General features: G+C 72.8%; 40 protein-coding genes (1 of these 40 only partly in view). 23 read left to right on the top strand and 17 right to left on the bottom strand.

Annotated features, from left to right (window positions below; genetic code table 11):
- Positions 1-621: the beginning of a coiled-coil domain-containing protein gene (locus ABWI07_RS34430; protein ID WP_353821124.1), read on the bottom strand. 1,122 nt of this gene lie to the left of the window's left edge; 621 of the gene's 1,743 nt are visible here — the first part of the coding sequence; its start codon is at positions 619-621; its stop codon lies off the left edge, out of view.
- Positions 622-994: 373 nt separating this feature from the next.
- Between ABWI07_RS34430 and pip the strand changes: the two genes are divergently transcribed.
- The 9 genes from pip to ehuA all read left to right on the top strand — a co-directional run bounded on the left by pip (position 995) and on the right by ehuA (position 9,135).
- Positions 995-1,963 carry a prolyl aminopeptidase gene (pip, locus tag ABWI07_RS34435; RefSeq protein WP_149257193.1) on the top strand — a complete coding sequence of 323 codons (969 nt, stop codon included), beginning with the start codon at positions 995-997 and terminating at the stop codon, positions 1,961-1,963.
- Between the two features lie 619 nt (positions 1,964-2,582).
- A complete protein-coding gene (ectA, locus tag ABWI07_RS34440) occupies positions 2,583-3,131 on the top strand; it encodes a diaminobutyrate acetyltransferase (protein WP_149257194.1) in 549 nt (182 codons plus the stop codon).
- A gap of 52 nt (positions 3,132-3,183) precedes the next feature.
- Entirely contained in the window at positions 3,184-4,446 is a 1,263-nt protein-coding gene (ectB, locus tag ABWI07_RS34445; protein ID WP_149257195.1) for a diaminobutyrate--2-oxoglutarate transaminase, read from the top strand.
- Positions 4,447-4,480: 34 nt separating this feature from the next.
- Positions 4,481-4,876, top strand: a complete 396-nt coding sequence (locus tag ABWI07_RS34450) for an ectoine synthase (RefSeq protein ID WP_089312209.1) — start codon at positions 4,481-4,483, stop codon at positions 4,874-4,876.
- On the top strand, positions 4,873-5,838 hold the full coding sequence (gene thpD / locus ABWI07_RS34455; protein WP_353821125.1) for an ectoine hydroxylase: 966 nt from the start codon (positions 4,873-4,875) through the stop codon (positions 5,836-5,838). Before ABWI07_RS34450 ends, thpD begins: the two co-directional genes overlap by 4 nt.
- A gap of 96 nt (positions 5,839-5,934) precedes the next feature.
- A complete protein-coding gene (gene ehuB / locus ABWI07_RS34460) occupies positions 5,935-6,828 on the top strand; it encodes an ectoine/hydroxyectoine ABC transporter substrate-binding protein EhuB (protein ID WP_353821126.1) in 894 nt (297 codons plus the stop codon).
- A gap of 3 nt (positions 6,829-6,831) precedes the next feature.
- Entirely contained in the window at positions 6,832-7,548 is a 717-nt protein-coding gene (ehuC, locus tag ABWI07_RS34465) for an ectoine/hydroxyectoine ABC transporter permease subunit EhuC (protein ID WP_353821127.1), read from the top strand.
- Positions 7,548-8,201 (top strand): ectoine/hydroxyectoine ABC transporter permease subunit EhuD, encoded by a 654-nt coding sequence (gene ehuD, locus ABWI07_RS34470; RefSeq protein WP_200841655.1) that lies wholly within the window; start codon positions 7,548-7,550, stop codon positions 8,199-8,201. The genes ehuC and ehuD overlap by 1 nt, the downstream gene beginning before the upstream one ends.
- Positions 8,188-9,135 (top strand): ectoine/hydroxyectoine ABC transporter ATP-binding protein EhuA, encoded by a 948-nt coding sequence (gene ehuA / locus ABWI07_RS34475; protein WP_235036524.1) that lies wholly within the window; start codon positions 8,188-8,190, stop codon positions 9,133-9,135. Before ehuD ends, ehuA begins: the two co-directional genes overlap by 14 nt.
- A gap of 97 nt (positions 9,136-9,232) precedes the next feature.
- On the opposite strand, the gene ABWI07_RS34480 is transcribed toward ehuA, so the two are convergent.
- Positions 9,233-9,886, bottom strand: coding sequence for an HD domain-containing protein (locus tag ABWI07_RS34480; protein ID WP_353821128.1), 654 nt, complete (start codon positions 9,884-9,886; stop codon positions 9,233-9,235).
- Between the two features lie 95 nt (positions 9,887-9,981).
- Here ABWI07_RS34480 and ABWI07_RS34485 point away from each other — a divergent pair, with 95 nt between their 5' ends.
- The 3 genes from ABWI07_RS34485 (at position 9,982) to ABWI07_RS34495 (ending at position 12,548) form a co-directional block, all read left to right on the top strand.
- A complete protein-coding gene (locus ABWI07_RS34485; RefSeq protein ID WP_353821129.1) occupies positions 9,982-10,935 on the top strand; it encodes a GlxA family transcriptional regulator in 954 nt (317 codons plus the stop codon).
- 68 nt (positions 10,936-11,003) lie between these two features.
- Complete coding sequence (locus ABWI07_RS34490) at positions 11,004-12,164, top strand: thiolase family protein (protein ID WP_353821130.1); 1,161 nt, start codon at positions 11,004-11,006, stop codon at positions 12,162-12,164.
- Positions 12,165-12,167: 3 nt separating this feature from the next.
- On the top strand, positions 12,168-12,548 hold the full coding sequence (locus tag ABWI07_RS34495; protein WP_353821131.1) for a Zn-ribbon domain-containing OB-fold protein: 381 nt from the start codon (positions 12,168-12,170) through the stop codon (positions 12,546-12,548).
- Positions 12,549-12,563: 15 nt separating this feature from the next.
- Here the strand turns inward: ABWI07_RS34495 and ABWI07_RS34500 are convergent, their stop codons facing one another.
- Entirely contained in the window at positions 12,564-12,983 is a 420-nt protein-coding gene (locus ABWI07_RS34500) for an ATP-binding protein (RefSeq protein ID WP_353821132.1), read from the bottom strand.
- Positions 12,984-13,177: 194 nt separating this feature from the next.
- Between ABWI07_RS34500 and ABWI07_RS34505 the strand changes: the two genes are divergently transcribed.
- Genes ABWI07_RS34505 through ABWI07_RS34515 form a run of 3 tightly spaced genes read left to right on the top strand, consistent with a single transcriptional unit; the run spans position 13,178 to position 15,361 of the window.
- A complete protein-coding gene (locus ABWI07_RS34505) occupies positions 13,178-13,984 on the top strand; it encodes a helix-turn-helix domain-containing protein (protein WP_353821133.1) in 807 nt (268 codons plus the stop codon).
- Positions 13,981-14,181 (top strand): DUF397 domain-containing protein, encoded by a 201-nt coding sequence (locus ABWI07_RS34510; protein WP_353821134.1) that lies wholly within the window; start codon positions 13,981-13,983, stop codon positions 14,179-14,181. Before ABWI07_RS34505 ends, ABWI07_RS34510 begins: the two co-directional genes overlap by 4 nt.
- A 43-nt stretch (positions 14,182-14,224) precedes the next feature.
- Positions 14,225-15,361 (top strand): NAD(P)H-dependent flavin oxidoreductase, encoded by a 1,137-nt coding sequence (locus ABWI07_RS34515; RefSeq protein WP_353821135.1) that lies wholly within the window; start codon positions 14,225-14,227, stop codon positions 15,359-15,361.
- 309 nt (positions 15,362-15,670) lie between these two features.
- Here the strand turns inward: ABWI07_RS34515 and ABWI07_RS34520 are convergent, their stop codons facing one another.
- Positions 15,671-17,104 (bottom strand): MFS transporter, encoded by a 1,434-nt coding sequence (locus tag ABWI07_RS34520; RefSeq protein ID WP_353821136.1) that lies wholly within the window; start codon positions 17,102-17,104, stop codon positions 15,671-15,673.
- Positions 17,105-17,308: 204 nt separating this feature from the next.
- Between ABWI07_RS34520 and ABWI07_RS34525 the strand changes: the two genes are divergently transcribed.
- Positions 17,309-18,055, top strand: a complete 747-nt coding sequence (locus ABWI07_RS34525) for a YqjF family protein (protein ID WP_353821137.1) — start codon at positions 17,309-17,311, stop codon at positions 18,053-18,055.
- Between the two features lie 49 nt (positions 18,056-18,104).
- Here the strand turns inward: ABWI07_RS34525 and ABWI07_RS34530 are convergent, their stop codons facing one another.
- Positions 18,105-18,626, bottom strand: a complete 522-nt coding sequence (locus ABWI07_RS34530) for a GNAT family N-acetyltransferase (protein ID WP_353821138.1) — start codon at positions 18,624-18,626, stop codon at positions 18,105-18,107.
- Positions 18,623-18,973: an ArsR/SmtB family transcription factor gene (locus ABWI07_RS34535; RefSeq protein ID WP_149257210.1), complete on the bottom strand. Its 351-nt coding sequence runs from the start codon at positions 18,971-18,973 to the stop codon at positions 18,623-18,625. Before ABWI07_RS34535 ends, ABWI07_RS34530 begins: the two co-directional genes overlap by 4 nt.
- A 101-nt stretch (positions 18,974-19,074) precedes the next feature.
- On the opposite strand from ABWI07_RS34535, the gene ABWI07_RS34540 reads away from it, so the two are divergent.
- On the top strand, positions 19,075-19,569 hold the full coding sequence (locus ABWI07_RS34540; RefSeq protein WP_353821139.1) for a pyridoxamine 5'-phosphate oxidase family protein: 495 nt from the start codon (positions 19,075-19,077) through the stop codon (positions 19,567-19,569).
- A 7-nt stretch (positions 19,570-19,576) separates the two neighbouring features.
- Here ABWI07_RS34540 and ABWI07_RS34545 read toward each other — a convergent pair whose 3' ends face one another.
- Positions 19,577-20,395 (bottom strand): class I SAM-dependent methyltransferase, encoded by an 819-nt coding sequence (locus tag ABWI07_RS34545; RefSeq protein WP_353821140.1) that lies wholly within the window; start codon positions 20,393-20,395, stop codon positions 19,577-19,579.
- Between the two features lie 48 nt (positions 20,396-20,443).
- Here ABWI07_RS34545 and ABWI07_RS34550 point away from each other — a divergent pair, with 48 nt between their 5' ends.
- Complete coding sequence (locus ABWI07_RS34550; protein ID WP_353821141.1) at positions 20,444-21,031, top strand: TetR/AcrR family transcriptional regulator; 588 nt, start codon at positions 20,444-20,446, stop codon at positions 21,029-21,031.
- Between the two features lie 22 nt (positions 21,032-21,053).
- Here the strand turns inward: ABWI07_RS34550 and ABWI07_RS34555 are convergent, their stop codons facing one another.
- The 4 genes from ABWI07_RS34555 to ABWI07_RS34570 all read right to left on the bottom strand — a co-directional run bounded on the left by ABWI07_RS34555 (position 21,054) and on the right by ABWI07_RS34570 (position 24,927).
- Positions 21,054-22,019 carry a CapA family protein gene (locus ABWI07_RS34555; RefSeq protein WP_353821142.1) on the bottom strand — a complete coding sequence of 322 codons (966 nt, stop codon included), beginning with the start codon at positions 22,017-22,019 and terminating at the stop codon, positions 21,054-21,056.
- Between the two features lie 91 nt (positions 22,020-22,110).
- Positions 22,111-23,148, bottom strand: coding sequence for an SGNH/GDSL hydrolase family protein (locus tag ABWI07_RS34560; RefSeq protein ID WP_235036525.1), 1,038 nt, complete (start codon positions 23,146-23,148; stop codon positions 22,111-22,113).
- A gap of 97 nt (positions 23,149-23,245) precedes the next feature.
- Positions 23,246-23,752, bottom strand: a complete 507-nt coding sequence (locus ABWI07_RS34565) for a GNAT family N-acetyltransferase (protein ID WP_149257216.1) — start codon at positions 23,750-23,752, stop codon at positions 23,246-23,248.
- A gap of 56 nt (positions 23,753-23,808) precedes the next feature.
- Complete coding sequence (locus tag ABWI07_RS34570; RefSeq protein ID WP_353821143.1) at positions 23,809-24,927, bottom strand: ADP-ribosylglycohydrolase family protein; 1,119 nt, start codon at positions 24,925-24,927, stop codon at positions 23,809-23,811.
- Between the two features lie 186 nt (positions 24,928-25,113).
- On the opposite strand from ABWI07_RS34570, the gene ABWI07_RS34575 reads away from it, so the two are divergent.
- Entirely contained in the window at positions 25,114-25,950 is an 837-nt protein-coding gene (locus ABWI07_RS34575) for a GNAT family N-acetyltransferase (protein WP_353821144.1), read from the top strand.
- A 12-nt stretch (positions 25,951-25,962) separates the two neighbouring features.
- Here ABWI07_RS34575 and uvrB read toward each other — a convergent pair whose 3' ends face one another.
- Positions 25,963-28,080, bottom strand: coding sequence for an excinuclease ABC subunit UvrB (gene uvrB, locus ABWI07_RS34580; RefSeq protein ID WP_149257218.1), 2,118 nt, complete (start codon positions 28,078-28,080; stop codon positions 25,963-25,965).
- A gap of 92 nt (positions 28,081-28,172) precedes the next feature.
- Positions 28,173-29,333, bottom strand: a complete 1,161-nt coding sequence (locus ABWI07_RS34585) for a sensor histidine kinase (RefSeq protein WP_149257219.1) — start codon at positions 29,331-29,333, stop codon at positions 28,173-28,175.
- Between the two features lie 190 nt (positions 29,334-29,523).
- Here ABWI07_RS34585 and ABWI07_RS34590 point away from each other — a divergent pair, with 190 nt between their 5' ends.
- Genes ABWI07_RS34590 through ABWI07_RS34600 form a run of 3 tightly spaced genes read left to right on the top strand, consistent with a single transcriptional unit; the run spans position 29,524 to position 32,192 of the window.
- Entirely contained in the window at positions 29,524-30,537 is a 1,014-nt protein-coding gene (locus tag ABWI07_RS34590) for a hypothetical protein (protein WP_149257220.1), read from the top strand.
- Positions 30,534-31,304, top strand: a complete 771-nt coding sequence (locus tag ABWI07_RS34595; RefSeq protein WP_235036526.1) for a hypothetical protein — start codon at positions 30,534-30,536, stop codon at positions 31,302-31,304. Before ABWI07_RS34590 ends, ABWI07_RS34595 begins: the two co-directional genes overlap by 4 nt.
- 30 nt (positions 31,305-31,334) lie before the next feature.
- Positions 31,335-32,192, top strand: coding sequence for an inositol monophosphatase family protein (locus ABWI07_RS34600; protein ID WP_149257221.1), 858 nt, complete (start codon positions 31,335-31,337; stop codon positions 32,190-32,192).
- 42 nt (positions 32,193-32,234) lie between these two features.
- Here ABWI07_RS34600 and ABWI07_RS34605 read toward each other — a convergent pair whose 3' ends face one another.
- Positions 32,235-33,461 (bottom strand): ArsB/NhaD family transporter, encoded by a 1,227-nt coding sequence (locus tag ABWI07_RS34605; RefSeq protein ID WP_502912882.1) that lies wholly within the window; start codon positions 33,459-33,461, stop codon positions 32,235-32,237.
- A gap of 33 nt (positions 33,462-33,494) precedes the next feature.
- Here ABWI07_RS34605 and ABWI07_RS34610 point away from each other — a divergent pair, with 33 nt between their 5' ends.
- Positions 33,495-39,359, top strand: a complete 5,865-nt coding sequence (locus ABWI07_RS34610; RefSeq protein WP_353821146.1) for a WD40 domain-containing protein — start codon at positions 33,495-33,497, stop codon at positions 39,357-39,359.
- Between the two features lie 10 nt (positions 39,360-39,369).
- Here the strand turns inward: ABWI07_RS34610 and coaE are convergent, their stop codons facing one another.
- The 3 genes from coaE to ABWI07_RS34625 all read right to left on the bottom strand — a co-directional run.
- Entirely contained in the window at positions 39,370-39,966 is a 597-nt protein-coding gene (gene coaE / locus ABWI07_RS34615; protein WP_353821147.1) for a dephospho-CoA kinase, read from the bottom strand.
- 25 nt (positions 39,967-39,991) lie between these two features.
- Positions 39,992-40,426: a GNAT family N-acetyltransferase gene (locus tag ABWI07_RS34620; protein ID WP_149257981.1), complete on the bottom strand. Its 435-nt coding sequence runs from the start codon at positions 40,424-40,426 to the stop codon at positions 39,992-39,994.
- A gap of 149 nt (positions 40,427-40,575) precedes the next feature.
- Positions 40,576-41,373, bottom strand: a 798-nt coding sequence (locus ABWI07_RS34625; RefSeq protein ID WP_353821148.1) for an endonuclease/exonuclease/phosphatase family protein, incomplete at its 5' end; no start/stop codon positions are given.

Genomic DNA, 41,373 nt, shown 5'->3' on the forward strand with positions numbered 1-41,373 from the left:
GACCTGGCGCTCGGCCTCCACGGCGCGGCGGTCAGCCTGCTCGGCCTGGCCGCGAGCGCGCTGCACCTCGCCCCACGCGGCCGCGGCGTCGCGCTGCGCGGACTCCTTCTCCGCCTGGACGGCCGCGACCTGCGAGGCGCTCTCGTTCTGGGCCTCGGTGAGGCGGCGCTCGGCCTCCACGGCGCGGCGGTCAGCCTGCTCGGCCTGGCCGCGGGCACGCTGCACCTCGCCCCAGGCGGCGGCCGCGTCGCGCTGCGCGGACTCCTTCTCCGCCTGGACGGCGGCGATCTGCGACGCCGTCTCGGTCTGCGCCTCGTTGACCTTGCGCTCCCCGGCGGCGAGCGCGTCGCCGATGAGGTCGGCCATCTGGCGGAGCCGCTCGACGATGTCCCAGGGCTGGGCCTCGGTCTGCTCGACGTCGGGGCGCACCATCTCCCCCGTCTGCCCGTGCCTGCCGGGCTGGCCCGGTTGGCCGGGCTGTCCGGGCTTGGACATCTGGATGGGCTGCTGGGCGGACGGCAGCGCCTGCTGCGCGCCGCCCGGGTCGCGTCCCATGGCGGGCCAGGGGGCCGCCCCCTCGGGGACGCCCCGGGAACCGCCGGATCCGTTCAGCTCGCTCACCGGTCTCCTCGCCTCCCGGACGGGAGCGGGCCGACCGGCGGCACGCCGTTCGCCCTGCTCGCAGCGTTACCGGCCCGACGGCTCGTCACTTCGCTCACGTGTCTCCTCGCCCGGCGGCGCACGGCCGCGTTCGCGGGGGTCGTTGTGCACATCTCGTTCGCTCCGCTGCCGGCCCTGTGGCTCCTCGCTTCGCTCACTAGAGGCACTCTAGTCCCGACCAGCGGAACGTTTGCCCAGTTTGGGGTTTGCCCTCTCGACATCCGCCCGGTGTTCGCGCACGCAGGACGCCTGATCACCCCCCGTGCGGCCCTTCCGCGGGGTGCGGTGGGTCACATCCCGCCGGTACGCGGGCCGGATGGGACAATCGCGCTCCATGGAGCTTCGCACGCTGTACCCGCCGATCGAGCCCCACGACTCCGGGCTGCTCGACGTCGGCGATGGAAACCGTATCTACTGGGAGGTCTGCGGGAACCCCGACGGCAAGCCCGCCGTGATGCTGCACGGCGGGCCGGGCGGCGGGTGCAGCCCGGCCCACCGCCGGCAGTTCGACCCCGAGGCGTACCGGATCGTCCTGTTCGACCAGCGCAACTGCGGCCGCAGCCTGCCGCACGCGAAGGACCCGGAGGTGTCGCTGGAGAGCAACACCACCTGGAACCTGGTCGCCGACATGGAGCGGCTCCGCGAGCACCTCGGCATCGAGCGCTGGCTGGTGTTCGGCGGGAGCTGGGGCAGCGCGCTGTCGCTGGCGTACGCGCAGACGCACCCCGACCGGGTGACCGAGCTGGTGCTGCGCGGCATCTTCACCCTGCGGCCGTTCGAGCTGTACTGGTTCTACCAGGAGGGGGCGTCGCTGCTGTTCCCCGACCTGTGGGAGAAGTACGTCGAGCCGATCCCCGAGGACGAGCGCGAGGACCTCATCTCGGCGTTCCGCGAGCGGCTCGAGTCGCCGGACCCCGAGGTGCGGGTCGCGGCCGCGAAGGCGTGGGCGACGTGGGAGGGCTCGACGCTCACCCTGCGGCCCGACCCGGAGATGGCCGGCGGGTTCGGCGAGCCGGAGTACGCGGTGGCGTTCGCCCGCATCGAGAACCACTACTTCACCAACGGGGGGTTCCTCGAGGAGGACCAGCTGATCCGGGACGTGGACAAGATCCGCCACATCCCGGCCGTGATCGTGCAGGGGCGCTACGACGTGTGCACGCCGGTCGCGACGGCGTGGGACCTGCACCGCGCGTGGCCCGAGGCCGACTTCCACATCGTCGACGACGCGGGGCACGCCTACAGTGAGCCGGGGATCCTGCACCGCCTGATCGAGGCGACCGACCGCTTCGCGGGCAAATCATGACTCATCGTGACCATTTGATAACGTAGAGAAATCGGACGATGAAAGGCCGAACCTGAATCGGTCTCACCTTTAGGCTGATTCAGGACGTCCGCAAGGAGGCCGGCGTCCGGCGTTCCCGCCGGGCCTCGGCCGCCCCGGAAGCGGACCGAAACCCGGATTCCCTAACTCATAAGCCATCCAGGTCTTACCCTCTGGATGGAGCACCTGCCCCTTGAAGGTAAGTACACGGGGCCTCGGAGAGTGCCTTGGCCCACTCCCGCCACAGCCCGGCCGCCCGCGGCTCGACCTCCCGCGATGCGAAGTGACGCCCGCCGCACCGGCCCCGTTGACACCGGATCTATGTGACTTACCTCACATAACCGATATAAAAAAGCACTCCTGACGCAGCGGCGAAACGTTAAGGTTGCATTCAGGAAGCATGCACGCAACATCTCCGGCGCATCCGGCAGTACCGCCTGCGTATCACGGGGAAACGCGGATCGCGGCCCGCATCGAGACCGCCGAAATTGCACCCGAATCGCAAAAGCATTTAATCATACCCAGCGATCGGCACGGCTAAACATCTCGCCGATAACAATCATCTGCGATCATCGCGCGAGATTCGCTAAGTTGCCTGGACATGGCAGCGCAACCCCTGGAATCACCGACCCGACGCCCCGAGAAGAACGAGACGAACGCGGAAGTGCTACTCCAGGAGCCGAGCCTCGCCGATGGACCCGCGCTTTGGCGGCTCGCCCGGGACTCTCAGGTCCTGGACGTCAACTCGCCGTACAGCTACGCGCTCTGGTGCCGCGATTTCGCGGACACCTCGATCGTCGCGCGCGACGACGCGGGCCCCTGCGGCTTCATCACCGGCTACGTCCGCCCGTCCCGTCCGGACACGTTCTTCGTGTGGCAGGTCGCGGTCGACCGCGACCACCGCGGCAGGGGCCTCGCCCGCCGCATGCTCGACGGCCTGGCCGACCGGCTCGCCCCCCGCGGGCACCGGTTCATGGAGGCCACGGTCACGCCGGACAACGCCGCCTCCACCGCGATGTTCGAATCCTTCGCCAGGGCCCGCGGGTGCGAACTCGCCCGCAGCCCGCTGTTCGCCGCGGAGCACTTCCCCGAGGGGGGACACGAGCCCGAGGTGCTCTTCAGGATCGGCCCGATCACCGCCGCGAACTGACCCCCCGCCACGCCCCCCACCCGCTCCTCTCCGACCCTGCCTGGAGGCAGACATGGACGTTTTCGACCGCCTGGAATCGGAAGTCCGCGGCTACTGCAGAAGCTGGCCCACGGTGTTCACCACGGCCCAGGGCAGCCACATGACCGACGAGGACGGCAAGACCTACCTCGATTTCTTCGCCGGCGCCGGCACCCTCAACTACGGGCACAACAACCCGCAGCTGAAACGCCGGCTGCTGGATTATCTCGCCGGCGACGCGGTCGTGCACGGACTCGACATGTACACCTCGGCCAAGCGCGAGTTCCTGGAACGCTTCAACGAGTACGTCCTGAAGCCCCGCAGCCTCGACTACAAAGTCCAGTTCCCCGGGCCCGCGGGGAACAACTCCGTCGAGGCCGCGCTGAAACTGGCGCGCAAGTACACCGGCCGCGAGACCGTCGTCAGCTTCACCAACGCCTTTCACGGGATGACGCTCGGCGCGCTCGCCGTGACCGGCAATTCGATGAAGCGCACCGGCGCCGGCGTGCCCCTCGGGCACGGCGTGGCGATGCCCTACGACAACTACCTCGACGGCAGGACGCCCGACTTCCTGCTCTTCGAGACGATGCTGGACGACAGCGGCAGCGGCCTCGACAAGCCCGCCGCCGTCATCGTGGAGACCGTGCAGGGCGAGGGCGGCATCAACGTGGCCACCGCCGAGTGGCTCCGCGGCCTGCAGGACCTCTGCCGCCGGCAGGACATCCTCCTCATCGTCGACGACGTGCAGATGGGGTGCGGCCGCACCGGGCCGTTCTTCAGCTTCGAGGAGGCGGGGATCACCCCGGACATCGTCTGCCTGTCCAAGTCCCTCAGCGGCTACGGCCTGCCCTTCGCGATCACGCTGATGAAGCGCGAGCTCGACGTGTGGGACCCGGGAGAGCACAACGGCACCTTCCGCGGCTTCAACCCCGCGTTCGTCACCGCCGTCGGCGCGCTGGAGGACTACTGGACCGGCGACGACTTCGAGAAGCAGACCCTCGCCAAGGGCCAGCAGGTCCAGGCGGCGCTGAACGAGATCGCGATCGCGCACGCCGGCGCCGTCGACTCCGTCCGCGGCCGCGGCCTGGCGTGGGGCCTGGTGATGAAGGACCCGGAGGCGGCCTCGAAGGTGTGCGGCGAGGCGTTCGCGCGGGGGCTGCTGATGGAGACCTCCGGGCCCGAGGGCGAGGTCGCCAAGCTGCTGCCGCCGCTCACCACCACCGAGTCCGAGCTGGCCACCGGCCTGGAGATCATCGCGGACTCGGTGGAGGCCGTCCGCCAGAAGGTCACCGCCTGAGCCGCCGGGCACCGAACAGAACAAGGGAGTCTCAATGATCGTTCGTTCCCTCGGGGAGATCATCGGCACGGAGCGCGACGTGCAGGCGCCGACCTGGTGCAGCCGCCGCTTCGTGCTGGCCAAAGAGGGCGTCGGGTTCTCGCTGCACGAGACGATCCTGTACGCGGGCACCGAGACGAAGATGTGGTACGCCAACCACATCGAGGCCGTGTACTGCGTCGAGGGCCAGGGCGAGCTGACCAACGACGAGACGGGCGAGAAGCACAAGATCGAGCCGGGCGTGATGTACCTGCTCGACGGCCACGAGCACCACACGCTGCGCGCGCACACGGACGTGCGGACCGTCTGCGTGTTCAACCCGCCCTGCACCGGCCGGGAGGTCCATGACGAGAACGGCGTGTACCCGCTGCTGACCGAGGAGGACGCATGAGCATCATCGAGTCCCATCCGACGATCGACGACGCCTACCCCACCCGGAAGTCCTCCGAGGCCGCGCTGCTGTACCGCCAGGACCCGGTCGTGTACGGCGAGGCCCAGGACGGGCCCGTCGACGCCGCCACGCTCGAGGCCTACGAGGCCAACGGCTTCCTGTCCGTCGACCAGCTGCTCGCGCCGGAGGAGGTCGAGGACTACCGCGCCGAGCTGCGCCGGCTGTCCGCGGACCCGCGCATCCTGGCCGACGAGCGCACGGTCACCGAGCGCGGCTCGGACGAGGTCCGCTCGATCTTCGAGGTGCACAGGATCAGCGAGGTGTTCGCCGAACTCGTCCGCGACCCCCGCGTCGTCGGCCGGGCCCGGCAGATCCTCGGCTCGGAGGTTTACGTCCACCAGAGCCGGGTCAACTACAAGCCAGGTTTCACTGGCAAGGACTTCTACTGGCACTCGGACTTCGAGACCTGGCACGCGGAGGACGGCATGCCCCGGATGCGCGCGGTGAGCATATCCATCGCGCTCACCGAGAATTTCGTGCACAATGGCGGGCTAATGATCATGCCTGGCTCGCACAAGACCTTCGTGGCCTGCGTCGGGGAGACCCCGGACGACCACTACAAGGAGTCCCTGCGCGGACAGGAGATCGGGACGCCCGACCCCAACAGCCTGTCGATCCTGGCCGACAAGCACGGGATCGAGCTGTTCACGGGCTCGGCGGGCTCGGCCACCATGTTCGACTGCAACTGCATGCACGGCTCGAACGGGAACATCACCCCGTTCCCGCGCTCCAACGTGTTCATCGTGTTCAACAGCGTGGAGAACACGTGCGTCGAGCCGTTCTCGGCGCCCGCGCCCCGTCCCGCCTTCATCGGCGCCCGCGACTTCACTCCCGTCGGGGCGGAGAGCGCCCAGGGGGGCGCGGAAGGCCGTTCCGCCGCCGAGGGCGCCGCAGGCGCCTGAGCCTAACAATTCGATAACCCGACCCCGCTCCGCGCCCGCAAGGGGGCCACTTCGGCCTTTTTGCGGGCGCGGAGCACACCTATCAGGAGTTCAACGATGACTTCCTCGAGACGAGACTTCCTCCGCACCGCCGTGCTGCTGTCCGCCGCGGCGCCGCTGGCCGCGGCGGGCTGCTCCACGACGGATCCGGAGACGGAGAAGGCCGGCGGCGGCACGCTGGAGAAGGCCAAGAAGGCCGGTGTGATCACGGTCGGGTTCGCCAACGAGGCCCCCTACGGCTACACCGACAAGTCCGGGAAGCTGACCGGCGAGGCCCCCGAGCTCGCGCGCGCCATCTTCAAGAACCTCGGCATCGACGAGATCAAGGGCGTCCAGGTCGACTTCGGCGGGCTCATCGGCGGGCTCAACGCCAAGCGGTTCGACGCGATCGCCGCCGGCATGTTCATCACGCCGGAGCGGTGCGCCTCGGCGGCGTTCGCCAACCCCGAGTACGTCGCCAAGAGCGCCTTCATGGTGCCGAAGGGCAACCCCAAGGGCCTCAAGGCCGCCGAGGACCCGGGCAAGAAGGGCGCCAAGGTCGGCGTGCTCACCGGCGCGGTCGAGGCCGGGTACGCCGAGAAGACCGGCGTCAAGAAGGGCGACATCAAGACGTTCGCCGACCAGGCGAGCGCATACGAGGGCCTGAAGGCCGGGCGCATCGACTGCATCTGGCTGACCCGCATCTCCCTGGCCGACCTGCTGACCAAGCACCAGGGCGAGGGCTTCGAGGTCACCGACGCGTTCACCCCCGTCATCGACGGCAAGGAGCAGCTCGGCGCCGGCGCGTTCGCGTTCCGCAAGGCCGACACCGACCTGGTGAACGCCTGGAACGGCGAGCTCGCCAAGCTCCAGCAGGGCAACAAGCTGCTGCCGGTCCTGCAGCCGTTCGGCTTCACCCAGGCGGAGATGCCCGGCCCGGGGGACACCGCCGCCAAGTTCTGCCAGGGCTGACCCGTGTCCGAGGTCCTCGACAGCTATCCCCAGTGGCTGGACGGGGCGTGGGTCACCATCCGGCTCACCCTCCTCGGCGGCGCGCTGGCGCTGGTGCTCGCCCTGGTCTTCGGGATGGCGGGCACGTCACGCCACCCCTGGGTGCGGGTGCTCAACCGCGTGTACGTGGAGTTCTTCCGCGGCAACGCGACGCTGGTGCTGCTGTACTGGTTCTTCTACGCCCTGCCCCTGATCGGGCTCCGGTTCACCACGATGTTCGCGGCCGTACTCGCCCTCGGCCTGAACGTGGGCGCCTACGGCGCCGAGGTGGTGCGCGGTTCGATCAACGCCGTCCCGAAGGCCCAGTACGAGGCGACGATCGCGCTGAACTTCACCACGTTCCAGCGCATGCGGCGCGTCCTGCTGCCGCAGGCGTTCGCGCTGATGCTGCCCCCGTTCGGCAACCTGATCATCGAGCTGATGAAGGGCACGGCGATCGTGTCCCTGGTCGGCCTGGTCGACCTGACCCGCGTCTCCAAGAACATCCAGGGCAGCACCGGCCAGACCGTCGCCGCGTTCACGGTCGTGCTCGTCCTGTACTTCGTGATCGCGCAGGTGCTCCAGCTGTTCGTCCGCTACGCCGAGCGGCGCGTGGACCGGATGCTGGGCCGCAGGCTGCCGGCTGAGCCGTCCCTCGGGACGATCGCGGCCGGCGCGCCCGGGGCGGGGGTGAGCGCCTGATGAGCTGGGACTGGCACTACTCCGGCGAGATCCTCCCCGACCTGCTGGACGGGCTGCGCTACACGCTGGTCGCGACGCTGCTGGGCTACGTGATCGCCCTGGTCCTCGGTCTGGTGTGGACGCTGCTGCGCCGCTCGCCGAGCCGGGTCTTCAACCAGACGATCCGGTGGATCACCGAGTTCATCCGGTCGACGCCGCTGATCCCGCAGCTGTACTTCGTGTTCTTCGTGCTGCCCGCGTGGGGCGTCACCATCGGGTCGCTCACCGCGGGCACCATCACGCTCGGGATCCACTACTCGACCTACACGGCCGAGGTGTACCGGGCCGGGATCGCCGACGTCCCCAAGGGGCAGTGGGAGGCGTGCACCGCGCTGAACCTGCCGCGTTCGCGGGTGTGGCTGGACGTGGTCCTGCCGCAGGCGATCCGGCGGGTCATCCCGACGCTCGGCAACTACCTGATCGCGATGTTCAAGGACTCGCCGATGCTGCTGGCGATCAACGTCGCGGAACTGCTGTTCTCGGCCTACCAGGTCGGGTCCAGGACCCTGCAGTTCCTGGAGCCGATCACCATGGTCGGCCTGTTGTTCGTCGTGGTCAGCGTCATATCCTCGATACTCGTCCGCCGCTTGGAGAGGCGTTATGCCACCAACTAACACCGACGAAGCCGACCCCGGGGGCGTGGCGCAGGGCCCCCCTTCGGACGCCGAAGGCGCGTCCCAGAACCCCGCCGCGGGCGGGGCGTCCGCCGACGCGGGCGCCTCCCTCCGGAAGGGCACCGCCTCGAAGGCCGAGCCGGCCGCGGGGCTGCCCCGCGGTGAGGCGCCGGGCATCCGCTTCGAGAAGGTGGTCAAGCGGTTCGGCTCCAACGTCGTGCTCCGCGAACTCGACTTCACCGTGGCGCCCGGCGAGCGGGTGACGCTCATCGGGCCGAGCGGGTCGGGCAAGACCACGATCCTGCGGCTGCTGATGACCCTGGAGACCCTCGACGAGGGCCTGATCTGGATCGGCGACGAGACGCTGTGGCACATGGACCGCGGCGGCAAGCGCGTCCCCGCGAACCAGAAGCACCTGCACGAGATGCGCAAGCAGGTCGGCATGGTGTTCCAGCAGTTCAACCTGTTCCCGAACATGAACGTGCTGCGCAACCTCACCGAGGGGCCGGTGCGCGTGCTCGGGGTGTCCAAGGACGAGGCGGTCGAGCGGGCCCGCGGCCTGCTGGACATGGTCGGCCTGTCGGACAAGGAGAGCGCGCATCCCTCCCAGCTGTCGGGCGGTCAGCAGCAGCGGGTGGCGATCGCGCGGGCGCTGGCCATGCAGCCGAGGGTGCTGCTGCTGGACGAGGTCACCTCGGCGCTCGACCCCGAGCTCGTCGTCGGCGTCCAGGACCTGCTGCGCGACATCGCCCGGCAGAGCGACCTGACCATGCTCTGCGTCACCCACGAGATGGCCTTCGCCAAGGACATCTCCGACCGCGTCCTGATGTTCGACCAGGGCCAGATCGTCGAGGAGGGGCCCCCGGAGCAGATCTTCGGCGAGCCGTCCGAGCAGCGCACCCGCGACTTCCTGCAGGCCGTCCTCGCCTCCTGACCGGACCGGGGCCTCGCGTCCCCGCGCGTCGCCCGCGTCCCCGTCGCCCCGGGGACGCGGGCGACTCTCGTTCTGCGGGTGCCGGGCCTCCCCGGTCTCAGGCGACGCCGGGCCAGGCCGCCGCCATGAGGTCGCCCCAGGCGGGGACCTCGGGGCCGATGCGGTGCTGGCGGGCGATCTCGGCGGGCAGCGTGCCGAAGGGCGCCTTGGCCGGGTCCCTTGCGATCTGTTCGAGGACGGGCAGGGCGAGGCCGCAGTCCCGCTCCAGGCGCGGGAAGGCGGCGTGGACCCGGTCGGCGAAGCCCTCGGGGAGGGCTTCAGCACCCTGACCGGTGATGTCGATGCTGGTCCCGGCGTGGGTGAGGGCGATCTCGGGCCGCATCCGGTTGGCGATGCCGGTGCTGCTGTGCAGCGCGATCGCCTCCCACATGACGCGCGTTCGCGCGTCGTCCAGACCGTGCCCGCTCACGAACTCGGCGGCGGCGTCTGCGCCGTCCACCTCGAAGCGCTGGCGGCCGTCGCCCCGCTCGGTCAGGCCGAGGTCGTGCAGGACGCTCGCCAGGAACAGCACCTCGTCGTCGTAGCCGTCGGCCGGGCGGAGGCGGAGGCCCTCCCCCACCGCGCGGCCGAACAGGTAGGTGCGGACGCTGTGGTTGGCGAGCGCCGCCGTCTCCGTGGCGAACACCAGGTCGTACGCCTCGCGGGTGAGGCCGGTGTCGGGGAGGGAGAACTCGGCGAAGGCATCGGTCATCAGGACTCCTCGGTCGGATGGTCGTCCTCGATCGTCCGCTGACCGATCCGGGGGCGACCAGTGGCCAGATTGCCGATATCCGCTATATTCCGGCCATGCATGTGGTGGCGGTGCTGGCGCTGGACGGGGTGGTCGCGTTCGATCTGGCCGTCCCGGGCCAGGTGTTCGGCGTAACGACCACGTCCGGGGACGTTCCGCTCTACGAGACGCGGGTGTGCACGCCGCCGGGCGGGGTGGAGACGTCCGCCGTGCTCGGCCGGATCCGGGTCGAGGCCCCCTTCGGGCTCGACACGCTGGCCACGGCCGACACGATCGTGGTGCCCGGCCACGACGACGTCCGGTCCGAGCCACCCGCCGCGGTGCTGGACGCGCTGCGCGACGCGGCGTCGCGGGGCGCCCGCATCGCCTCCATCTGCGTCGGCGCGTTCGTCCTCGCCGCGGCCGGGCTGCTGGACGGGCGGCGGGCGACGACGCACTGGCGGTTCGCCGACGAACTGGCCCGGCGGTTCCCCCGCGTCGACCTGGACCCGTCGGTGCTGTACGTGGACGGCGGCCAGGTCCTCACGTCCGCCGGGGTGGCCGCCGGCATCGACCTGTGCCTGCACATGGTCCGCCGCGACCACGGCTCCGCGACGGCCGCGCGGACCGCGCGGCGCATCATCATGCCGCCGCAGCGGGACGGCGGCCAGGCCCAGTTCATCCGCCACGAGGACCCGCCGGACGGCCAGGCCGCCCTCCAGCCGCTCCTGGCCTGGCTGGAGGCGAACCTGCACCGCCCGCTGACGCTGGACGACATCGCGAGGCACGCGTCCGTCAGCGTGCGGACGCTGACGCGGCGGTTCCGCGACCAGACGGGGACGACGCCGCAGCAGTGGCTGTCGCGCGCCCGCGTCCACCGGGCCCAGCAGCTCCTGGAGAGCACGGACCTGCCGGTCGAACGGGTGGCGGCCGAGGCCGGGTTCGGGTCGCCGGTGACGCTGCGGGCCCATTTCTCCCGGCGGGTGGGGGCCTCACCGCTGGCGTACCGGAGCGCGTTCCGGGGCCGCTGATCACCCCGCCGAGCGTCTACCGAACGCGATTCTGTACCGTGGCGGGCACGGACGAGGAGAGCGAGGCGATGGGCACTTCGATCGTGGGGCTCGGGATGACCGAGCTCGGCAGGGTGTACGGGCGCAGCCCCCGGCGGCTGGCCGCCGACGCGGTACGGCTGGCCGCCGCCGACGCGGGCCTGGAGCTCGGCGACCTGGACGGCCTGCTGGTCAGCCACGGCATGGGCGGCTCGCCCGGGATCGAGCTGGCCGACACGCTCGGCCTGCGCGACCTGCGGCTGCTGGCGCTGGTCAACTCCTACGGGGCGACGGCCGGGGCGATGGTGTCGTACGCGGCGATGTCGGTGCTGAACGGATCGGCGACCACGGTCGCGTGCGTGTTCGCCGACGCGCCGCTGAAGCCGAAGCAGTCGGCGGGCTCGGCCTACAACCGGGACGCGCGCGAATGGTACGGGTTCGGGGGGATGACGGCGGCGCTCGGCCTGCGCAGCGTGAACTCCCACTACGCCCTCGCCGCCCAGCGGCACATGGCCCGCTACGGGACGACGAGCGAGCAGCTCGGCGCGATCGCCGTGGCGACCCGCGCCTGGGCGTCCGGAAACCCCCTGGCGCAGATGCGCGAGCCGATCACCATCGAGGACCACCAGGCCTCCCGCTGGGTGTCGGAGCCCCTGCACCTGCTGGACTGCTGCCTGGTCTCCAACGGCGCGATCGCCGTCATCGTGACCAGCGCCGACCGGGCCCGCGACCTGGCCCGCCCGCCCGTGCACCTGTGGGGCTGGGGGCAGGGCCACCCGGGGCACCGCAAGGAGCGCGGCAGCGACTTCGGCCTGACGACGGGCGCCGCGGCGTCCGGCGCGACGGCGATGAAGATGGCCGGGATCACTGCGGCCGACGTCGACGTGTGCGAGCTGTACGACTGCTACACCTACACCGTCCTCGTGACGCTGGAGGACTACGGGTTCTGCGCCAAGGGCGAGGGCGGCGCGTTCGCCGCGTCCGGCGCGCTCGCGCCCGGCGGGTCGCTGCCGACCAACACCGGCGGCGGGCAGCTGTCGGCGTACTACATGTGGGGCATGACGCCGCTGTCGGAGGCCGTGATCCAGGCGCGGGGGGACGGCGGGGAGCGGCAGGCGCCGTCCACCGACGTGATCCTCGTCAGCGGGAACGGCGGGATCCTCGACCACCACTCCACGCTGATCGTCAGCCCGCACGCGAAGGGGGCCTAGCCGGTGGACATCGGCATTCTGCGCCGCGACGGCCGGACCGACCCGTTCTTCGACGGCGCCGCCGCCGACCGGCTGGTCGTGCGGCGCTGCGAGGCGTGCGACCGCTGGTTCGCGCCGGACGCGAGCGGCTGCCCCGGCTGCGGCGAGGAGAACCTCGCCTGGGCCGAGGCGAGCGGCGCGGCGTCCCTGGCGACGTGGACGATCCTGCCCAAGGAGCCGCCCGTCTTCCTCTCGCTCGTCGAGCTGGCAGAGGGGCCGTGGCTGCACACCCGCCTGGACGGCGTGACCCGCGCGGACCTGCGCGAGGGGCTCCCGCTGCGCGCGGTGTTCGAGCATCCGGACGAGGGCGAGTCGTTCGTGCTGTTCCGCCCCGCCGCCGAATGAGTCGCCCACGCCCGGCTAACCGGGGTCGAGGACGCTCCGCGGCGGCGGCCCGGGGAACCGCATCCACACCGCCGTCCGGGGGCCGTCCGTCCGCACGCCCCATGCCAGCGCGAGCCCGTCGATGATCCGCAGGCCCCGCCCGTCCTCGGCCAGCGGATCATCTCGCATGACCGGCCGCTCCCCCGCCGCCCCGTCGTCGACGACCTCCGCGACGATCTCCCCGCCGTCCGCCGAGAACATCACCGTCACCTTCCCGCCCCGTCCGGACGCGGTGTGCTCGACCGCGTTCGTGAAGGCCTCGTTCACACACGTCTGGACGTCATCCAGCGAGGGATGACCCTCCCGCAGCACGTCCCGCGCGAACCACCGCGCATACCTCGCCGACTGCTCCACGCCGGGGAGCGTGAGCGCCGCGATGACCTCGCCGATCGCCATGAGGACCCCTTCTCTCGGGTCCAAGGTTCTTCGCGCTCCGCCAACCGCCTCAACACGTTCCGCACCTTCCGACAGGACTCCCCGCTGAAATTTCAGCGGTCGCCGATTCTCCGGCATCCGACTCCGCAGCGTGACATTCTGATCACATGTCGGAATCGACACTCTCCACCACACGCCGCCGCAAGATCGGACGAGTGCTCCGCCGCCTCAGGGAGGAATCCGGCTACACCCTCAAGACCGCGGGCGGCCACCTGGAGCGCTCCGCGTCGTCCCTGAGCCAGATCGAGAACGGGGTGCAGTGGCTCCGCCTCCGCGACCTCGGCTTCATCCTGGACCGCTACGCCGTCCCGGCCCCCCTGCGCGCGGCCCTGATGACCCTCGCCGAACAGGACCGCCGCCCAGGCTGGTGGGACGCGTACAAGGACTTCGTGTCGCCGGAAGCCCTGGACTACGCCTCGGTGGAGGACAGCGCGGCGAGAATCATGATCACGGAGACCACCTACATTCCCGGACTCCTCCAGACCGAGCGCTACGCCAGCGCGCTCCACCAGAGGCAGATCCCGGAGAACCCGCCGGAGTCGATCGAACGGTGGGTGGCGTTTCGTCTGGCCCGGCAACACATCTTGCAGGCGCCTCGACCACCCCGGTTGGACGTGATCCTGGACGAGGCGGCGCTTCGTCGCATGCGCGGGGGTCGCCACACCATGAGAGCGCAGCTGAGAAGGCTCCTGAATGAGATGGAGAGAGAGCACCTCCACCTGCACGTTCTCCCCCTCGATGTCGACCCGGGCACCGCTTACGGCGGCCAGTTCGAACTCATCGAGGTCGGCACTCCCGCGATCCTCGGCATCGTGCTGACCGACCACCTGACGGGACGATGGATTCTGGAGGACGACCAGCACGTTTCGCAGTACAAGGCCAAGTTCGAGGAGGTGCGCTCTCTCGCCCTCTGCGAGAACGCGAGTCGTGAAGTGATCGAAAGAATAATCTCGGAGCTATGACGGGATCAGACCTGGCACGTGCGCGTTGGCGAAAGAGCAGCCGGAGCAGTTCCCAGACCCAAGAGTGCGTGGAGGCGGCGGCAGCCGCTGGGCTGGTTGCGGTGCGGGACTCCAAGGACCCCGACGGTCCCGTCCTCACCTTCACCCTCGACGCCTGGAGCAGCCTCCTCGACCGTCTCAAGATCCGCGGCGCCTGACGACCCTAGACCGAATGGCGTTCGGTCCATTAGCGTCGGGGGCATGAACACCGAGGTATGCGCACGGTTCGGTATCGAGTTCCCGCTGTTCGCCTTCAGCCACTGCCGCGACGTGGTCGCCGCCGTCACCAACGCCGGCGGGTTCGGCGTCCTCGGCGCCGTCGCGTACACCCCGGACCGGCTCGAGGAGGAGCTGCGCTGGATCGACGAGCACGTGAACGGCCGCCCCTACGGCGTCGACGTGCTCGTCCCCGGCAAGATCGACAAGGCGGCGGAGGGCGGCGCGGGGCTGGACGCCCTGCTGGCCGCCGTCCCCGACGAGCACTGGACGTTCCTCACCGGCCTGTTCGCCAAGTACGACGTCCCGCTGCCCGACTTCGAGAAGGCCAAGCGGTCCAACGCGCGCGGCGGCTCGCAGGTCACCAAGGAGGGCGCGACGGAGCTGATCGACGTGTCGCTCGCCCACCCCATCGGCCTCATCGCCAGCGCCCTCGGTACCCCGCCGCCGCTGATGGTGGAGAAGGCCAAGGCCGCCGGGATCCCCGTCGCCGCGCTGGTCGGGACCTCCGAGCACGCCCGCCGCCAGGTCGCCGCCGGGGTCGACCTCATCGTCGCGCAGGGCGGGGAGGCCGGCGGGCACACCGGCGAGATCTCCACGATGGTGCTCGTCCCCGAGGTGGTCGACACGGTCGCGCCGGTCCCCGTCCTCGCCGCGGGCGGGATCGCCACCGGACGCCAGATGGCCGCCTCGCTCGCGCTCGGCGCGTCCGGCGTGTGGTGCGGCTCGGTGTGGCTCACCACCGAGGAGGCCGAGACGCCCCCGGCGGTGAAGGAGAAGATGCTCGCCGCCACGTCCCGCGACACGATCCGGTCGCGGTCGCGGACCGGCAAGCCCGCCCGCCAGCTGCGCTCCGCCTGGACGGAGGAGTGGGAGGGGCCCGCCAGCCCCGGCCCGCTCGGCATGCCGCTCCAGATGATCGTCGCGGAGGGCGCCATGCGGCAGATCACCAAGGTGGCCGAGTCCGGCAACCCGGGCGCCCGCGCGCTCGCGAACTACTTCGTGGGCCAGTGCGTCGGCCTGATGAACACCGTCAAGCCCGCCCGCCAGGTCGTCTACGACATGGTCGAGGACTTCGCGAACGCCGTGGAGCGCCTGAACCGCGTCACCGGCGAGGAGTAGACCGCTCGCCCCTGGAGGACCAGGCCGGGCCCGCCGGTTCGGCCCGGCAACGGCGGGCCCCCGAAGCCCCGCCCTCGCTGTGATCACCGCAGCGAGGGCAGGGCCCGGGGAACCGCGTCCGCGGTGCCCGGTCAGCGGGCCGCCGTCACCGGTCTCCCAGACGGGGATGAGCACGCGTGCGCGGGGCCGGCCCTTCGCGTCGACGGTGGTCATGGTCGCGTACACGATGTCGCCGATGTAGGCGTCGAACTGGTCCTGGATCTCGGCGAACGGCTTCACCTTCGCGGCCACTGGCGTCTCCCTTCCAGATCAGACGGCGGTCTTGGCGGTTTCGGCGGGCGGGTTCCCGTTCGCGGCCGCATCGTCCAGGGCCGCCTCCGGGGCGGCGCCATCCGGGGCCGGGCGCGTGCGGAGGCCGAACGCGATCACGACCGCGCCCAGCGCCGCCGCCGCGACCGGGACGGCGAGGGCGGTGCGCAGGGCTTCCGGGCCCGTTCCGGCGGCGACGCTGACGGCGGTGACGGCCGACAGCCCGAGCGCCGTCCCGAACTGCATGGCCGTGTAGAGCAGGCCGCCCGCCACGCCGTGCTCGTCCTCCTGGACGCCCTCGGTCGCCGCCATCGTCAGGGGTCCGTAGGCCAGCGAGAACGCGAGGCCGAGCAGGACCAGCGACGGCAGCATGGCGGCGTAGGTCCAGTCCGCCCCGACGGGAAGGAACAGCGCGTACGCGACCGCCGCGAGCAGCATCCCGCCGAACAGCACGCGGGTGTTGCCGAAGCGCTCCACCAGGCGGGGCGTCAGCGTGGGCGCGAGCACCGTGTCGATGCCGATCACCAGCATGGCCAGGCCGGTCTGCATCGTGCTCCAGCCGCGCACCTCCTGGAAGTACAGGGTGGCCAGGAACTGGAAGCCCGCGAACGCGCTCAGGAACAGCAGTGCGGCCGCGTTCACGCGGACCAGCGGGGCCGTCCGCAGGATGCCGAGCCGCACCAGCGGCGACCTCGACCGCCGCTCGATCGCGGCGAACAGCCCGAGCAGCGCCAGGCCCGCGGCGAACACGCCGGCGGTCAGACCGGGACCCGCGCCGAGGTTCTCCAGCCGGACCACCCCGTACGCCAGCAGCAGCATCGCCCCCGTGACGGCCAGCGCCCCCGCGACGTCGAAACCGCCCCCGCGCCGCACCGCGCCCGTGCCGGGGAGCAGGGCCAGCGCCGCCACCAGGATCACCGCCGCCATGATGACCGGCGCGAAGAACACCCACCGCCATCCGAAGGACGCGAGCACGCCGCCGGCCACCAGGCCCAGCGAGAACCCGCCCGCGGCCGTCCCCGCGTACACGCCCAGTGCCCGGGTGCGCGCCCGCCCCTCGGGGAAGGCGGAGGTGACCAGCGCCAGCCCGGCGGGCGCCATGAACGCCGCCGCGACGCCGGTGAGGAAGCGCGCGAGCAGCAGCATCCACCCCCCGGTGGCGAATCCGCCGACGCCGGAGAAGACCAGGAAGACCGACAGCCACAGCACGAACATCCGCCGGTGCCCCAGCAGGTCGGCGGCCCGGCCGCCCAGCAGCATGAAGCCGCCGTAGCCGAGCACGTACGCGCTCACCACGCCGCCGAGCATCCCTGTGGACAGGCCCAGGTCGGCGCGGATCGACGGCAGCGCGACGTTCAGCATCGCGACGTCGATCCCCTCCAAGAAGATCGCGCCGCACAGCACCATCAGGACGGCCCACGCTCGCCCGTTCATTCGCTCGCTCGAATCCGACATCGTCGCCCGGCTCTCCTTCGACGGGAACCGGGCGGGGCGGTTCCCCTGATGACTGCCGGTTCCCACTTGTAACCGGCAACATCGTCCGGCACCGCCCGTGAGCGTGGAAGACGGGACTTCCGAGTCCCTCGGTTACCGCGCGGATACCGGCATCGGTGACGTTCCCAGTGAGACGATGGGGCGGTGCCCATTCCGCAGCCCATCGCCGCCGATCCGCCTGGCGTGGTCCCCAGGCCGTGGCTCACGCAATCGTGGCTCGACCTGGCGTTCATCCACTGGGCCGTGGAGCCGCGGCGGGTGGCGCCGCTGCTGCCGAAGGGCCTCGTCCCGGACACACTGCACGGCACCACCTATGTCGGGCTTATCGCGTTCTGGATGCACCGGGTGGGGTGGTTCCGACTGCCCGGGGTCCCGTACCTGGGAACGTTCCCGGAGACGAACGTGCGGTTGTACTCGGTGGACGCGCAGGGGCGGCGCGGTGTGGTCTTCCGGTCGCTGGACGCCTCGCGGCTGCTGCCCGTGGCGATCGCACGGGCGGGGCTCGGACTGCCGTACCAGTGGTCGCGCATGGCCATCCGGGCGCGGGGCGACGTGATCAGTTACGCCAGTTCGCGGCGCTGGCCGGGCCCGCGCGGCGCCTACAGCCGGATCGCCGTGCGGATCGGCGAACGGGTGGAGGAGCCTTCGGAACTGGAGCACTTCCTGACCGCCCGCTGGGGTATGCACAACGCCCAGCTCGGACGTGTCGCCTTCCTGCCGAACGTCCATCCGCGGTGGCCGCTGCACCGGGCGTCGCTCCTGCGCTGCGAGGAGAACCTCGTGGCGGCGGGGGGTCTGCCGGGGCCGCTCGGGGAGCCGGCGAGCGTGCTGTACTCGCCGGGCGTGGCGGTGCGCTTCGGCCGTCCGGAACCTCTCGCCGAGGCTCCCTGAGCCGCCGCTTCGCGGGACGGCCCGCCCGGCCGGGGGCCGGGCGTTCCCGCTAGAGCACTAGGGGGCTGCGGCGTTCGAGGAGGACGACGTCGCGCCAGTGGCCGTTGAGGCGGCCCAGGCGTTCGCGGACGCCCACGGTGCGGAACCCGGCCTTGGCGTGCAGCCGGAGGCTTGAGGTGTTCTCGGGGAAGATGCCCGACTGGATCGTCCAGATGCCGTCGGCCTCGGTGGAGGCGATGAACGCGGCCAGCAGGGCGGACCCGACGCCCCGCCCCCGGGCGCGCGGGCAGACGTAGACGCTGTGCTCGACCACCCCGCTGTAGCAGCAGCGGTCGGACACCGGAACGGCGGCGATCCAGCCGAGCACCTCGCCCGGCGGGGCCGCGTCCGCGGCCACGTACCGGTGGCGCTCCAGTTTGGCGGCGTCGAACTCCTCCCAGGTCGGAGCCGTGGTCTCGAAGCTGGCCTGGCCGGTGTCGAGGCCGTCCTGGTAGATCGCCAGCACCCGTGCGGCGTCGTCCGGGCGCATGGGCCTGACGGCGATGCCGGGGTCCGCCGCCCGCCCGGTCATGGCCGTCCCCCCGGGGCCCCGGCGGGCAGGGCGGGGACGGGCCTGCCCATGACGACGTCGGCGGCGGACGGGAAGCAGCGCACGCAGGCCTCGTTGACGCGGTAGTAGGAAGCGGTGCCCCGCCGCTCGGCCAGGACGAACCGCACCCCGGCCAGCACCTTCAGGTGGGCCGAGACGGTCGACTGGCCGACCTCGACCGCGTCCACGATCTCGCCGACGGCCATCGGGCGGCCCTGGCGCGCCAGCAGCGAGACGATCTGGATCCGGGTGGGATCGGCCAGCGCCCTGAACCAGGAGGCGTACTCGGCGGCGGTGGACCGGTCCAGCGGCCCCTTCTCGACATCCATCGTCCATCGACGATAGACGATGGAGCGCGAAAGATCCAGATCATGCCGCCCGGGGCGGCGCCCGCCGCCGCGATGTCGTACCCGTCGGCCACACTCCTGCCATGAGCCTGCCAGAGGATCTGGACGCGCTGGCGCGGACCGTCATCGACGAGAACCGCTACATGACCCTGGGAACCAGCGAAGCCGACCACCGGCCACGCCTGTCGCCGGTGTACTTCACGCACGCCGGCTACCGGACGTTCTACTGGGTCTCCTCTCCGGAGGCGCGGCACTCGGCCAACATCGCCGCACGTCCGGAGGTCGCCATCGTCATCTACGACTCGTCGATGGAGATCGGGCAGGGCAGCGCCGTCTACATCGACGCCGCGGCCTCCCTCGTGCCGGACGAGGAACTGCCGGAGCGCTGCGCCGAGGCGTTCCCCAGGGTCGATCCGGGTGCCGTGGCCTTCCGGCCGGACGAGCTCAGCGGCGACGCCCCGCTGCGCCTCTACCGCGCGGACGCGACCGGATACGAGGTGCACCTGCCGGGCCGGGACCCGCGCAACGCCTCGGGCATCGACACCCGGCGCCGCGTGGACCCGGTCCCGCCTGCCTGACCGGGCGTCAGGCGGGGCCGGCGGCCTTCGACGCGGTGACGGCCATGGTGGCGTAGGGCATGGTGAAGCTCCCGCCCATGGCGTCGATCGCCTCGCCGACGCCTTCCAGCACCGCCGCCCGCTCGGCGTCCGGGAGCCTCGTGAGCGTGCCGTGGGTGGGCATCTGGTCCAGCCACTCGTCGCGGGTGTAGGCCTGCTCCCAGTCGAACCGCCACTGCTCCGGCTCGCCGAAGCCGCCGGCGGCCGTGATCCCGTCGGCGGCCTTGGTGAACATCGCCTGGTAGATCTCCATGGCCGGCTTGTCCGACTGGAGCTGGAACGGGGAGTCGGGCACGACCCGCCGGTAGACGGCGGCGAAGGCGTCCGCCACGCTCGGCGGGAGCTGGAACACGTGCCAGAACGCCGCCAGCCGGCCGCCCGGCCGCAGCACTCGCGCCGCCTTGGCCGCGCCGGCGACCGGGTCCACCCAGTGCCAGGCCGTCCCGGCGATCACGGCGTCGAAGTCCCGGCCCGCCGGGTCCCACGCCTCGAACGTCGCGACCTCGACCTCCAGCCCGCCGCGCCGGGCGAAGGCGGCCATCCGCGCGTCGGGCTCGACGCCGAGCACCGTGCAGCCGGCCGCCTGGAACTGCCGGGCCTCGATGCCGGTGCCGCAGCCGACGTCGAGGACGTCGGGGCCGGGACAGGCCGCGACGATCCGCTCCACGAGGGCGTCGGGATAGCGGGGACGGGCGCGGTCGTAGCGCTCGGGGTCCGTGCCGAAGGACTCCGCCACCTCGCGGGCGCGATGCGGCTCGGGGGAAGGGGCGGTCGGTATAGTGGTCATGCGCCCATTCTTAGTGGGCGCATGCCCACTCGTCAAGGAGAGTCCGCCGTGCCGACAGGGATCGCCATGCGCGACGTGCGCAGGCAGCTGTTCGACGCCGCCGAGCGCGTCCTGCTCCGGGAGGGGGCGAGCGCGCTGACCAGCCGGGCCGTCACCGCCGAGGCGGGCTGCGCCAAGGGCGTCCTGCACCGGCACTTCGACGACTTCGACGCCTTCCTCGCCGAGTTCGTGCTTGACCGCGTCCACAGGATGGACGCCGAGGCCGCCGCCCTGCGCGACGCGGCGGGCACCGGCACCGTCGTCGGCAACCTCACCGCCGCACTGACGGCGGTGTTCGGGTCCGTCGCCGTCGCGATCGTGCCCCTGATCACCTTCCGGGACGGGCTGCGCGCCCGGCTGCGGGAGACCTGGCCGGCGGGCGTCCCGGTGCTGACGGAGGCCGTCGACCTGGTCGCCTCCTACCTCGCCGCCGAACGCGATCTCGGCCGCCTCGCGGCGGACGCGGAGGTCGACCTGCTGGCCCCCACCCTCATCGGCACGACCCACCTGCTGTTCGCCGACCGGGCCGCCGCACCGCCGGACGAGGAGGCCGTGCGCAGGATGGTGGCCGGCGTCGTCGCGCCCGCCTTGCCCTGACCGTCGCCCGCCTCCGGGGCCGCTACGGCCCTTCGACGACGAGCCGGCCGTCGCGGACGGCCACCGGCGTGTCGAAGGCGGCGCAGGCCGCGGTGAACCGGTCCGCGATCCAGGCGCGGTCGGCGCCGCCGGCCAGGCGGGTGCGGCAGAAGTCGAGCCGGATCGGCACCGCCTCGATCCGGGACGGCCCGGCGGCGTCCAGCGTGACCAGGAACAGCAGGCCGAGGTCGTTGCGCAGGAGGGGGTCCACCGCGTAGTCGTCGATGAAGTCGCCCATGTCGAACAGGACCGGCCGCACCACGGCGTGGAAGACGTGCGCGGAACTCCCGGCGACGAGCGTCGCGCCGGCGTCCACCAGGCTCTCCGCCGCACGCCGCACGTACGGCAGCGGCGCCGGGATCATGTTCGGGCCCCAGTGCGGCATGACCAGCACGGCGTCGTGCCCGTCGCGGAGCCGCCGGATCTGCTCCAGCAGGAAGGCTGGGACGCCGCTCTCCAGATCGGCGAGGGCGACGCCCGGGCGGTCGGCGGCCGCGGCGAAATCGGCCGGGTGGTCGGTGACGCCGAGGACCGCGACCCGCACTCCCCCGGCCTCCACGACGGCGGGCTCCCGCGCCCGCCCGAGGCTCTCGCCCGCGCCGACCGTCCGGATGCCCGCCCGCCGCAGGATGTCGAGCGTGTCCGCCAGCGCGTCGGGTCCGTAGTCCAGGGCATGGTTGTTCGCGAGCGTCACGCAGTCGACGCCGAGGTCGGCGAGGGCCTCGGCCGCCGCAGGCGGGGCGCGGAAGTGGAAGGGCTTGCCCGGCGCGTCCCATCGCCGCCCGCGGTCGGACACGCAGCATTCCAGGTTCACCAGGGCGAGGTCGGCCTCGCGGAAGACCTCGCGCACCCCCTCGGAGAACAGGCCGTGCGGACCGGACGCGGCGATCTCCTCCGCCACGCCGCGTCCCAGCATCGTGTCCCCGGCGAGCGCGATCGTGATGGGCATCGCAGAACCCCTTGAACAGTCGTGCCCTGCTCGGGGGCGGTCCTCACCCGGTGGGCGGATGAATATGGGCCCCCGGAACGCGCGGCGGCGGTCAGGAGAGCGGGCGCCCCGGGCCCTTCTTGATCTGGTCGACGAAGAGCCGGGCGAGCGCCTGCTGCCCGGCGACCGTCGGATGGTAGCTGCGCGGCTCCGCCTCCAGCGCCGCGAGGTTCAGCGTCAGGCCGTTCATGTAGGCGTCGCGGCTGCCGACCTCGTGGCCGGCGAACGCGCTGTAGGCGTCCACGAACTCGACGCTGCCGTGCCGGCGCCCGGCCGCCTTCCGCGCGTCGGCCTCCATCACCGACTGCCGGATCACCCCGCCCAGCTCGTAGGCCCGCGCGTTCAGCCAGCGCTGGTCGGGCACGGTGATGTTGTCCCCGTCCACGCCGCTGATCTCGGAGAACGCCTTCGGGTAGGACATCACGACCACCCGCGCGTACGGCGCCCGCGCGGTGATCTTGGTCAGCAGGGCGGGCAGGTCCTGCCGGAGCTCGGAGAGGCGGCGGGCGATCTCCTCGCCCTGCGAGGTGCAGCCCCTCCCCCACGGCAGCTTGACGACGCAGCCGGCGAGCACCCGGGAGAACCCGACGTCGTTGCCGCCGATGCTGAGGGTGACCAGGCTGGTGTCACGCCCGATGCGGTCGATCTGCGGGGGCTCGCCGCCTCGCCCGTCCAGGACGTCGTCGGTGGTGGCGCCGGAGCACGCCCAGAACGCGGTGCCCTTCGCGAAGCGGAACGCCCGCGAGACCTCGTGGTAGTAGGCCTTGGACGTCCGGTGGCACCGTTCGAGGGGGTTCTGGTCGGCCACGGTCGCCTCCGCCCCGACGCCCGCCGAGTACGAGTCCCCCAGCGCGACGTAGGCGCCCCGCGTGGCCACCTCGACCGGGGTGGGCGTCCGGGTGGCCGCGACCGGGTCCGCCCGCGTCTCAGGATCGGGCGTCCGGCACCCCTTGCCGAAGACCTCGCACCGGGCCGCCGGCAGCGCCACCAGCGGGACGACCCCCAGCGCCAGCAGCAGCACCAGGCAGGCGAGCGCCGTCCCCCGCTCGCCGAGACGGCCCCGCACCCACGCGACCGGGCTGATCATCATCCTCCTCCGTCGACGAACCCGGCGTCCATGGCGCGGGACGCCCATGGGCCAGACGTCTCCCGGCCGTCCCGGGTTCCCGCCTTTACATTGTAGATCTTTAAGTGGGCCGCCCCAGCGGCGCCCACATGACGAGCCGCGGCCCCAGCTCGTGCAGGCCCGCCTTGATCTCGGCGTCCCAGTAGGACCTGATCCCCGGGCCCCACCGCTCCTCCGGCAGCTCCGCGAACCCGTGCCGGGCGTACCAGGGGCCGTTCCACGGGACGTCCCGGAACGTCAGCAGGCTGACCCCGGGCGCCCCGGCCGCGGCGGCCCGCGCCTTGACCTCCTCCAGCAGCAGGACGCCGATCCCCCGCCCCGTCAGGTCGCCGCGCACCGAGATCTGCTCCAGGTGCGCGGCGCCGTCGACCTCCTCGACGGCCGCGAACCCGACCGGCGGGTCGCCGGCCACCACGATCTCGGCGCCCCTGCCGGCCACCTGCTCGATCACCGTCGGACCGGGCGGGAACACGATCCCGATCTCGCCGAACATCGCGTCGCCCGAGTCCTCGATCGCCGCCAGCCCCGGCAGGTCCTCGTCCCGCGCCGTCCGGACCTCATGCATCATGCCGCGATCGTAAGCGCTGCCCCCGCGCGCGTCCCTCGATTAATCGACGGCCCGGCTCAGGAGTAGAAGCGCATGTGCCAGTCCATCGGAGGCTCGCCGTAGGAGTCGGCGGGCGGACGCGCGCCGAACTCCACGGCGCTGCCCTCGGCGAGCGCGGTGATGGTCCCGGCGGCCTCGACGCCGGCGCGCCAGTGCTCGGGGACGGCTCGGGCCCCGTACCGGGCGCCGAGGAGGTTCCCGCAGATCGCGCCGGTGGAGTCGCTGTCGCCGGAGTGGTTGACGGCGAGCAGCAGCCCGCGCGGGACGATCTCCAGCGGGTACCCGCCCGCGGCCTCCGCGACCAGCGCGGCATGCACGGCGATGGCGAGGGCCTCCGGTCCGGTGAAGCCGCGCCCGAGGCTCTCCAGCCGCTCGGGCGCCTGGAACGCCGGGCCGCCGCGCGGCAGCTCCAGCGCCTTCTCCAGCGCGGCGGCCGTCTCCTCGTGCCCGGCGTGCTTGCGCAGTTCCGCCATGGCGCGCCCCAGGGCGTCGACGAGGGTGACGCCGTTGACGAGCGCCGACACCGCGACGGCGAGCGTGCCCGCGGGCAGGTGGCCGGACGGGTGGCCGTGGGTGAGGGCCGCGACGCCCTGCCCCCGGGTGAAGACGGCCCCGGGGTCGGGGTACCCGAAGCCGCAAGGCGCGGCGCGGACCGTGCCGGCGCAGCCCTTGGAGTCGTTGACGGGGTCGTCCACCCTGCCGAGCGGATGGCCCGGCTTGCCGCGCGCCGCCGCCATGCGCAGCGCGGCGAGCGTCGTGCGGCCCGCGCCGCGCGGTGCCGTCACCGCGGGGTCGCGCTGCGCCGGGCCGCCCGTGTTCAGGTGCTGCTCGGGCATCGGCTCGCCCTGGACGCGCAGCCACTCGATGTAGTTCGCCTGCACCAGCCCGAAGTACGCGCCGCCGATCCCCCGCGCCCGGGCCCGGATCGACGCCTGGACGCCCGCCTGCGCGGTGACCAGGCTCAGCTGCGTCGCCTCCCCGATCTCCGCGCGCCTCGGGAGCCCCGTGACGCCCGCGGGCCCGTACGCCGCGCGGATCTCGGCGAGCGACATCCCCTCGACGGGCCGTCCGAGGGCGTCGCCGACCGCCCCGCCGAACAGGCACCCCAGCATCCGATCGCCCGCCATGTCCGCCATGCCCGACACGCTATCGGCCCCTCCACCGGCGACATCCGGAATGCCCGCCCCGCGCCCCGGCCAAGGCGCCAACGGCACCCCTCCCCAGATCGCCGCCGCTGAGGAAGCGGTCCTCCGTGCCCGACCCTGGTGCGGCTCGGCGGAAAACGGGCTGCGTCCGGCGCGCGGGCGTGGGCATGCTGGGGCATGGCGTGGAATCTGACCGGTGATGTCCATGAGTTCCTCGCGCGTGCGGGAGGGTTCCTGCGCGCCGATCCCGTCGCCAACACGGTGCCGCTGAGCGTGGCCGAGGCCATCCGGCGGCAGGGGTCCGGCCTCTACCGGACGGCGCTGTTCGGCTGGTCGTCGGACGGCGGCGGCGTCGCGGGCACGTTCATGTGGACCGGGGCGTACCCGGTCCTGCTCAGCGCGATGCCGGAACCGGCCGTCCCGGAGCTGGCCGAAGCGCTGGCCGGACGGGACACGAGGCTCCAGGGCGTCAACGGGGCTCCGGACCTCGCCGAGGTGTTCGCGGAGGCGTGGACCCGCCGCACCGGGGCGCGGGCCCGGGTCGAGCTGCGGCAGCGGCTCCACCGGCTGGCGGGGCTCGACATGCCGGACCCGCCGCCGGAGGGGGCCGCGCGGGTCGCGGACGGCGGGGACCGGGGCCTCGTGCGCGACTGGTTCGCGGTGTTCCACCGGGACGCCGGCGGCCACGGGGACCCGAACCCGGCGGTGATCGAGGGTCGGCTCGCGGAGGGCGGCGTCACGCTGTGGGAGGCCGGCGGCCGCCCGGTGGCGATGGCGGGACGGACTCCGGCGGTCGCGGGGGCGGCGCGGGTGGCGCCCGTGTACACCCCCGCCGAGCACCGCCGCCGCGGCTACGGGGCCGCGGTGACCGCCGCGGTGACCCGGGCCGCCCAGGAGGCGGGCGCCGCCGAGGTCGTGCTGTTCACCGACCTCGCCAACCCGACCAGCAACGGCGTCTACCGGCGGCTCGGCTACCGCCCGGTCGAGGACCGGGTCGTGCTGGCCTTCGCGTGACGGCCCCGGGCGTCAGCTGACGCCGGCCTCCTTCATGTCGCGCAGCTCGCGCTTGAGCTCCTTGATCTCGTCGCGGAGCCGGGCGGCGAGCTCGAACTGCAGGTCGGTGGCGGCCTGGTGCATCTGCTCGGTCATCTGCTCGATGAGGCCCTCCAGCTCCTCGCGCGGGCGCTCGCCGACCAGGTCGGCGGCGTGCCGGCCGACCTCCCTGGTACGGGACGCGAGGCCCGGCACGGGCGCCTTGCCGCGGCTCTGCTGGCGCCCGGCGCCGCCGATGAGGGTCTCGGTGTCGGCGTCCTCGCGGACGAGGGAGTCGAGGATGTCGGCGATGCGCTTGCGCAGCGCCCGCGGCTCGATGCCGTGCTCCTCGTTGTAGGCCCGCTGCTTGGCGCGGCGCCGGTTCGTCTCGTCGATCGCCCGCTCCATGGACGGGGTGACGGTGTCGGCGTACATGTGGACCTGGCCCGACACGTTGCGGGCGGCGCGGCCGATCGTCTGGATGAGGGACGTCTCGGAGCGCAGGAAGCCCTCCTTGTCGGCGTCCAGGATCGCCACGAGGGAGACCTCGGGCAGGTCGAGGCCCTCGCGGAGGAGGTTGATGCCGACGAGGACGTCGAACTCGCCGGCGCGCAGCTCGCGCAGCAGCTCGATGCGGCGCAGCGTGTCGACCTCGCTGTGCAGGTAGCGGACCTGGATGCCGAGTTCGAGCAGGTAGTCGGTGAGGTCCTCGGCCATCTTCTTGGTGAGGGTGGTGACGAGGACGCGCTCGTCGCGCTCGGTGCGCTCGCGGATCTCGTGGATGAGGTCGTCGATCTGGCCCTTGGTCGGCTTGACGACGATCTCCGGGTCGATCAGGCCGGTGGGGCGGATGACCTGCTCGACGACGTCGCCCTTGACGCGGTTCATCTCGTAGGGCCCCGGCGTCGCGGACAGGTAGACGGTCTGGCCGATCCGGTCGAGGAACTCCTCCCACTTCAGCGGCCGGTTGTCCATGGCGGACGGGAGCCGGAACCCGTGCTCGACCAGCATCCGCTTGCGGGACGCGTCGCCCTCGTACATGGCGCCGATCTGCGGGACGGTCTGGTGGGACTCGTCGACGACGAGGAGGAAGTCCTCGGGGAAGTAGTCCAGGAGGGTGTTGGGGGCCGTGCCGGGGCCGCGGCCGTCGATGTGGCGGGAGTAGTTCTCGATGCCGGAGCAGGTGCCGACCTGCCGCATCATCTCGATGTCGTAGGTGGTGCGCATGCGCAGCCGCTGCGCCTCCAGCATCTTGCCCTGCCGCTCCATCACGGCGAGGGTCTCCTCCAGCTCGGCCTCGATGTCGCGGATGGCCCGCTCCATGCGCTCGGGGCCGGCGACGTAGTGGGAGGCGGGGAAGACGTACAGCTCGTCGTCCTCGGTGATCAGCTCGCCGGTGAGCGGGTGCAGGGTGGCGAGCTTCTCGATCTCGTCGCCGAACATCTCGATCCGGACGGCGAGCTCCTCGTACTGCGGGATGATCTCGACGGTGTCGCCGCGGACGCGGAACGTGCCGCGGGTGAAGGCGAGGTCGTTGCGGGTGTACTGCATGCCGACGAGCTGCCGGAGCAGGTCGTCGCGGTCGATCTCCTGGCCGACGCTGAGCCGGACCATCCGGTCGACGTACTCCTGCGGGGTGCCGAGGCCGTAGATGCAGGACACCGACGCGACGACGACGGTGTCGCGGCGGGTGAGCAGCGAGTTGGTCGCCGAGTGCCGCAGCCGGTCGACCTCGTCGTTGATCGAGGAGTCCTTCTCGATGTAGGTGTCGGTCTGCGGGATGTACGCCTCGGGCTGGTAGTAGTCGTAGTACGACACGAAGTACTCGACGGCGTTGTTCGGCAGCATCTCGCGCAGCTCGTTGGCGAACTGGGCGGCGAGGGTCTTGTTCGGCTGCATGACGAGGACGGGCCGCTGCAGCTTCTCCACCAGCCAGGCGATCGTGGCGGTCTTGCCGGTGCCGGTCGCGCCGAGCAGCACCGCGTCCTTCTCGCCGCGCTCGACGCGGGCGGCGAGGTCGGCGATCGCCGTCGGCTGGTCGCCCGACGGCGTCATCTCGGTGACGACCTCGAACGGCGCCACGCGGCGCCGCAGGTCCGTGACTGGGCGCATCGGCACTCCCCTGGATCCGGCGTACTCCCCTGCTCTCCCAACTGTATGCAGGGGCTCCGACATTCCGCGGCCGAGCGGGCGCGGCCCGGGGCTCAGGAGGCGGGCAGCGGGAGCCTGGCCCGGACGGCGTAGCCGCCGCCGCGGGGGCCGGCGTCGAAGCTGCCGCCGAGGGCGGTGACGCGCTCGCGCAGCCCGATCAGGCCGTTGCCCCCGGAGGGGAGCCGGTGCTCGGGCCCTGCGGTGGGCGGCTCGTTGGCGATCTCCACTTCGATCGCCTCCGGGAGGAGGCCGAGGTCCACGCGGGTGTCGGCGGCGCCGGCGTGCTTGTGGACGTTGGTGAGGGCCTCCTGCACCAGCCGGTAGACCGTCCGCCCGACGGCGGGCGGCATGGGGCGCTCCTCCCCGCGGACCTTCAGGTCCACGCGCAGGCCCGCGGCACCGGACTGGCCGACCAGCTCGCGGAGGTGGGCGAGCGTCACCACCTCCTGCGGGAGGGCCTTCTCCCCCTGCCTGAGCACGCCGACGACGTGGCGGAGCTCCTCCAGGGCCTGCCGCCCCATGTCTCCGATGACGGCGGCGGTCTCGGCGGCCCGTTCGGGATCGCGGACCGCGATCGCCTTAAGCGCGCCCGCGTGGACGACCATCACGCTGATGCGGTTGGCGACCACGTCGTGCATCTCCCGTGCGATGCGGGTGCGCTCCTCCCCCCGCGCGCGCTCCGCGAGCAGGTGCTGCTCGCGTTCGAGCCTCGCGGCGCGCTCCTGGAGGGAGGCGAGGAGTTGCTTGCGCGCGCCCATGTAGAGGCCGAGCAGGACGGGGACCCCGACGAACGCGATCCCGAAGATCGCCTGCGCGAGGAAGGACTCCGTCGCCGCCGTCGGGCCGGGCAGGACCAGGTTGGCGACGTATCCGGCGACCGCGATGACCACCACCGTGCGGCGGGAGGCGGTGTAGGCGGCGAGCGAGTACAGGATCACGAGGGTCCCGAACGCCCCCGCGCCGGTGACGGTGCCGAACACCACCGCGAACACGGCGAGCCCCACCGGATGGGAGCGCCGCACGATCAGGGCCAGCCCGAGCACGACGCTGCTGACGGACACGACGGGGGGCGGGAGCCAGAACTTCTGCTCCGCGAACCACAGGAAGAGGCCGTCGGCCACCGCCAGCGTCACGGCGAGCGCGATGTCGAAGGCACGGGAACGCCGGGTGGGCCAAGCCCCCGCCGCCCCCGTCCACCAGCCCCGCACGCGCATGGCGACGAGCCTATAGCGACCGGAAGGGCGCATCGTCGCACAGGTGAGCGAACCCCTTACCTGCGGGGCTTTTCCGGCGGACGGACGCTGTGGTTACGATGACCGCGCCGGCCGTGTCGTTCCAGGGGGACGCGACCCTCAGACGCCTCCCGAGCACCCCCGGCGCCGACTAGGACGGGGAAACCGCACAATGGCCCGATTCGCCAACTGGTTCGGGAAGAACGCCGACGCAGTGATCGCGCTGGTGCTCGCGATCGTCGTCGCGGTCCTCGGCCTCGGGGTGAACCTGCCGAACGAGACCGAGATCACCAACAGCGGGATCCTCGCGGTGATCGGCCTGCTGGCGACGTCGGTGCTGCGCGACCGCGGGCGGCGCCTCCCGGTCGAGGCGGAGGTGCGCGACACGCTGCGCGCCTCGTCGGCCACGCTCGGCGAGCTCGACGCCAAGCTGACCCATATCGAGGGGTTCGAGAGCGTCCTGTCCGACACCAAGCGCGCGCTGGACGAGACCACGGTCGTCCGGGTCATCAGCGGGGCGCAGGTGGCGCAGGTCCTCGCGGACGCCCGCCGCGACACCGACCGGTGGTTCTTCAAGGGCGGCACGGGCACCTACATCCGCGCGCGCACGCTGCCCGAGTGCGTGGCGGCCGCGCGCAGGGAGCGGCGGACGCTGCTGTTCCGCCTGGAGATCCTCGACCCCACGAACGTGGAGGTGTGCGAGGCGTACGCGCGCCACCGCCGCTCGGTGTCGGACGGCCCGGACGCCACGGGCGAGCCCTGGACGCTGGAGCGCACCCGCAAGGAGGCCTACGCCACCATCCTGGCGGCGTGCTGGCACAAGCAGCGGTTCGCGATGCTCGACATCGACATCGGCCTCGCGCAGACGATGACGACGCTGCGGTACGACCTCGCCTCGTCCCGCGTCGTGGTCACCCGCGACGACCCGCGCGGCGAGGCCCTGGTGATCGACAACGCGAAGTTCTACTACAGCTGGGTGAGCGCGGAACTGCAGACCAGCCTCGACCAGGCGCGCCGCGTCCCGGTCGAGCAGGCCAGGCTCGCGCCCCTGGACGACGAGCCGACCGTGGAGGAAGTGCGCAAGCTCTTCGAGGTCATCGGAATCGACCTCGCGCAGGGCTATGCCGACCGCGATGTCATAGAGATCATACGTAAGGCCCTGCGGGCCAAGGACCCGTACGAGTGACCGGGCCTGGAGAGGCCGGGCAGGGCGCGGGCGACGGTCCGCAAGGCGCCCGGGAAGGCGTCTCGGCGAAGGGTGAGGCCGCCGGAGTGAGGTACGAGGAGATCCGCGAGGAGATCCACGCCGGTACCGCGGCGCGGACGCTTCCGGCATGGGCGGGGCGCGTCCTCGACGGCGTCCTGGAGGATGTCGCGGCGGGCCGCTCGACCCTCCCGGCCGTGCGGCACCCCCTGGGCTTCCTGTGCCTCCCCCTGGAGCGCAGCGGCGACCTCGGGGTGTGCCTCCACATCTGGACGCCGGAGGTGCTTCCGGCGCCGTCCACCACGTCGCCGGTGCACTGCCACAGCTGGGACCTGCTCAGCTTCGTCCTGTACGGGACGGTCCGGAACGTGCGGATGGAGGTCACTGAGGCCTCCGCCACCGGGACGCAGCAGGTCTTCGAGGTGTTGAGCCAGGGCGACCTGGACGAGCTGAAGGCGACCGGGCGCGCCGTCAACTGCGTCCCCGCCAAGTCCACCACGCACCGGACAGGCGAGTCCTACACTCTGCCCGCGGGCGTCTTCCACAGCACGCTGATAGAGGACGGGCGGGACGCCGCCACGGTGGCCCTGGGCCGCCAGACGCCGGGCGGGGGCGACCTGTCGCTCGGTCCCCTGGACGTCTCCAGCCACAAGGTTCGCCGCTCGCGTTCCGACCAAGCCGACACTGTGCGGGCCCTGCGGCGCTCGGCCCGCAGGATCGCCGCCGCCCACTGCTCGCCGCGCCGGTAGCCGGCCGCCGGATCCGACTGGAGAGGCCCGATGAGACCCACGACCCCGTCAGCGGCCCTTCCGGTCGACCTCTCCGAGGCGCGCCGCGTGGCCGTGGAGGCCGCGGAGGCGGCGGGCGCGCTGCTCAGCGCCCGTGTGGACGGCCCCCTGGGGGTGCGGCCGAAGGGCGACGGCGGGGACGTGGTGACGGAGCTGGACACCGCCGCCGAGGACCTGATCGTCGGGCGGCTCCGGGCCGCGTACCCGGGGCACCGGATCATCGCCGAGGAGTCCGGGATCCTCGACGGCGCGCCCGGCGAGGACATGGTGTGGCTCGTCGATCCGCTGGACGGCACCAACAACGTGGCGATCGGCATGCCGGTGTACGCCGTCGGGTTGGCGCTGTGCGCGCGCGCCGAGCCGGTCTTGGGCGTCGTCCACGACCCGGTAAGCGGCCGGACGTGGTCGGCGGTGCGCGGCAGGGGCACGCTGGGTCCGGACGGGAAGCCCCTGGCACTGGCCGACCGGCCTCGGCCGGGGCGGGAGAAGAACCCGCTGCTGGCCTGGACGCAGGGCCACAAGGTCGGTGCGGGCGATCCGGTGGCGTTCGCCATGCGCTCGGCCCTGGAGCTGCGCTGCGCGCGCATGCTGCAGCTGTGGGCGCCGCTGGTGGCGTGGACGATGCTGGCGCGCGGCGACATCGACGGCATCGTCGGCTACCTGCCCGAGATCGTGGACCTGCCCGCCGGGGCGCTGGTGGCCGCCGAGGCGGGCGCGGAGCTGCGCCGCCTGGACGGCGCGCCCTACGAGCTGGGCATCGACCGCCCGGCGTCCGAACTGGGGTTCGTCGCGGCGCGTCCGGAACTGCTCGACCGCCTCCTGGAGACCACGGCGAAGATCGACCCGTAGCACGGGCCCCGCTTTCGCCTGCCGGGCGACCGGGTCAGCGGGTCAGCGGGTCAGCAGGAGGACGCCCACGGCGGCGGCGGAGCCCGCCACGGCCAGGACCGTCCCCGCCAGCACGAACGTGCGCATCGGCACGCGGACGTCCCAGCGCCGGCACCACTCGAACCACAGCAGCGTGGCCAGCGACCCCCAGGGCGTGATGACGGGCCCCACGTTCGTCCCGATGAGCAGGGAGAGCAGCTGGTCCCTGTTGGAGGCGGGCACGGCCGACTCCCCCGCGACGTAGGCGGGCAGGTTGTTGAGGACGTTCGACAGGCCCGCCCCCGAGAACGCCGCCCGGAAGGCGCCGGCCGTGCCGCCGTCGCCGCCGATCAGGCCGCGCATGGCGTCGTCCAGCCCGAACCGCTCCAGGGTGGGGACGACGAGGAACAGCCCGGTGACGAACACCATGAGCTGCCAGGGGATGAGGACGGGGCGCAGCACCGACCGGTCGCGCACGGCGAAGGCGGCCACGGCCACGGCGGCGGCGACGGTGGCGGCGACGCCCAGCTGGATCCCGGTGTGCACGCCCGCGAGGATCGCCCCGATGAACAGCAGGCACGCCGCGCCGGTGGCGGAGAACAGCACCGGGTCGCGGACCGGCACCGGCTCGGGCGGGTCGTAGGTCTCCTCGCCGCGCATCCGCCGCCGCCAGTAGAACGCCCACAGCAGCGCCATCGTCACGGCCAGGACCGCCAGTTGCGGCGCCCACATGCGCGCCGCGAACGCGCGCGTCTCAAGCGCCACGCGGTCGGCGGCGAGCAGGTTGGTGAGGTTGGACACCGGGAGCAGCAGGCTCGCGGTGTTGGCCAGCCACACCGTCGTCATCGCGAGCGGGAGGGTCGCGATCCGCGCGCGCGCCGCCAGCGCCAGCATGACCGGGGTCAGCAGCACTGCGGTGGTGTCCAGGTTGAGGAACACGGTGGTGAGCGACGCGAACGCCACGCACAGCAGGAACAGCGCGAGATAGTTGCCGCGTCCGGCTTGGGCCATCCGCTGCGCGATAGCGTCGAAGACCCCCGCCTCCTTGGTCAGCTCCGCCAGGATGATGACGCTGAACAGGAAGAGCAGCAGAGGCGCGATCCGTCCGACGCTGGAGCGGGCCGTGTCGGCGGGCAGCAGGCCGGTCGCGACGAACACCAGGCCGAGCACCAGCACGGCGATGCGGATCCAGTCGAGGACGCCCAGGGAGCCGAGGGCGCGGCGCAGGGCCTCGATCGGGGCGGACGGCACGCGCGTCATGATTCCACAGGCGATACTGGCGCCATGACGACCCCCGGCCACCCCCAGGAGCGCCCGACCGACTTCTTCATCAGCTACTCCCCGGCCGACGAACGGTGGGCGTCCTGGATCGCCTGGCAACTGGAGGCCGCGGGGCACCGCACGATGATGCAGGCGTGGGACTTCGTCCCCGGGACCAACTTCATCGACTACATGGACCGGGGCCTGTCGGAGGCGAAGGTCGTGGTGGCGGTGCTGTCGCGCAACTACCTGCGCTCCCGGTACGGGCGGCTGGAGTGGATGGCGGCGCTGCGGGCCGACCCTGACGACCCGGCGCGCAAGCTGGTCACGGTCCGCATCGAGGACTGCCCGATCGACGGGCTCCTCTCCACGATCACCTACGTGGACCTGGTGGGGGTCGACGACCCGGACGAGGCGCGGCGGCTGCTGATGCGGCGCATCCAGGAGGCCCTCGCCGGCCACGCGCGCCCCTTGAACGGCCCTGGATTCCCCGGAGGGGCCCCGAACCGCCCCGGGCCGCTTCCCGGTGGCCGGGAGCCCCTTGTGGGCCGTCTGGAGGAGGCTGACGGGCCTGCGGGCGGGGATCGGCGGCCCGAGCCCGCCGGGGAGCGGCCCGCCCGGCGGGCGCCCGTCGCCGCGCCGGCGTTCCCGGCCGCCGACACCGCGCAGGAGCCGCGCGAGCGGCTGACCGTCCTGCACGTCTCCGGCCCCCGGTTCGGCCGGACGCTCGCCGAGCCCGGCGAGCCGACGACCGCCACCGAGCTGCAGGACCGGATCTGGAGCGACGTCACCCGGCTCGCCGACTCCGGCTTGCCGCGGCCCGACCTGCTCGTGGTCACCGGCAACATCACCCACTCCGGCAGCCGCAAGGAGTTCGCCGAGGCGCTGTCGTTCCTCACGAGCCTGCGCGCGCTGCTGGGCCTGGAGGCGCAGCGCGTCGTGGTGGTGCCGGGCACGCACGACGTCACCCGGGCGGCGTGCCAGGCGTACTTCTCCAGCTGCGAGGCCGACGACATCGAGCCCCAGCCGCCGTACTGGCCGAAGTGGCGGCACTACGCGGGCCTGTTCAAGGAGTTCTACCAGGGCATCGACGCGCTCATCTTCGACAGCGCCCAGCCGTGGACGCTGTTCCCCGTCCCCGATCTGAAGGTCGTGGTGGCCGGGCTCAACTCGACCCTGCCGCAGACGCACCGCGAGGAGGACCGGTACGGGCGCGTCGGGCAGGCGCAGGCCGCCTGGTTCAACGAGCGGCTGCGGCACTTCGAGGGCGAGGGCTGGCTGCGCCTCGGCGCGATCGAGCACACGCCCGTCGCCGGGGAGCCGGGCGTGCTCCGAGACCCCGAGACGGTGGAGACGCTCCTCGCCTCACACGTCAACCTGTTCTTCCAGGGGACGGAGTCGGAGTACGGCACCGTCCCCCTGCTGGCGGGCGGCGGCGTCCCGTCCGTCCCGACGCTGGGCCCGGGCCGGCACCAGCTCGTCGTCGTGCACCCGGAAGGGCTGGAGCGCTGGATCCCCGAGGAGGCCGGGAGGCGCGGCCCGGAACGCCTCGAACGGTCCTGGACGGCCGTGAGCGGAACGTTCCCGCCGCCGCGCGCGCAGACGCCTCCCGCCCCTCCCTCCCCGGAACTCGGCCCCGGGGCCGACGGCAGCGCCGACCCCGTCCCCGACCCCACGGCGCGCCTGCTCGACCGGCTGACGGAGGCGTGCGAGACGCGGTTCGAGCGCGCCACCATCCGGCGCGTCGTCCCGCCCGCGCGCGAGGACGGCCGGTCCGACCCGCCGCACCTGCTGCTCACCCACCTGGAGGACGGCTTCGTCCGCCAGTACCGGATCGGCGCCCACGTGGGGCAGGTGACCGAGGCGGACGTGGACGCGTTCGTCCGGCACGTGCACGCCGACGGGACCGACCACGGGTCCGAGCTGGTGTACCTGGGGCCGGCCCCGGCGCGGTCCGTGCGCGACGACGCGCTGCGCCGCGGCATCCGTGTGCGCAGCCTCACCGAGTTCCAGGGGCTGGTCGACCTGTCGGAGTACGTCGCGGCCCAGACGCGGCGGCTGTCCGCGGGCGGCCTCTACCCGCCGTCCCTGTACGTCCCGCAGCGCTACCGGGAGCTCGACCGGTTCCTTCCGGAGGGCGGCCCCGGCGGCGAGAGCCGCTCGGGCACGGACGTCCACGACGACGTCGTCGGCGAGATGCTGCGGCTCCTGGCCGCCGACCACGGGCGGTTCCTGCTGCTCCTCGGCGACTTCGGCCGCGGCAAGACCTTCGCCCTGCGGGAGCTGGCCCGCCGCGTCCCGCAGGAGCTCCCGCACGTCATCCCGATCCTCATCGAGCTGCGGGCGCTCGACAAGGCGCACTCGGTGGACGGCCTGGTCGCCGCGCACCTGGCCAACCACGGCGAGGAGCTGATCGACCTCAAGGCGTTCCACTACATGCTCCGCCAGGGCCGCATCGTCCTGCTCTTCGACGGGTTCGACGAGCTGGTGACGCGGATGACCTACGACCGGGCCGCCGACCACCTCGACACGCTGCTGCAGGCCGCCCAGGACAAGGCGAAGATCGTGGTGGCGAGCCGGACGCAGCACTTCAAGTCCCAGGCCCAGGTGCTGACCGCCCTCGGCGAGAAGGTCGGCGTGCTGCCGCACCGGCGCGTCCTCTCCCTGGAGGAGTTCGCGCCCACGCAGGTCCGCTCGTACCTGGTGAACCGGTACGGCGACGAGGACGCCGCCGAGGAGCGGCTGAGCCTGCTGGCGGGGATCGAGGAGCTGCTGGCGCTGACGTCCAACCCGCGGATGCTGTCGTTCATCGCCGACCTCCCCGAGGAGCGGCTGCGCGCGGTCGCGCAGGCCCGCCGCGCCGTCAGCCCCGCCGACCTCTACCAGGAGATCCTGTCGTCCTGGCTGGCGTACGAGGCGGAGCGGGTCGGCGGCGCGGGCGGCCCGTCCGGGATGAAGGCCGAGGACATGTGGCAGGCCGTGGGCACGCTCGCGCTGCGGCTGTGGGAGGGCAACGAGCAGTTCCTGCGCCTCGCCGAGCTGGCCGACGTCGCCGACGCCCTCACCGGCCTCACCGCGGGGCGGATGTCGCCGCACCAGGTGACCCACGCCGTCGGCGCCGGAAGCCTGCTCGTGCGCACGCCCGAAGGGCTGTTCGGGTTCATCCACCAGTCCGTCATGGAGTGGCTCGTCGCCCGGCACATCGCCGACGAGTTCGCCAAGGGCGAGGCCCCGGCCGCCCTGAGCCGCCGCGCCCTGACCCAGCTCACGGTCGACTTCCTGTGCGACCTCGCCGACACCCGCGCCTGCCAGGAGTGGACGGCGGGCGTCCTCGCCGACCCCGAGGGCGACGACATCGCCCGCGCCAACGCGATCCGCATCACGACACGGCTGCGCACCCCCGCGCACACCGACCTGCGCGGCGCCCGCCTGCAGGGCGAGGACCTGTCCTACCGCGACCTCCAGGAAGTCGACCTCACCGGCGCCGACCTCACCGACGCCCAGTTGGTGGGCGCGAACCTCTCGCGCGCCGTCCTGCGGGACGCCTCCCTCGCCGGGGCGCGGCTGGACGAGGCCATGCTGACCGGCGCCGACCTGCGCGGCGCCGACCTGTCCCGGGCCCGCCTCGCCCGCGCCGACCTGCGGGACGTCGCCGTGGACGGCAGCCGCTGGACCCGCGCCGCCCTCGTGGACGCCGTGCTCCCCGACCGCGTCGCGACCGCCCCCGAACTGCGCGAGGCCGCCATCGCGCCCGGCCGCCCGATCGACATCCAGGTCGCCCCGGCCGCGGTGGGCGTCCCCTACGGCTTCCACTTCCAGACGAGCCGCCTCCCGCAGCCGCTCGCCTACAGCCCCGGAGGCTCCGTCCTGGCCGTCGGCAGCGAGGACGGCGGCGTCCTCGTCTGCGACGCCGTCACGGGCACGCCCCTGCGCAACCTCCAGGGCCACACCGACCGCGCCTACGCGGTCGCGTTCGACTCCGAGGGCCGCCTCCTGGCGAGCGGGTCCGCCGACGGATCCGTCCGGCTGTGGGACCTCGCCACCGGGCACACCGCGCACACCTTCGCCGTCCACCCCGAGGGCGTGTGGCCCGTGGTCGTCGGTGGACGCTCCCCGGCGGGCGGCGACCTCCTCGCCGCCGGCGCCGCCGACGGGACGATCCGCGTGTGGGACACCGTGTCCGGCGTGCTCCTGCACGAGCTCGCCGGGCACACCGCCCCCGTCTACACCGCCGTGTTCGACCCCGCCGGCTCGCTCATGGTCACCGGCGACGCGGGCGGCACGCTGCGCGTCTGGGACCTCGCCACCGGCGCGCTCCGCCGCGAGCTGGCCGGGCACCACGGCGCGGTGTTCCGCGCCGTCTTCCACCCGGACGGCTCCCTGCTCGCCGCCGGGGACGAGGCGGGCGTCGTCCGGCTCTGGGACATCCGCACCGGCGAGATCCGCCAGGAGCTCCTCGGCCACACCGGCCGCGTCTACGCCATCGCGTTCCACCCCGAAGGGGACCTCCTCGTCACCGGCGACACCGACGGGTCCGTCCGGATCTGGGAGGACGGCCGGCAGCGCAGCGTCCTCACCGGCCACGGCGGCGGCATCTACCAGGCCACGTTCAGCCCGGACGGCGGCCGGCTCGCCACCGCCGACAGCGCCGGGTCCGTCCGCCTGTGGGACCCGCGCACCGGCCGGCAGCGCCTCGAACTGGCCGGGCACCGCGGCGCCGTGTGGCCGTTCGCGTTCCGCCCGGACGGCTCGCAGCTCGCCACCAGCAGCAACGACGGCACGGCCCGGCTGTGGGACGCCGAGACCGGCCAGTGCCGGGTGGTGCTGCGCGGCCACGGCCGCCGCGTCACCCGCGTCGCGTTCAGCCCGGACGGCGGGATGCTCGCCAGCAGCGGCAACGACGGCCTCGTCCGGCTGTGGGACCCGCGCTCGGGCCGCATGATCCGCGAACTGCGCGGCGTCGCCGACAACCTCACCTCCGCCGCGTTCAACACCCGCGACTCCCAGCTCGCCACCGCCACCAACGACGGCGGCGTCCACCTGTGGCAGGCCGGGACGGGCACGTTCGAACGCGAGCTGAACGTCGAGACCGACCACGTCTGGGCGCAGGCGTTCGCCCCGTCCGGGGACGTCCTCGCCACCGCCAACGACGACGACTCCGTCCGGCTCTGGTACTGGACGACCGGCCGCGAGATCGTCAACCTGGCCGACCACCGGGGCCGCGTCCGCTCCATCGACTTCCAGCCCGGCGGCGCGCTGGTCGCGACGGGCTGCGACGACGGCCTCGTCCGCCTCTGGAGCCCCCGCACGGGCGAACTCGCCTCCGCGCTGCGCGGCCACACCGACCGGGTGTACCAGGTGTCGTTCTCGCCGTCCGGCGAGACCCTCGCCAGCGCCGGCAACGACGGGACCGTCCGCCTCTGGGACCCGTCCGCGGGCGAACTCCTGCACACCCTGACCGGGCACACCGGACGCCTGTGGACGGCCGCGTTCCACCCGTCCGGGGCCATGCTCGCCAGCGCGGGCGACGACATGGTGGTGCGCCTGTGGAACCCGTCCAACGGTCGGCTTCTGCACACCCTCACCGGCCACACCCGCCGCGTCTGGTCCGCGGCGTTCAGCCCGGACGGCTCCCTCCTCGCCACCGCGGGCGACGACGGCGCCATCATCCTGTGGGACGTCGCCGACCGCGACGCCCCCGCGCGCCGCGCCACCCTCCTCGGCCTGGCCGAGGGCTGGGCGGCCCTGGCGCCGGACGGCCGCTACAAGTGGGAGGGCAACGCCACCGCCGAGTTCTGGTACGCCGTGGGCATGTGCCGCTTCGAGCCGGGCGAACTCGACGCCTACCTCGCCGAGGTCCACCGCCTCCCCCTCGACGCCCCGTTCTAGGGGGGCGGTTCTAGGAGGCGCTGCGGGTGAGGGCCTCCCAGAGGGCGTCGACCTGGGTCTTCAGGTCGGCGAGGGAGCCGGAGTTGTCGATGACGCGGGTGGCGACGGCGCGGCGCTCCTCGCGGGACGCCTGGTTGGCCATGCGGGCGCGGGCGTCCTCCTCGGTCATGCCGCGGCGGGCGACGAGGCGGTCCAACTGGACCTCCTCGGGCGCGTCCACGACGACGACCTCGTCGTACATGCCGGCGAGACCGTTCTCCGCCAGGAGCGGGACGTCGTAGACGACGACCGCGTCCGCGGGGGCGGCGTCCATCAGCTCCTGCATCCGCTCCCCCACCAGCGGGTGGACGATCGCGTTGAGGGCGGCGAGCCGGTCGGGGTCGGCGAACACGACGCGGCCGACCTTCTCCCGGTCGAGGGCGCCGGACGGCAGCAGGACGTCCTCGCCGAACTCCGCCACGACGGCGGCGAGGCCCGGGGTGCCCGGCTCGACCACCTCGCGGGCGATCATGTCGGCGTCGATGACGACCGCGCCGTGCTCGCGCAGCCGCTTCGACACCTCGCTCTTGCCGGATCCGATACCGCCGGTGAGTCCCACTTTCAGCACGGGACTCACCCTAGCGGCGCGGCCGCTAGCCGGTTCCGGCGGGGACGAGGGGTTTGCGCATGTGCACGTGCGTGAGGTGGGCGGCGACGCGCTCCCGGCGCACCTCCGCGTAGCCGAGGCTCCGGTACAGGCGCAGGTTCGACTCGCTCAGGTGGCCGGTGAACAGCACGCACGCATCGGCGCGCCCGGCCACCTCGCCCTCCAGCGCCGTCAGCAGGCGCCGCCCGATGCCGCGCCCCTGGAGGTCGGGGACGACGACGAGCCGCCCCACCAGGCACGTACGGTCGTTGAACTGGGCGCGCACGGCGCCGACGAGCCGGCCGCCCAGCACCGCCTTCAGCACCACCGCGTCACCGGCGAGCACCTTGCGCAGCTGCTCGGCCGACTCCACCAGCGGCGGGATGAACGGATCGCCGTACAGCTGCGCCTCGGTGACGTAGGCGGCCCGCTGCACGGTCATCACCTCACCCGCGTCCTCCGGGCCCGCCCGCTCGATCACGACCGTCTCGACGCTCACAGGCAGTCTCCCTGCGGGGGGACGACCCCCCGCACCCCCCGGTTCGCTTCGCTCATGTCAGGAACCTAGCCGCGAGCGGCGCCGGCGTCCGGTCACCGCCCGATCCGGACGGTGACCGCGACGGGGTAGTGGTCGGAGGCCTCGGACTCGGGCACGGAGTAGTCGGTGACGAGCACCCCGTCGGACCCGAAGACCCAGTCGGTGCTCGTGCCGTCCGGCCGCGTCGGGTACTGCTCGCCGCCGATCGCGGTGTTGCGCAGGTCGGTGCCGTCGGTCATCGCGGTCAGCTCCGCGCTGCCCGCCCCGGCGTTGAAGTCGCCGCCGATCAGCGTGCGGGGCGCGCCGCCCCAGGCCCGCAGCAGCGCCGCGATCTCCCGGGACCGCTCGCCGCGCTGGTCGTCGCCGCCCTCCAGGTGCGTCGACCACACGTCCATCGTGGTGCCGCCGACGGCGAGCCGCGCCCACACGTAGCCGCGGATCTGCGACCAGTCGCCCCTCGGCATCCGGCCCGTCCCGGAACTGCGCACCGGCAGCGAGGTCAGGATCGCGTTGCCGAACTGGCCGTCGGCGGCGGGCCCCCAGACCAGCTTCATGCCGAGGCGCCGCGACAGCCACACGGCGACGTCGGTGGTGCCCGACAGCAGCGACCCGCGTCCGGCCTCCTGGAGCAGGACGACCTGGGCGTGCTGGCCCTCGATGACGCGTGCGACGCCCTCGGGGTCGAGGCGCCCGTCCTGGTTGACGGCGTCGTGGATGTTGTAGCTGAGCACCCGCACCTGGCCGCCGGCGGGCGCCGCCGGGGCCTCGCCGTCCGGCGCGGCGACGGTGAACACGAGGGTGCCGGCCAGCAGCACCAGCGCGGCGCCGCCGGCGGTGAGGGCGCGCAGCGG

The organism is Actinomadura sp. NPDC000600, from assembly GCF_040492135.1.
GTDB lineage: Bacteria > Actinomycetota > Actinomycetes > Streptosporangiales > Streptosporangiaceae > Spirillospora.

Excerpts from the sequence above, each read along its gene's own strand:
- ABWI07_RS34585 (WP_149257219.1), bottom strand. The coding sequence starts at position 29,333 with ATGCGCGTGCGGGGCTGGTGGACGGGGGCGGCGGGGGCTTGGCCCACC.
- ABWI07_RS34485 (WP_353821129.1), top strand. The coding sequence starts at position 9,982 with ATGCATGTGGTGGCGGTGCTGGCGCTGGACGGGGTGGTCGCGTTCGAT.
- ABWI07_RS34575 (WP_353821144.1), top strand. The coding sequence starts at position 25,114 with ATGGCGTGGAATCTGACCGGTGATGTCCATGAGTTCCTCGCGCGTGCG.
- ABWI07_RS34620 (WP_149257981.1), bottom strand. The coding sequence starts at position 40,426 with ATGACCGTGCAGCGGGCCGCCTACGTCACCGAGGCGCAGCTGTACGGC.
- ectA (WP_149257194.1), top strand. The coding sequence starts at position 2,583 with ATGGCAGCGCAACCCCTGGAATCACCGACCCGACGCCCCGAGAAGAAC.
- ectB (WP_149257195.1), top strand. The coding sequence starts at position 3,184 with ATGGACGTTTTCGACCGCCTGGAATCGGAAGTCCGCGGCTACTGCAGA.
- uvrB (WP_149257218.1), bottom strand. The coding sequence starts at position 28,080 with ATGCGCCCAGTCACGGACCTGCGGCGCCGCGTGGCGCCGTTCGAGGTC.
- ABWI07_RS34510 (WP_353821134.1), top strand. The coding sequence starts at position 13,981 with ATGACGGGATCAGACCTGGCACGTGCGCGTTGGCGAAAGAGCAGCCGG.
- ehuA (WP_235036524.1), top strand. The coding sequence starts at position 8,188 with ATGCCACCAACTAACACCGACGAAGCCGACCCCGGGGGCGTGGCGCAG.
- ABWI07_RS34480 (WP_353821128.1), bottom strand. The coding sequence starts at position 9,886 with ATGACCGATGCCTTCGCCGAGTTCTCCCTCCCCGACACCGGCCTCACC.
- ehuB (WP_353821126.1), top strand. The coding sequence starts at position 5,935 with ATGACTTCCTCGAGACGAGACTTCCTCCGCACCGCCGTGCTGCTGTCC.
- ABWI07_RS34570 (WP_353821143.1), bottom strand. The coding sequence starts at position 24,927 with ATGGCGGACATGGCGGGCGATCGGATGCTGGGGTGCCTGTTCGGCGGG.
- ABWI07_RS34490 (WP_353821130.1), top strand. The coding sequence starts at position 11,004 with ATGGGCACTTCGATCGTGGGGCTCGGGATGACCGAGCTCGGCAGGGTG.
- ABWI07_RS34555 (WP_353821142.1), bottom strand. The coding sequence starts at position 22,019 with ATGCCCATCACGATCGCGCTCGCCGGGGACACGATGCTGGGACGCGGC.
- ABWI07_RS34560 (WP_235036525.1), bottom strand. The coding sequence starts at position 23,148 with ATGATGATCAGCCCGGTCGCGTGGGTGCGGGGCCGTCTCGGCGAGCGG.
- pip (WP_149257193.1), top strand. The coding sequence starts at position 995 with ATGGAGCTTCGCACGCTGTACCCGCCGATCGAGCCCCACGACTCCGGG.
- ABWI07_RS34535 (WP_149257210.1), bottom strand. The coding sequence starts at position 18,973 with ATGGATGTCGAGAAGGGGCCGCTGGACCGGTCCACCGCCGCCGAGTAC.
- ABWI07_RS34500 (WP_353821132.1), bottom strand. The coding sequence starts at position 12,983 with ATGGCGATCGGCGAGGTCATCGCGGCGCTCACGCTCCCCGGCGTGGAG.
- ehuD (WP_200841655.1), top strand. The coding sequence starts at position 7,548 with ATGAGCTGGGACTGGCACTACTCCGGCGAGATCCTCCCCGACCTGCTG.
- ABWI07_RS34450 (WP_089312209.1), top strand. The coding sequence starts at position 4,481 with ATGATCGTTCGTTCCCTCGGGGAGATCATCGGCACGGAGCGCGACGTG.
- ABWI07_RS34540 (WP_353821139.1), top strand. The coding sequence starts at position 19,075 with ATGAGCCTGCCAGAGGATCTGGACGCGCTGGCGCGGACCGTCATCGAC.
- ABWI07_RS34530 (WP_353821138.1), bottom strand. The coding sequence starts at position 18,626 with ATGACCGGGCGGGCGGCGGACCCCGGCATCGCCGTCAGGCCCATGCGC.
- ABWI07_RS34600 (WP_149257221.1), top strand. The coding sequence starts at position 31,335 with ATGAGACCCACGACCCCGTCAGCGGCCCTTCCGGTCGACCTCTCCGAG.
- ABWI07_RS34565 (WP_149257216.1), bottom strand. The coding sequence starts at position 23,752 with ATGATGCATGAGGTCCGGACGGCGCGGGACGAGGACCTGCCGGGGCTG.
- thpD (WP_353821125.1), top strand. The coding sequence starts at position 4,873 with ATGAGCATCATCGAGTCCCATCCGACGATCGACGACGCCTACCCCACC.
- ABWI07_RS34515 (WP_353821135.1), top strand. The coding sequence starts at position 14,225 with ATGAACACCGAGGTATGCGCACGGTTCGGTATCGAGTTCCCGCTGTTC.
- ABWI07_RS34520 (WP_353821136.1), bottom strand. The coding sequence starts at position 17,104 with ATGAACGGGCGAGCGTGGGCCGTCCTGATGGTGCTGTGCGGCGCGATC.
- ABWI07_RS34610 (WP_353821146.1), top strand. The coding sequence starts at position 33,495 with ATGACGACCCCCGGCCACCCCCAGGAGCGCCCGACCGACTTCTTCATC.
- ABWI07_RS34590 (WP_149257220.1), top strand. The coding sequence starts at position 29,524 with ATGGCCCGATTCGCCAACTGGTTCGGGAAGAACGCCGACGCAGTGATC.
- ABWI07_RS34545 (WP_353821140.1), bottom strand. The coding sequence starts at position 20,395 with ATGACCACTATACCGACCGCCCCTTCCCCCGAGCCGCATCGCGCCCGC.